This is a genomic window from Erwinia sp. SLM-02, assembly GCF_037450285.1.
Classification (GTDB): Bacteria; Pseudomonadota; Gammaproteobacteria; order Enterobacterales; family Enterobacteriaceae; genus Erwinia.
Genome location: NZ_JAQISN010000001.1, coordinates 2,166,853 through 2,224,523 on the forward strand (window position 1 = coordinate 2,166,853; position 57,671 = coordinate 2,224,523).

47 protein-coding genes and 1 tRNA gene (2 of these 48 only partly in view) are annotated in these 57,671 nt (G+C 59.4%); 19 read left to right on the top strand and 29 right to left on the bottom strand.

The window, feature by feature from the left end:
• The 3 genes from PGH32_RS10145 to PGH32_RS10155 all read left to right on the top strand — a co-directional run.
• A protein-coding gene (locus tag PGH32_RS10145) for a LacI family DNA-binding transcriptional regulator (protein ID WP_314423545.1) crosses the window boundary here: on the top strand, window positions 1-837 show its 3' portion. The gene continues 354 nt to the left of window position 1, outside the view; 837 of the gene's 1,191 nt are visible here — the last part of the coding sequence; its start codon lies off the left edge, out of view; the stop codon is at window positions 835-837.
• An 89-nt stretch (window positions 838-926) separates the two neighbouring features.
• Complete coding sequence (locus tag PGH32_RS10150; protein ID WP_337893937.1) at window positions 927-2,384, top strand: AMP nucleosidase; 1,458 nt, start codon at window positions 927-929, stop codon at window positions 2,382-2,384.
• A 300-nt stretch (window positions 2,385-2,684) separates the two neighbouring features.
• The gene (locus PGH32_RS10155) at window positions 2,685-3,740 is read left to right on the top strand and encodes a 2,3-butanediol dehydrogenase (protein ID WP_314423553.1); all 1,056 of its coding nucleotides are present in this window, start codon (window positions 2,685-2,687) and stop codon (window positions 3,738-3,740) included.
• Window positions 3,741-4,713: 973 nt separating this feature from the next.
• On the opposite strand, the gene PGH32_RS10160 is transcribed toward PGH32_RS10155, so the two are convergent.
• From PGH32_RS10160 to PGH32_RS10200, 9 genes are all read right to left on the bottom strand, one after another.
• Window positions 4,714-5,487 carry a lipoyl protein ligase domain-containing protein gene (locus tag PGH32_RS10160; RefSeq protein WP_337893938.1) on the bottom strand — a complete coding sequence of 258 codons (774 nt, stop codon included), beginning with the start codon at window positions 5,485-5,487 and terminating at the stop codon, window positions 4,714-4,716.
• Window positions 5,488-5,496: 9 nt separating this feature from the next.
• On the bottom strand, window positions 5,497-6,609 hold the full coding sequence (locus PGH32_RS10165) for an acetoin dehydrogenase dihydrolipoyllysine-residue acetyltransferase subunit (protein ID WP_337893939.1): 1,113 nt from the start codon (window positions 6,607-6,609) through the stop codon (window positions 5,497-5,499).
• The gene (locus PGH32_RS10170) at window positions 6,609-7,628 is read right to left on the bottom strand and encodes an alpha-ketoacid dehydrogenase subunit beta (RefSeq protein WP_314423570.1); all 1,020 of its coding nucleotides are present in this window, start codon (window positions 7,626-7,628) and stop codon (window positions 6,609-6,611) included. Before PGH32_RS10170 ends, PGH32_RS10165 begins: the two co-directional genes overlap by 1 nt.
• A 10-nt stretch (window positions 7,629-7,638) precedes the next feature.
• The gene (locus PGH32_RS10175; RefSeq protein ID WP_337893940.1) at window positions 7,639-8,637 is read right to left on the bottom strand and encodes a thiamine pyrophosphate-dependent dehydrogenase E1 component subunit alpha; all 999 of its coding nucleotides are present in this window, start codon (window positions 8,635-8,637) and stop codon (window positions 7,639-7,641) included.
• Window positions 8,638-8,677: 40 nt separating this feature from the next.
• Complete coding sequence (locus PGH32_RS10180) at window positions 8,678-9,712, bottom strand: ATP-NAD kinase family protein (RefSeq protein WP_337893941.1); 1,035 nt, start codon at window positions 9,710-9,712, stop codon at window positions 8,678-8,680.
• Between the two features lie 739 nt (window positions 9,713-10,451).
• On the bottom strand, window positions 10,452-12,470 hold the full coding sequence (locus PGH32_RS10185) for a sigma-54-dependent Fis family transcriptional regulator (protein ID WP_337893942.1): 2,019 nt from the start codon (window positions 12,468-12,470) through the stop codon (window positions 10,452-10,454).
• A 249-nt stretch (window positions 12,471-12,719) separates the two neighbouring features.
• Entirely contained in the window at window positions 12,720-13,745 is a 1,026-nt protein-coding gene (locus PGH32_RS10190; RefSeq protein ID WP_337893943.1) for a C45 family peptidase, read from the bottom strand.
• Window positions 13,746-13,891: 146 nt separating this feature from the next.
• A complete protein-coding gene (locus PGH32_RS10195; RefSeq protein WP_337893944.1) occupies window positions 13,892-16,093 on the bottom strand; it encodes a TonB-dependent siderophore receptor in 2,202 nt (733 codons plus the stop codon).
• 402 nt (window positions 16,094-16,495) lie between these two features.
• Window positions 16,496-18,682 carry a TonB-dependent siderophore receptor gene (locus PGH32_RS10200; RefSeq protein WP_337893945.1) on the bottom strand — a complete coding sequence of 729 codons (2,187 nt, stop codon included), beginning with the start codon at window positions 18,680-18,682 and terminating at the stop codon, window positions 16,496-16,498.
• Between the two features lie 305 nt (window positions 18,683-18,987).
• On the opposite strand from PGH32_RS10200, the gene fes reads away from it, so the two are divergent.
• Entirely contained in the window at window positions 18,988-20,325 is a 1,338-nt protein-coding gene (gene fes / locus PGH32_RS10205; RefSeq protein ID WP_337893946.1) for an enterochelin esterase, read from the top strand.
• A 38-nt stretch (window positions 20,326-20,363) separates the two neighbouring features.
• Here the strand turns inward: fes and PGH32_RS10210 are convergent, their stop codons facing one another.
• The 5 genes from PGH32_RS10210 to PGH32_RS10230 form a co-directional block, all read right to left on the bottom strand.
• On the bottom strand, window positions 20,364-21,188 hold the full coding sequence (locus tag PGH32_RS10210; RefSeq protein WP_337893947.1) for an ABC transporter ATP-binding protein: 825 nt from the start codon (window positions 21,186-21,188) through the stop codon (window positions 20,364-20,366).
• Window positions 21,185-22,222, bottom strand: a complete 1,038-nt coding sequence (gene fepG, locus PGH32_RS10215; protein WP_314423597.1) for an iron-enterobactin ABC transporter permease — start codon at window positions 22,220-22,222, stop codon at window positions 21,185-21,187. The genes PGH32_RS10210 and fepG overlap by 4 nt, the downstream gene beginning before the upstream one ends.
• A gap of 10 nt (window positions 22,223-22,232) precedes the next feature.
• Complete coding sequence (gene fepD, locus PGH32_RS10220) at window positions 22,233-23,267, bottom strand: Fe(3+)-siderophore ABC transporter permease (RefSeq protein ID WP_337893948.1); 1,035 nt, start codon at window positions 23,265-23,267, stop codon at window positions 22,233-22,235.
• A gap of 93 nt (window positions 23,268-23,360) precedes the next feature.
• On the bottom strand, window positions 23,361-24,506 hold the full coding sequence (gene fepB, locus PGH32_RS10225) for a Fe2+-enterobactin ABC transporter substrate-binding protein (protein ID WP_337893949.1): 1,146 nt from the start codon (window positions 24,504-24,506) through the stop codon (window positions 23,361-23,363).
• Between the two features lie 214 nt (window positions 24,507-24,720).
• Window positions 24,721-25,842 (bottom strand): Gfo/Idh/MocA family protein, encoded by a 1,122-nt coding sequence (locus tag PGH32_RS10230; RefSeq protein ID WP_337893950.1) that lies wholly within the window; start codon window positions 25,840-25,842, stop codon window positions 24,721-24,723.
• 305 nt (window positions 25,843-26,147) lie between these two features.
• Here PGH32_RS10230 and PGH32_RS10235 point away from each other — a divergent pair.
• Window positions 26,148-26,223, top strand: a tRNA-Asn gene (locus tag PGH32_RS10235).
• 112 nt (window positions 26,224-26,335) lie between these two features.
• Here the strand turns inward: PGH32_RS10235 and PGH32_RS10240 are convergent.
• Window positions 26,336-27,208: an oxidoreductase gene (locus PGH32_RS10240; protein ID WP_337894286.1), complete on the bottom strand. Its 873-nt coding sequence runs from the start codon at window positions 27,206-27,208 to the stop codon at window positions 26,336-26,338.
• 105 nt (window positions 27,209-27,313) lie between these two features.
• Between PGH32_RS10240 and PGH32_RS10245 the strand changes: the two genes are divergently transcribed.
• Window positions 27,314-28,234 (top strand): AraC family transcriptional regulator, encoded by a 921-nt coding sequence (locus PGH32_RS10245; protein ID WP_337893951.1) that lies wholly within the window; start codon window positions 27,314-27,316, stop codon window positions 28,232-28,234.
• Window positions 28,235-28,347: 113 nt separating this feature from the next.
• Here PGH32_RS10245 and PGH32_RS10250 read toward each other — a convergent pair whose 3' ends face one another.
• Window positions 28,348-28,557: a DUF6434 domain-containing protein gene (locus PGH32_RS10250; protein WP_337893952.1), complete on the bottom strand. Its 210-nt coding sequence runs from the start codon at window positions 28,555-28,557 to the stop codon at window positions 28,348-28,350.
• 228 nt (window positions 28,558-28,785) lie between these two features.
• Here PGH32_RS10250 and PGH32_RS10255 point away from each other — a divergent pair, with 228 nt between their 5' ends.
• Complete coding sequence (locus PGH32_RS10255) at window positions 28,786-29,196, top strand: ASCH domain-containing protein (RefSeq protein ID WP_337893953.1); 411 nt, start codon at window positions 28,786-28,788, stop codon at window positions 29,194-29,196.
• A gap of 222 nt (window positions 29,197-29,418) precedes the next feature.
• Here the strand turns inward: PGH32_RS10255 and PGH32_RS10260 are convergent, their stop codons facing one another.
• Both PGH32_RS10260 and PGH32_RS10265 read right to left on the bottom strand, forming a co-directional pair.
• Window positions 29,419-29,751, bottom strand: a complete 333-nt coding sequence (locus PGH32_RS10260; protein ID WP_314423618.1) for a type II toxin-antitoxin system PemK/MazF family toxin — start codon at window positions 29,749-29,751, stop codon at window positions 29,419-29,421.
• Complete coding sequence (locus tag PGH32_RS10265) at window positions 29,752-30,009, bottom strand: AbrB/MazE/SpoVT family DNA-binding domain-containing protein (protein ID WP_314423621.1); 258 nt, start codon at window positions 30,007-30,009, stop codon at window positions 29,752-29,754.
• Here PGH32_RS10265 and PGH32_RS10270 point away from each other — a divergent pair.
• Complete coding sequence (locus PGH32_RS10270) at window positions 30,004-30,183, top strand: hypothetical protein (protein WP_314423624.1); 180 nt, start codon at window positions 30,004-30,006, stop codon at window positions 30,181-30,183. The two genes, PGH32_RS10265 and PGH32_RS10270, sit on opposite strands and share 6 nt — an antisense overlap.
• A 122-nt stretch (window positions 30,184-30,305) precedes the next feature.
• Here the strand turns inward: PGH32_RS10270 and PGH32_RS10275 are convergent, their stop codons facing one another.
• The gene (locus PGH32_RS10275) at window positions 30,306-31,571 is read right to left on the bottom strand and encodes an MFS transporter (RefSeq protein ID WP_314423627.1); all 1,266 of its coding nucleotides are present in this window, start codon (window positions 31,569-31,571) and stop codon (window positions 30,306-30,308) included.
• Between the two features lie 299 nt (window positions 31,572-31,870).
• Between PGH32_RS10275 and PGH32_RS10280 the strand changes: the two genes are divergently transcribed.
• Window positions 31,871-32,941 (top strand): LacI family DNA-binding transcriptional regulator, encoded by a 1,071-nt coding sequence (locus tag PGH32_RS10280; protein ID WP_314423629.1) that lies wholly within the window; start codon window positions 31,871-31,873, stop codon window positions 32,939-32,941.
• Window positions 32,942-33,010: 69 nt separating this feature from the next.
• Here the strand turns inward: PGH32_RS10280 and PGH32_RS10285 are convergent, their stop codons facing one another.
• The gene (locus tag PGH32_RS10285) at window positions 33,011-34,960 is read right to left on the bottom strand and encodes an autotransporter outer membrane beta-barrel domain-containing protein (RefSeq protein ID WP_337893954.1); all 1,950 of its coding nucleotides are present in this window, start codon (window positions 34,958-34,960) and stop codon (window positions 33,011-33,013) included.
• Between the two features lie 615 nt (window positions 34,961-35,575).
• Here PGH32_RS10285 and PGH32_RS10290 point away from each other — a divergent pair.
• Window positions 35,576-36,757: a XylR family transcriptional regulator gene (locus PGH32_RS10290; protein WP_337893955.1), complete on the top strand. Its 1,182-nt coding sequence runs from the start codon at window positions 35,576-35,578 to the stop codon at window positions 36,755-36,757.
• A 159-nt stretch (window positions 36,758-36,916) separates the two neighbouring features.
• Here the strand turns inward: PGH32_RS10290 and PGH32_RS10295 are convergent, their stop codons facing one another.
• On the bottom strand, window positions 36,917-37,627 hold the full coding sequence (locus PGH32_RS10295; RefSeq protein WP_337893956.1) for an oligogalacturonate-specific porin KdgM family protein: 711 nt from the start codon (window positions 37,625-37,627) through the stop codon (window positions 36,917-36,919).
• A 296-nt stretch (window positions 37,628-37,923) separates the two neighbouring features.
• On the opposite strand from PGH32_RS10295, the gene PGH32_RS10300 reads away from it, so the two are divergent.
• Window positions 37,924-38,229 (top strand): hypothetical protein, encoded by a 306-nt coding sequence (locus PGH32_RS10300; RefSeq protein ID WP_337893957.1) that lies wholly within the window; start codon window positions 37,924-37,926, stop codon window positions 38,227-38,229.
• A gap of 69 nt (window positions 38,230-38,298) precedes the next feature.
• On the opposite strand, the gene PGH32_RS10305 is transcribed toward PGH32_RS10300, so the two are convergent.
• The 6 genes from PGH32_RS10305 to PGH32_RS10330 form a co-directional block, all read right to left on the bottom strand.
• Complete coding sequence (locus PGH32_RS10305; RefSeq protein ID WP_337893958.1) at window positions 38,299-40,677, bottom strand: glycoside hydrolase family 3 N-terminal domain-containing protein; 2,379 nt, start codon at window positions 40,675-40,677, stop codon at window positions 38,299-38,301.
• Between the two features lie 66 nt (window positions 40,678-40,743).
• On the bottom strand, window positions 40,744-42,297 hold the full coding sequence (locus tag PGH32_RS10310; protein ID WP_337893959.1) for an MFS transporter: 1,554 nt from the start codon (window positions 42,295-42,297) through the stop codon (window positions 40,744-40,746).
• A 60-nt stretch (window positions 42,298-42,357) separates the two neighbouring features.
• Window positions 42,358-44,346: an alpha-glucuronidase gene (locus PGH32_RS10315; protein ID WP_337893960.1), complete on the bottom strand. Its 1,989-nt coding sequence runs from the start codon at window positions 44,344-44,346 to the stop codon at window positions 42,358-42,360.
• Window positions 44,347-44,527: 181 nt separating this feature from the next.
• Window positions 44,528-44,854 (bottom strand): hydroxyisourate hydrolase, encoded by a 327-nt coding sequence (uraH, locus tag PGH32_RS10320; RefSeq protein ID WP_337893961.1) that lies wholly within the window; start codon window positions 44,852-44,854, stop codon window positions 44,528-44,530.
• Window positions 44,851-45,351, bottom strand: coding sequence for a 2-oxo-4-hydroxy-4-carboxy-5-ureidoimidazoline decarboxylase (gene uraD / locus PGH32_RS10325; protein ID WP_337893962.1), 501 nt, complete (start codon window positions 45,349-45,351; stop codon window positions 44,851-44,853). The genes uraH and uraD overlap by 4 nt, the downstream gene beginning before the upstream one ends.
• Window positions 45,329-46,717: a nucleobase:cation symporter-2 family protein gene (locus tag PGH32_RS10330; protein WP_337893963.1), complete on the bottom strand. Its 1,389-nt coding sequence runs from the start codon at window positions 46,715-46,717 to the stop codon at window positions 45,329-45,331. The genes uraD and PGH32_RS10330 overlap by 23 nt, the downstream gene beginning before the upstream one ends.
• A 358-nt stretch (window positions 46,718-47,075) precedes the next feature.
• Between PGH32_RS10330 and hpxO the strand changes: the two genes are divergently transcribed.
• Window positions 47,076-48,230, top strand: coding sequence for an FAD-dependent urate hydroxylase HpxO (gene hpxO / locus PGH32_RS10335; RefSeq protein ID WP_337893964.1), 1,155 nt, complete (start codon window positions 47,076-47,078; stop codon window positions 48,228-48,230).
• On the opposite strand, the gene hpxR is transcribed toward hpxO, so the two are convergent.
• Window positions 48,209-49,153, bottom strand: coding sequence for a LysR family hpxDE operon transcriptional regulator HpxR (gene hpxR / locus PGH32_RS10340; protein ID WP_337893965.1), 945 nt, complete (start codon window positions 49,151-49,153; stop codon window positions 48,209-48,211). The two genes, hpxO and hpxR, sit on opposite strands and share 22 nt — an antisense overlap.
• Before the next feature lie 125 nt (window positions 49,154-49,278).
• Between hpxR and hpxD the strand changes: the two genes are divergently transcribed.
• Together hpxD and PGH32_RS10350 are read left to right on the top strand one after the other, a co-directional pair.
• Complete coding sequence (hpxD, locus tag PGH32_RS10345) at window positions 49,279-50,316, top strand: molybdenum cofactor-independent xanthine hydroxylase subunit HpxD (protein WP_337893966.1); 1,038 nt, start codon at window positions 49,279-49,281, stop codon at window positions 50,314-50,316.
• A gap of 12 nt (window positions 50,317-50,328) precedes the next feature.
• Window positions 50,329-51,294 (top strand): PDR/VanB family oxidoreductase, encoded by a 966-nt coding sequence (locus PGH32_RS10350; RefSeq protein WP_337893967.1) that lies wholly within the window; start codon window positions 50,329-50,331, stop codon window positions 51,292-51,294.
• Between the two features lie 17 nt (window positions 51,295-51,311).
• Here PGH32_RS10350 and PGH32_RS10355 read toward each other — a convergent pair whose 3' ends face one another.
• Window positions 51,312-51,962, bottom strand: a complete 651-nt coding sequence (locus tag PGH32_RS10355; RefSeq protein WP_337893968.1) for a DUF1028 domain-containing protein — start codon at window positions 51,960-51,962, stop codon at window positions 51,312-51,314.
• A 123-nt stretch (window positions 51,963-52,085) separates the two neighbouring features.
• On the opposite strand from PGH32_RS10355, the gene PGH32_RS10360 reads away from it, so the two are divergent.
• The 5 genes in view from PGH32_RS10360 to PGH32_RS10380 are tightly spaced (at most 21 nt apart) and all read left to right on the top strand, a layout consistent with a single transcriptional unit that may run on beyond the window.
• Window positions 52,086-53,663, top strand: a complete 1,578-nt coding sequence (locus tag PGH32_RS10360; RefSeq protein WP_337893969.1) for an ABC transporter substrate-binding protein — start codon at window positions 52,086-52,088, stop codon at window positions 53,661-53,663.
• 21 nt (window positions 53,664-53,684) lie between these two features.
• A complete protein-coding gene (locus PGH32_RS10365) occupies window positions 53,685-54,632 on the top strand; it encodes an ABC transporter permease (RefSeq protein ID WP_337893970.1) in 948 nt (315 codons plus the stop codon).
• Window positions 54,629-56,422, top strand: a complete 1,794-nt coding sequence (locus PGH32_RS10370) for a dipeptide/oligopeptide/nickel ABC transporter permease/ATP-binding protein (RefSeq protein ID WP_337893971.1) — start codon at window positions 54,629-54,631, stop codon at window positions 56,420-56,422. The genes PGH32_RS10365 and PGH32_RS10370 overlap by 4 nt, the downstream gene beginning before the upstream one ends.
• Window positions 56,419-57,198 (top strand): ATP-binding cassette domain-containing protein, encoded by a 780-nt coding sequence (locus PGH32_RS10375; protein WP_123334799.1) that lies wholly within the window; start codon window positions 56,419-56,421, stop codon window positions 57,196-57,198. The genes PGH32_RS10370 and PGH32_RS10375 overlap by 4 nt, the downstream gene beginning before the upstream one ends.
• 12 nt (window positions 57,199-57,210) lie before the next feature.
• On the top strand, window positions 57,211-57,671 hold the 5' portion of the coding sequence (locus PGH32_RS10380) for a FadR/GntR family transcriptional regulator (RefSeq protein WP_337893972.1). The gene runs 301 nt beyond the window's last position; only the first 461 of its 762 coding nucleotides appear in the window; it begins with the start codon at window positions 57,211-57,213; its stop codon lies beyond the right edge, outside the window.

The following is a 57,671-nucleotide window of genomic DNA, read 5'->3' on the forward strand; positions in this document are numbered from 1 at the left end:
GCCGCCGCGCTGGCCTCCCAGCAGCTGCATACCGTGGCGGTGCTCTATCCCTTCCAGCACGATCGCGCCAGCACTCGCTTTGTGCAGGCGCTGCAGCACACCCTCAGCAATCAGCCGTTTCAGCTGATCATGGCCTGCCATGAATACCACCAGTACGGCGAAACGCCGCTGGTAGAAAAACTGCTGCAGCACCGCCCGTCCGCGATGGTGCTGTTTGCCGCCCAGCTGTCGCCGAAAACCTGCGACATGCTCGAATCTTCGGAAGTGGTGACGGTCAACGTCTGCGGAGCCGGGCAGTTCTCCGCCGACCTGACGCTGAATATCGCCTTCAGCGATGCCGCCGAGCGGCTGACCCGCACGCTGCTGGAAAAAGGCTATCGCCGCATTGCCTTTATCGGCGCACAGACCGATAACCGCCTGCACAAACAGCAGCTGAACGGCTGGCACAGGGCGATGCTGGCGCACTATCAGAATGCCGACCTGATGATCACCGTTCCGGATGCGCCCAGCCTGCAGCTTGGCCGCTTTGCGCTGGGCCAGCTGTTGCAGAACCAGCCGGATCTGGATGCCATCATCTGCAGCCACGAGGAGATCGCCATCGGCGTGCTCGCCGAATGCCAGCGGCGGCTGCTGAAGGTGCCTTACGATATGGCGGTGGCCTGCCTGGACGGTTCAACCGACTGCGATCACACCTTCCCGGCGCTGACCTCAATGCGGCTGAACTATGAAAAACTCGGTCAGCAGGTTGGCCAGCGGCTGATGGCGATGCTTGACGATGCGCCACAGCCGCTGGAAGAGCAGATCAAATTCGCCTTCGAACCGGGTGCCAGCAGCTGAGTTCGATAAATAATTCCTGCATCTCCTTTTTTTGTCGCGATCTTGAGTTAGGCTGTTGGCAATATCGGGAAACGATGTAAGGAGATTGAATGACTTATTCTCAGAACCAGTCGCTGTCGGTCGCCGACGCGCTGGACAGGCTGGAAGCACAGTACGATGCCGCGGTCAGCGCCCTGCGCGATGCCATCACCGCCTTTATCGCCGACGGCAGCCTGCCGGACGCCGCCGCCCGCGCCGCCGGGCTGTTTGTTTATCCCCAGCTGCGCGTCAGCTGGGACGGCGTGGCCCCCAGCCAGCGCCTGACCCGTGCCTTTGGCCGCTTTACCCGTGCCGGATGCTACAGCACCACCGTCACCCGCCCGGCCCTGCTGCGCCACTATCTGAGCGAACAACTGGAGCTGCTGAGCAGCGAGTACAGCGTGACAATTGAGGTGCTGCCGTCGCAGCAGGAGATCCCCTTCCCTTACGTGATTGACGGTTCAGGCCTGGCGCTGGACCGCAGCATGAGCGCGGGCATTGCTCAGCACTTCCCGACCACCGAGCTGTCGCAGATTGGCGATGAAAACGCCGACGGGCTGCTGGCCGAAGGCGAAACCTTCCCGCTGTCGCACTTCGACGCGCTGCGCACCGATTTCTCTCTGGCACGCCTGCGCCACTACACCGGCACGCCGGTAGAGGATTTCCAGCCCTACGTGCTGTTTACCAACTACACCCGCTATGTCGATGAGTTCGTGCTGTGGGCCTGCGAGCAGATTGCCGATCCCGACTCTCCGTATCAGGCGCTGTCCTGCGCGGGTGGTATCACTATCACTCATGCTACGCAGCATCCGGAGCAGACGGTCACCGACCTGGCGTGGAAGAAGCACCAGATGCCGGCCTGGCATCTGATCGCCAAAAACGGCCAGGGGATCACCCTGGTGAATATCGGCGTGGGTCCGTCGAATGCCAAAACCATTTGCGATCACCTGGCGGTGCTGCGCCCGCATGCCTGGCTGATGATTGGCCACTGCGGCGGGCTGCGTGAGAGCCAGACCATCGGCGATTACGTGCTGGCGCACGCCTATCTGCGCGACGATCACGTGCTGGACGCGGTGCTGCCGCCGGATATCCCCATCCCGAGCATCGCCGAAGTGCAGCGCGCACTGTATGACGCCACCAAACTGGTCAGCGGCATGCCGGGCGAAGAGGTCAAGCAGCGGCTGCGTACCGGTACGGTGGTCACCACCGACGATCGCAACTGGGAGCTGCGCTATTCGGCCTCCGCGCTGCGCTTTAACCTCAGCCGCGCGGTGGCGGTGGATATGGAGAGCGCGACCATCGCCGCGCAGGGGTATCGCTTCCGCGTACCTTACGGCACGCTGCTGTGCGTTTCCGATAAGCCGCTGCACGGCGAGATCAAGCTGCCGGGCCAGGCCAACCGCTTCTATGAAGGGGCGATTTCCGAGCATCTGCAGATTGGCATTCGCGCCATCGACCTGCTGCGCGCCGAGGGCGATCGCCTGCACTCACGCAAGCTGCGCACCTTTAACGAACCACCGTTCCGCTAAGCGTTAGCCTGGCCTCCGCCGGGTGTGGTTGAAGGCTGGAGAGTGAAACACGCTCTTCAGCCTTCATCACTTTTTTCCTTAGCCTACACGTTACACCTGTAACGGTGCACCTGTTACACCCGTCCACTGCGTTACACCCCCATCGCCACAACAGCATTTTTAACATCATGAATTTTATGATTTTTATATGACATAAATTTTCTGGCACGACTTTCGCATTCTCCAGCGCGAGTACCTGCTCCGGCCATAGTGACACGACGGGCGATGGACAGGTTTAAAGCCAATCTCAGGGGAATAACTATGAAAGCAGCACGTTGGTATCAGGCTCGCGACATCCGTATTGATGACATTGAGGAACCGACGGTTTCCGCAGGGAAGGTAAAAATCAAAGTCGCGTGGACCGGGATCTGCGGCAGCGATCTGCACGAATATCTTGCTGGCCCGATTTTTGTGCCGGTAGACAAGCCACATAAAATCAGTGGCGATATCGCACCTATCGTGATGGGCCATGAATTTTCGGGTGAAGTGGTGGAAGTGGGCAGCGGCGTCACCAAATTCAAAGCCGGTGACCGCGTAGTGGTTGAGCCGATCCTCTCCTGCCAGGAGTGCGAAGCCTGCCGCGAAGGCAAATATAACCTGTGTGGCGATCTGGGCTTCCACGGTCTGTCCGGCGGCGGCGGCGGTTTCTCCTCCTTCACCGTGGTGGCCGAGCATATGGTTCACCGTATGCCTGACTCCCTTTCTTACGAGCAGGGTGCACTGGTAGAGCCTGCGGCGGTTGCGCTGCACGCGGTGCGCATGAGCAAGCTGAAAGCCGGTGATAAAGCGGTGGTATTTGGCGCAGGTCCGATTGGTCTGCTGGTGATCGAAGCGCTGCGCGCAGCTGGTGCAGCCGAGATTTACGTGGTTGAGCTGTCGCCGCAGCGTTCTGAGAAAGCCCGCGAGCTGGGCGCACGTCTGGTTATCGACCCGAGCAAAGAAGATGCGGTTGCACGTATTCGCGAGCTGACCAACGGCGGCGTTGACGTGTCGTTCGAAGTGACCGGCGTGCCGGTGGTGCTGAAGCAATGTATCGACAGCACCCGCTACGAAGGTGAAACCATTATTGTGTCTATCTGGGAAGGCGAAGCGTCATTCCATCCGAACAAGGTGGTGCTGGCCGAGCGTAACATTAAAGGCATTATCGCCTACCGTCATATTTTCCCGGCGGTGATGGATCTGATGACGCAGGGTTATTTCCAGGCGGATAAGCTGGTGACTAAGCGTATTGATTTGGCCGATCTGGTTGATGAAGGTTTTGATGCGCTGGTGAAAGAGAAGCAGCAGGTTAAGATTCTGGTGCGTCCACCGCAGTAAGTTTTTGTTAGTCCACCGGTTGGTGGGTTGAAGAGCTGATAAAGCCACTGTCATTACGACGGTGGCTTTTTTTTGCGGGGAGGCTGCGGGTCGGGATGCGGTCTGTGCGGCCAGCGGCGTGTGGAATTCGTGGTAGCACTGCGGATTGGGATGCAGTCCGTGCGGCCGGCGGCCGGTCCTCGCGCCACGCGTTGCGTGGTGCCTTCGACTACAGCATCCGGCCGGTCGGACCGGCGAAGACGGTACATCCTTGTACCGACTCCGCCTGATGCCAGCGTCCTGCTGGCATCTCCTGGCCTGCTGCTTTCGCCTCAGCGCTGCGGATTACCCGCCTGCCGCACGGACTGCATCCCTTTTGGCAAACTGCTCGCTGTTTTAAGGACGCAGATCGGATGTTCTCTTGCAATGGCAGTAATCATGGAGGTAACGGAGGTAATTATTTTTTATTTCAATATATTGCATCATTTAAAAGCTTTGTTTTGGCCTGAAATTTCAATACGCAACTGCATTTATTCCCGCCACAAATATATTCAGGCAATTACACAAATTGATGTACAGACTCAAAACTGATGGATGCTTTCTCGAAGGAATAAGGCAGAGTAGCTAACTCAGAGAAGAAACCTCGGGCTTCGCACATCCCGACCATCCGCAATCATCCATTAGCAGACAACAGCGCCATCAAAGCGCAGACCAGTGGGTCCCGCGATCGGGCAATTCGCAGCGCTGTACGTAGAAAGGAAGCCAGGATTCACCCGCATGGACGCGGGGGAAAGTCACAGCCGGGCCAGGACGGCCCGTCTGTGGCGGTCCGACAGGCTGACGCACGAAGTGAAGGCACCACGCAGCGCGTGGCGCGAGGACCGGCCGATTGCGGGACCCACCGGTCAGCGCATCCCCCGATCCGCCAGCGAACTCAGCGAACCACCGAACCAGCGAACCAGCGAACCAGCGAACCAGCGAAAGATTACGACCTCTATCGCTGTCGCGGAACACCCGCGCGCCCAATCGCCGACAGCAGCGCATCCACCATCTCCTCCCGCAAATACATATCCGCATCCGACAACATCTGCGCCACACTCACCGTCTTCGACGCCTGATAAAAACGCCCGCTGCCCAGCGCCGCCTCAAAACGATTGGCATACTGATGCGCCTGCGCTAAATCCGCATCCACCAGCAGCACCGCATGCGCCAGCACCACATGACAGCGCGGCCCGTCGGCGGGCTGATTCGCCACCGACTGCCAGTACTGCGCCGTACCGGCAATTTTGCGCGCCAACCCGCCTTCACCGCAGGCCAGATTGTACCGCCCGTCGCAAAACGACCCTTCGACCGCCTGCCACCCCGTCGGCACCCCCAGATCCCGCAGCGCATCGCTCAGCATGTCGCAAAGGTGTTCGTACACCCCCTCCGCCGCCTCGCCCAGCGTCCGCCACATCGGATAGGCCAGGCTGATATTGATAATCCCCGGCCCCTGCGGCACCAGACCGCCGCCGGACTTGCGCAAAAACACCGGGCAGCCGGCATCGGCAAACTGCGCCCTTACCTCGTCCAGCCCGGCAAAGCGCTTATAGCTGCCCGGCACCACCAGCGACTGCGGCGAATGCCACAGCAGCGCCACCGCTTCACCGGCTGCGGCACACGCATATAAACCGGCTTCGGCCTGCGTCGGATCGGCGCAGAACATCAGCCGGGGAGAAAGCAGAGAAAACGAGCCGCCGCGATCGGCGGCCGGGAAAGCATCCTTCATCTGGTACCTTTATTCACTACCCGTATGCTGTTGTAACAGCCGGTTCACCTCCGCCGCTTTCTCCATCTGCGGCATATGCCCGGCCCCGCGAATCCGCTCGACCCGACTGCCCTCCGGGGCATTATCGGCATGGCGCGCAGGGATAATCGCATCGTCCTCACCCCAGATCAGCAGCAGCGGCACGCCGCCGTTCAGCCGCTGCCCCGGCTGTGCAGACTGCTTCCCGCCCGCGAACAGGCTGTCCTGCAGCTGTTGCAGACAGTCACCGACGCCATCAAGCCGTTTATATTTAAGCAAATCATCCAGCATCTGGCGACTGACTAATTCCCTGTCGGCAAACAGCAGCTCGACCACCGGCTTAAGATCGCGGCGCGACTGGGCATCAATAAAGCCCTGGGTATAGGCTTCATTCACCTCTTCACCGAAGCCGCCGCTGCCGATCAGCGATAAAGAACGCACGCGCTGGGGCGCATCCAGCGCCAGCTGCGCGGCGATGGCACCACCCAGCGAATGCCCCACCAGGTGCGCGGCGGGCAGATCCACCGCCTGCATAAAGTCAGCGACAAAGGCCGCCAGGTCGCTCAGGCCGCTGCCGGTCAGCCGGGTTTCCGTCTGCCCATGCGCAGGAAGATCCAGCGCCACCACCGTCGAATCCGGGAAGGCATCGAGATTGAACAGCCAGTTATTCAGATCGCCGCCGAAGCCGTGAATAAACAGTACCGCCTCATCGCCGTCGCCCTGGCGGATGTAGCGCACCCGCAGGCCGTTCACCTCGATAAAGCGATCGGCTGAAACCGTCTCCTCTTCATCCTCCTCCGCCGCCGGCACCACCCAGCCCGCAATAAACGCGTCGATCTGCGCATCGCTGACCGACTCCGGGGCCATCACCCCGAGCAGCGCTTTCACCGGCAGCACGTCGCCCTCTTCCGCCACCTTGCGCCGCAGAATGCCGGCATCCGTCGCCTCAACCGCGTTGGCGATTTTATCGGTTTCCACATTAAGAATCGGCATGCCGGTGACGATCTCATCGCCCTCCTCCACCAGCCACTCGTTCACCGTGCCTTCGCGCATCGACAGCCCCCACTTGGGCATCACCACCGGGGTGATTGTTGCTTCGCTCATCACTGTTTTCCTCTGTAGCCCAGGGTGCGTTTTACCGCCTCCATAATCCGCTCCGCGCTGGGGATGTAGCGATCCTCCAGCGAGGGCGAGAACGGCACCGGTGTATGCGGCGCGCAGACCATTTCGATGGGTGCCTTCAGCGCGCTGAACGCCTGCTGGCACACCAGTGCCGAAATATCGGTGGCGATATTGCAGCGCGGATGCGCCTCATCGACCACCACCAGCCGCCCGGTGTTCTCCACGGTTTCAATTACCGTCTCCACGTCCAGCGGCGACAGCGAACGCAGGTCCACCACCTCCACATCGATGCCCTGTTTCGCCAGTTGCTGCGCCGCATCCAGCGCGCGGTGCACCATCAGGCCATAGGTGATAATCGACACGTCGCTACCGTCGCGCACGATGCTGGCCTCGCCAAACGGAATGGCGTAGGGTTTTTCCGGCACGTCGCCTTCCAGGCCGTACAGGTTTTTATGCTCGCAGAAGATCACCGGATCGTTATCGCGGATCGCCTGAATCAGCATGCCTTTGGTGTCATACGGCGTGCTCGGGCAGACCACCTTCAGGCCGGGGATATGGGTAAAGATCGGCGTCAGCATCTGCGAGTGCTGGGCGGCGGCGCGGAATCCGGCCCCGACCATGGCGCGGATCACCACCGGCGTTTCGGCCTTGCCGCCGAACATATAGCGGAATTTGGCGGCCTGGTTGAAGATCTGGTCAAAGCAGACGCCCATAAAATCGATAAACATCAGCTCGGCGATCGGCCGCATGCCGCAGGCTGCCGCCCCCACCGCCGCCCCGACGTAGGCGGATTCCGACAGCGGCGTGTCCAGCAGGCGGTCGCCATGTTTGGCATACAGCCCTTTGGTCACGCCCAGCACGCCGCCCCAGGCATCTTTTTCACCGTCGCCGCCCATGCCGCCGACGATATCCTCACCCAGCATAATCACGCTCGGGTCACGGGCCATTTCCTGATCGATCGCTTCGTTGATCGCCATTTTCATACTTAATTTACGCGCCATGATCGCACCCTCAGTAACTTACATAGACATCGGATAACAGGTCGTCGGCATCCGGTTCCGGTGCCGCTTTCGCTTCCTGAACCGCCTGCTCAATCAGGGCGGCCACTTCGCTGTCGACGTCGTTGAACGCCGCGGCGCTGACCACGCCAGCGCCTTCCACCTGGGCGCGGAACAGCTTCAGGCAGTCCTGATTGGCGCGAATGTCTTCCAGCTCATCGCGCCCGCGATAGGTCTGCGCGTCGCCCTCAAAGTGGCCGTAAAAACGCACCATTTTGCACTCCAGCAGCGACGGACCGCCGCCCTCCCGCGCCCGGCGGATCAGCTCTCCGGCGGTTTCATACACCGCGAAGAAATCGGTACCGTCGACGGTGACGCCCGGCAGGCCAAACCCCGCCGCGCGGTCTACGTAGCTGTCTACCGCCGTGGCGTAGCTGCGTGAGGTGGCTTCCGCATAGCCGTTGTTTTCAATCACGAAGATCACCGGCAGGTTCCACACCGCCGCCAGGTTCAGGCTTTCCAGAAAGGTGCCCTGGTTGGCCGCGCCGTCCCCGGCGAAGGTGATGCCGATTTCGCCCTTGCCGCGAAACTTCGCCGCCAGCGCCGCGCCGCAGACCAGCGGAGCGCCCGCGCCGAGGATGCCGTTGGCCCCCATCATGCCCTTGCTGAGATCGGCGATGTGCATCGATCCCCCTTTGCCGTTACAGGCCCCCCCGGTTTTGCCGTAGATCTCCTTCATCATCGCAATCACGTCCACGCCTTTGGCGATGCAGTGACCGTGGCCGCGGTGGGTGCTGGCGATGCGGTCGCCGTCCCCCAGGTGCGAGAGGATACCGACGGCGGTGGCTTCCTCCCCGGCATAGAGGTGAACAAAGCCGGGGATATCACCGCGGGAAAAATCGACGTGCAGGCGCTCTTCGAAATCGCGGATAGTCCGCATGCGACGATAGACATTGAGCAGCTGCTCGGCGCTGAGCTGACTGCCCGGATTGCTTGCTTCTCTGGTGTTCATAGTGTTCTCCAGATGGTCGGGGGATACGCATCGCGGCCGTTCAGGCACCGTGACGCAGTAACTGGGCCTGGGCGGCATAGTGCAGGCAGGCGTTGATATCAAGCGAGCGGAAGGCGCGCTCGCGCAGGGAGATGATGACGCGCTGGGTCGGGTTAAAGCTCAGTTCACGTTCGCCGTCGACGGCGATCACCCCCTGGCGCAGCAGCGTCGGCTGCGGCACGCCGTGCTCAAGGGGCTGCCAGTGGGCAATATCGACTTCGCTGAGTACGCCGGGCGCGACGGGGGCCAGCAGACGGCAGCCGCCGGGGCCAAAGGTGATTTGCAGACCGCCGTTTTCGCGGCGGCCAACGGGCTGAAGCAGGCCACCGATGGCCGACAGCCCCACCGCCTGCGGTTCGGCAATGCTGAGAAACAGCTGGGAGAGTGAGCCGGTGCTCCATATCGATCGCGCACCGATAAACTGTTCGCCGGTGATAGCGGCGTCGACCAGCGCGATATCACGGCGCAGCGTTCCGTCGGCTTCGGTGATAACGATGTCGAGCCATTTGTTCCACACCAGCGCTTTTTCAACCGGGATGCGGCCGCTGGCGTAAAGCCCGAGCGCCAGGCCGAGCACCGTCGGTTCACGCATTTCCGGCCAGGCGTTATTGGTGCCGGTAGAGAGGCCGACGATGGGGACCTCGCCGCAGTGGCGGGCGACGGCGCGATGGGTGCCGTCGCCGCCCAGTACCACGATGGCGGCTGCGCCCGCCTGCTGCATCCATTTCGCGGCTTCAAAGCTGTCCTGCACGGTGGCGGTGACCGGGCCGGGGATCCAGTCCAGCTGCGGCAGTCGCCAGTCCGGACGCTGCGCCAGTTCACGCAGCAGCAGCGCCCGCAGCCCTTCGCGGTCGGGCATCATGCGGACTTCGCCGATACCGCAGGCGGCCAGCGAGGCCATCAGGCGCAGAAGCAGGTTGACGCGTTCGGACAGCGGCAGCGTACCGGCGTGGCCGACGACGCGGCGGATGTCGCGGGCGGATACCGGGTTAGCGATGATGCCGACCCAGGGGCGCGGCGCAGGGCTGTGTATCATTTGCGTCTCTCCATTATCAACTGGCAGAGATAACGCAAGGGTTGTGCCATATATGTAAAATAAAAGTTAAAACATTGTGTTTCAGGTGGTTATTAATACGGCGATGGTGTTCGGTGTCCGGGGAGTGTTACAGCTGTCACCTGTTCGCTGTGGGGGTGGATGGACAGGTGTAAAGTGGTGAGATGGGTTTGTTGCGGTGGGAGGTTTGTCGCGGAGGGATAGGAGCCTGGTTCCCAGCCCTGGCGGCGGCTGCCGGGCGGTCCTCGCGCCACGCGCTGCGTGGTTCCTTCGGTTTCAGCTGCTGGCCTGTCGGACCGGCGGTGACGCTACATCCCTGTACCGACCCCGCCTGACGCCAGCTTCCCTGCTGGCGTCTCCTGGCCAGCAGCTTCCACCTCAGCGCTGCGGATTGCCCTTCAGCCGCCGCCAGGGCTGTGCCCCTTCTGTCTTTCTTAATCGCTTCTCAAAGGCTGTTGATCTGAACACAGCTCAGCAGTCTCGGCGCGGACGGGGGCTGCCACGACGGGCAATCCACAGCGCTGAACGGAAAGAGGAAGCCAGGATGCGACCGCAGGACGCGGGCGCAAGGCTCGGTCGGCACACGGATGTGCCGTCTGAGCCGGTCCGACAGGCTGACGAACGCAGTGAGGGCACCACGCCACGCGTGGCGCGAGGACCAGCCAGCCGTGGCAGCCCCCGTCCGCGTAGTCACAAAGTCAGCAGCTCAGCAAGGATGACCTCACCCCTCATTCACCGGCGACTGGATCCCAAAACGCTGCATCCGGCGGTAAAGCGTCATACGACTGATCCCCATCTGCCGCGCCACCGCACTGTGATTCCAGCGCGCCGCACGCAGATACTGCACCAGCAGCTGCGCTTCAGGCGGTAACGCCGCATCGGCAAAAACGGCCTCCGTCGGCGGCGGCGCCACACCCGCAGAATGCGACGAAGGGGAAACATCGGCAACGCCCGCGGGATCGGAGAGTGCCACTGCAACCTGCAGCGGTGAGGCAGGCGTTGCCAGCTCCTCGGGCAAATCGCCAACCTCAATACGACCGCCGTCGCACACCGCTGCGGCATAATCCAGCGCGTTATTCAGCTCGCGCAGATTACCGGGCCAGCGGTGCTGATGCAGACGCCGACGCGCGGCGGCGCTCATCTCTACTCTGCCCGCCAGCAGCTTATCAATCAGCCAGTCGAGATCGCTGCGCTGACGCAGCGGCGGCAGCGTAATCCGTGCGCCCTGCAGACGATAAAACAGGTCGGTGCGAAAACGCCCCTCGGCCACCAGCCGATCCAGCGCGTGATGCGAAGCCGAAATCACCCGCACATCCACCGGCACCGGGCGGGTAGCCCCCACCGGCAGCACTTCCTGCTCGGCCAGCACCCGCAGCAGGCGGGTCTGCATCTCCAGCGGCATATCGCCGATTTCATCCAGGAACAGCGTGCCGCCGTCGGCCTCCTGAATCAGACCGCGCCGCCCCTTGCTGCCTGCGCCGGAGAAGCTGCCCGGCAGATGGCCGAACAGTTCGCTTTCAATCAGCGTCGCCGGAATCGCCGCGCAGTTCACCGCCACAAACGGCCGTTCGCGACGATCGCTCGCCTGATGAAACGCGCGGGCGAAGTACTCTTTGCCGCTGCCGGTTTCGCCGTGGATAACCAGATGCAGGGATGCCTGCAACAGCCGCGAGGCGCGCTGTAGCTGCTGATGCAGCGCGGCATCGCCGCCGTTGAGGGCCGCCAGCGACGCGGGTAACGCATCCGCACCCTTAGCGCGTCGCGGCGGGCAGCGGGTCGGCTGCACGGCGGTGACAAACAGCTTTTCGCCGCTGCGCGCGCGCTCCAGCGTTCCCTGCCGCCCGTTGGCGCTGGCCAGCCAGTCCGGCAGGCTGTCAATCGAGGTGTTGAACAGCTGCTCAATCGGCATGCCCAGCAGTGCGCTTTTGCTGGTCGGCGGCGGCGCAGCCATTCCCAGCTCCTTCTCCAGCATCCGCTGAGCGCGGTGGTTATGCCCCACCACATTGCCACCGGCATCAAAGGCAATCAGGAAGTCGGGGCTGACCTCGACAAACGGCGAGGCCGGGCTGAGCTTCAGCACCCAGTCGTTGCGGTGACGATGCTCAAACCAGGCGTTTTCAATCTGATGGGCGTACAGCTTGGCGATCTGCAGCGCCAACTGCTGGCTGGACTTCGGCTGCGGTGAACTGAGCGCCGAAATATCGAGGATCGCATTCAGCTGCCCCTGCGGATCGAACAGCGGCACGGCGGTGCAGGTCAGCGGAATATGCGTCGCATCAAAATGGTCCGCCTGATGTACGGTCAGCGCCCTGCCGGTCGCCAGCGCGGTCCCCACGGCGCAGGTTCCGGCACAGGCTTCGGTCCACTGCGCCCCGAGGAACAGCCCCGCCCGCCGCAGGCTGATTTCCGCATCGGCGCTCCCCAGATAGTCGACGGTAACGCCGCGCGCATCGGTCAGCAGCAGCACATAACCCGCAGCGGCAATCTGCTTGTACAGCACCGTCAGACCGTGGTGGGCGATATGGCGAAACTCTTCCATTTCCTGACGATATTCCCGCAGCTCGTGCCACGGAAGAATACGGGCCTCCTGCATGCGGCTGGGATCGAGTCCGTGATGCTCCACGCAGCGCTGCCAGGAGTCGCGGATCGCCCTGTCGTGCGGCCTGGCGGGCAGCAAAGGCGCGCTGTTGCTGATGCTGGCCATCACCGTGGCAATGTGTTCGCGCTGGCTCTGATTCACGGGTGTTTCTCCTGTAGCGGCACAGTCGGCCGGGGATAACCGCTGCTGAGGCGTGCGATATCATACACTGAATCGCTATGTCGGTGCAGGCCGGGGCCAGGCGAACCGTCACGGATAAGCAGTGATTTTTTATCAGATTAATGACCGGGGAGAGTTTTTCACCGCGTCAGGCGGCAATCTGTGATCGGCCGCAAAGCGCGGCCGTTTTATTTGCTCAAAAAGAGAGCTGGTGCGGGTTCGGTAACCGCTTCAGGGCTGCTGACCGGAGAGGCAGGCGTGCTGGCGATCTTCGGTAAACAGCGTCCAGCTCACCCGAGTTGCGCCGATGACGAAAATCGCCGTGGCCAGGGTGTTTTCTTCATCGGGATCGGCCGGGTCGCGCCGCAGGATCGGCAGGTCGGCGTGCTGCTCATCGTTAAGGATCGCCAGCGCCTGGTCCGGGTTCAGCGCCTTGTCTTCGCCCTCTGCCAGCCACTGTTGTAACCGCTGCTGGCGGCTGGCGGAGCTGCCGGTCACGATCTGTGGAACCGCCGCCATTTCCGGGTGGATCAGGTGATTGGCGTGGCCGTAGCGCTGATGATTAATCTGCACATGCTGTGCCGTGCCGGTAGCCTCCACGCTGACGATACGCTCATCGCCGCACTGCGCCAGGCTGTGATGAAATGCGCCGCCGCGCGGTTCTGAGGTCAGAACGGTGACCGCTTCATCGATCGTGGCGGCATCCAGCGCGGCGCGTGCCAGAATCTGCCGGGGCATTCCCGCCGGGCGCTCCGACGCGCGAATATTGTTCACCGTATTGACCAGCCCGCGCTCGTTGACCGCCACGGTGTGGCCACAGATTGAACCGGGATAGAAAAAGCTGGTAAACGCCAGCCCCTGTTCCGGCCGCACGGTCACCATGCCGCAGTGTTTCCGCAACTGCGGAAAACCGTCTTCATTATGTGCGATCAGCGGTTCGCCCGCGTCGGTAAAACCGGTCACCGTGGTGCAGCCGTCAGAGGTAGACGGCAGCAGATCCCCGCGGCAGTTCCAGGCAAACACCTCGTCAAACGGTGCCTGCAACCCGTCCGCCAGGCCGCGTAGCTCCTGCCACAGCAGGGGAAAGCGTGCCTGCACCTGCTGCTGCATGGTCTGCAGCAGGCTGCTGTTTTTCAGCGCGCTGGTGTGGCCCCACAGCGCGGTCGCCCGCACTTCGTTACGGTAGGCATCGCTGCCCTGTTCGCCAAGCTGATGGCCAATCTGATAGTTGTCGCCGCTAAGGGTGATATGTTTCATGCCGTTTTCTTCTGGTTGGTGATACGTCAATCTACTGAATTCGGCTGAGCTTACCAACAGCACGCGCAATAAAAAAGCCGCCGTCTGCAAATCAGACGGCGGCCCGTTCGTGGCGTACGGCGGCCCTTAACTTTCAGGGCTGTGGCTTACCAGCGGTAGTCAACCGAGGCGATAATCGTGCGGCCAACTCCGTAGAAGCAGGCATCTTCGCCGCTGCAGGAGGAGACGTATTTCTTATCGCTGAGGTTCTGCACGTTCAGCTGCAGGGTGGTGCCGCGCAGGGATGAGGTGGCCTGGCCGAGGTCATATTTCATCATCGCATCGTACAGGGTGTAGTGCGGAACATAGTATTCGCCGGTCGCATCACCCGGCGCGGTGCCGATGTAGCGCACGCCGGTACCAACCGTCAGGCCGTTCAGTACGCCCTGCTGGAAGCTGTAGCTGCCCCACGCAGACGCAGCGTGGCGCGGAATGGCCGCCGGGCTGTGGCCGATTTCAGCGGCGGTTGGCGAATCTTTGGTCTCCACATCGGTGTAGGAGTAAGCCGCGGTCAGCGCAATCTCCGGCGTTGGCTGCGCGTTAACCTCCGCTTCCACGCCCTGAGACTTCACTTTACCGATCTGATCGTAGAAGTAAGTGGTGCGGTTAAACGAGGCCACGTTCTTCTGGGTGATATCGAACCAGGAAAGCGTCAGCAGGGTGTTGCTGTCCGGGATCTGATACTTCACGCCGACTTCGGTCTGCTTGCCGGTGGTGGGCTTCATCGCCGGGCTGCCCGGTTCGCCCTGGTACAGGGTCGGTTCAAACGAGGTGCTGTAGCTGACATACGGTGAAATACCGTTGTCGAAGGCGTACAGCAGGCCCGCGCGTCCGGTGAACTGATTGTCGTTATAGCTGTTTTCAGAGCCGCCGGTGGTGTTATCGCGGGTATTGACCTGCGACCAGTCGTGGCGGCCGGAGAGCAGCAGATTCCAGTCGTTCCACTCCAGCTGATCCTGCACGTACACGCCCACCTGGTTCAGGGTTTTCTGGTCGCTGGAAACCAGCGACAGCTTGCTGGCATCAATGTCGGTATGGCTCGGGTTGGCCCAGTCGATTGGATAATCGCTGTTGCGATCGCGATACATCTTCGAATTGATGTGGCTGTAACGGTAGTCCAGCCCGCCCAGTACGGTATGCTGCACTGCGCCGGTCTCGAACACGCCTTTCAGCTGGTTATCCACGCCGAATTCGTTGGTCAGCTGCGACTCGTGCTGCGCCATGCGGGTCAGCGTGTGATCGTTCGCCGGGGCGACGACGTTGTACACCAGATACTTGTAGTCTTCATCGCGATGGGTGAAGCGCAGATTCTGGGTGAATGACACCGCATCGTTGAAGTTGTGGTCGAGGTTATAGCCGATGGACGCCTGTTCGCGGGTCGACTTATCGTAGCTTGATTCGCTGACGTTGAAGTCATAAGGCACGTAGCCCGCACTGGTGGCGTACAGGGTTCCCGCACGCGGCAGGAAGTTACGTGAACCGGCCTTAGGATCGTTCTGGTAGCTGGTTAACAGGGTAAAGCTGGTGTCTTCGTTCGGCAGCCAGGTCAGCGCCGGGGCAATCGCCACGCGCTCCTGTTTGTTGTCCTTAACGAATTCGTGTCTGGTGCTGCCGATGCCGTTCAGGCGATAGAACAGCGTGCTGTCATCGTTCAGCCTGCCGCCGAAGTCAAACGCCGCTTCCGCCAGATGACGGTTACCGCTGCTCAGCTTAACTTCGCGGATCTCCTGCGCGGTCGGGCGCTTGCTGGTCATCGCCACCACGCCGCCGGGGCTGACCTGACCGTACAGAACGCCTGCCGGACCGTGGACCATTTCCACGCGCTCCAGCAGCCACGGATCCAGCTGCCCGGCCCCGCCGTTCTGGCTGGAAAGACCAAAGTGCAGCCCGTCAAGCAGCTTGGGCGCGTAGCGGAAGCCACGGCTGATCACTTCATCATTACGGTTGGAGTTACCGCGATAGTCGGTAATCACACCGCTGGTGTAGGACAGCGCTTCGGCAACGGAGGCCGGTTCCTGCTGATCCATCCGATCGCGGGTCACCACCGAAATCGACTGCGGGGTTTTGCGCAGCGGAGTATCGGTTTTGGTCCCGGCGGCGCTCTCTTTCGCCACGATCCCCTTCAGCGGCGCGGTAATGCTTTCCCGGTTTTCGGCGGTGACCGTCAGGGTGTTTTCAGGGGTCGTTGCGCCTGCGGCGTGCGCCACCGGCACTACCAGCAGGCTGGAGGCCAGTAAAAGACGCACTGTGTGTTTGTCGGAACGTACTGCGAAACCTGGTCTTGCCTGTTTTTTAACGGTACTGAACATATCTCTTCATCCATTCAGGAACTGCTTGCCAAAAAAACACCAGTCCGGCCGGGAACTTATCGTTAAAAAAAACGTCCCGGCCGCTATCTCCGATCTCATCAGCCACGTGCGGCAGGGGATCGTGTTATGGCTTTTTCAGGGAAAATCCTTACTGCATATTGAGTTAACGATCGCCGCTGAAAAGCTGAGTCGCATATTATTGCAAATAGAAACAATTCTCAATGCCATTATCATTTGCAGTAATAGCGATCGGATGGCGCCATAAACGCGCCCAAAATGAGCAAAAAAAAGCCACCGCGAAGGGTGGCAAAGGGATGACTGAAATTTTTTTAACGCGGGCTTAGTCAGGAAGCCCAATCTGCCGCCGCCGGCAGGAAGCACTGCCGGAGCGGCTGCCCACCGTTACCAGCGGTAGTTCACCGAGGCCACCACGGTCCGGTCGGTACCGTAGAAGCAGGCTTCGGCGTTGCTGCACGAGGCAACATAGCGTTCGTCGGTCAGGTTCTGCACGTTCAGCTGTACGGTGGTGCCTTCCAGTGACGAGACGGCGTGGCCCAGCTCATACTTCACCATCGCATCGTACAGGGTGTAGTGCGGAACCTCATCGGTGCCGGTGGAGTCAGCCGGTGCATCACCCACATAGCGCACGCCCGCCCCCACCGTGAATCCGCTCAGCGGACCGTTCAGGAAGCTGTAGCTGCCCCAGGCCGATGCCGCATGGCGCGGAATGCTGGCCGGCGTGTGGCCCAGCTGCGTGGCTGTGTAGGTTTCTTTGGTCACCGCATCGGTGTAGGTATAGGCGGCGATCAGCTTCACTTCCGGGATCGGCTGCGCGTGAATTTCCGTTTCCACCCCCTGTGAATTCACCTTACCGATCTGCTCGTTATAGCCGGTGGTGCTGTTATAGGAGGTGATGTTCTTCTGATTGATGTCGAACCAGGAAACGGTCATCACCGTGTCGCTGCCGACCGGCTGGAACTTCAGCCCCACTTCCGTCTGTTCGCCGGTGGTCGGTTTAAACGGATCGGTGCCCGGCGCGCCGGTGCTCAGGTTCGGTTCAAACGAGGTGCTGTAGCTGATGTACGGCGACAGGCCGTTATCAAAGGCGTAGAGCAGCCCCGCGCGCCCGGTCAGCTTGCTGTCGTTCTGGGTGACGTCCGATCCGCTGATGCGGTTGATGGTGCGGGTCTGCGACCAGTCGTTGCGGCCCGACAGCACCAGGTTCCAGTGATCCCACTCCAGCTGATCCTGCAGGTACAGCCCGACCTGATGCAGCTGTTTGACGCTGCTGGTGGTCAGGGCGATATCTGCATTATTCACTTCAACGGAGGTCGGATTGGCCCAGTCAAGCTGGTACTTGTCGGAGGTGTGGCGCGACAGCGTGCTGGCCACGCGGCTCCAGCGGTAGTCCAGGCCGCCGAGCACGGTATGGCTGACCTCGCCGGTATCGAACACGCCCTTCAGGTGGTTATCCACGCCGAACTCGTTGGTCATCGCCGTTTCCTGCTGCGGGCGGCGGTTGATGGTGTGGTCGTTCACGCTGGCGCTGGTGGTGTAGACCATATATTTATAGTCTTCATCACGGTGGGTGTAGCGCAGGTTCTGCTGGAAGGAGAGCGCTTCATTGAAGTTATGATCCAGCTCGTAGCCAATCGAAGCCTGCTCGCGCTTGTTGCCGTAGTAGCTCTGATCGTTGATGTTGAAATCATACGGCAGGTAACCGACGCTGGTCTCTTTCAGGGTTCCCGCCATCGGCAGGAAGTTGCGCGATCCGGCCTTCGGGTCGTTCTGGTAGCTGGTCAGCAGGGTGAAGCTGGTATCCGCATTGGGCAGCCAGGCGATCGCCGGCGCAATCGCCCAGCGCTGCTGTTTGTTGTGCTTCACCGTTTCATTTTTGGTGCTGGCAAGGCCGTTAAGACGATAGAACAGCGTGTTGTCGTCATTCAGCCTGCCGCCGAAATCAAACGCCGCCTCGCCCAGGTGATGGTTACCGGTGCTGAGCTTCACTTCACGGATGCTTTCCGCCGTTGGGCGCTTGCTGGTCATTACCAGCAGGCCGCCGGGGCTGACCTGGCCATACAGTACGCCCGCCGGGCCGTGAACCATTTCCACCCGCTCTAACAGCCACGGGTCGATCTGCCCCGCTCCACCGCTGGAGCTGGACAGGCCGGAATGCAGGCCGTCCAGCAGCTTGGGCGCATAGCGGAAGCCACGGCTGATCACTTCGTCATTACGGTTTGAGTTACCGCGATAGTTAGTGACTACGCCGCTGGTGTAGCTCAGCGCATCCGCCACGGACTCAAATGCCTGGTCGTCCATCTGCTCGCGGGTCACCACCGAAATCGATTGCGGGGTTTTGCGCAAAGGCGTACCGGTTTTGGTCCCGGCGGCGCTCTCTTTCGCCACCACGCCGTTTAACGGCGCGGTGACGCTTTCCCGGTTTTCGGCGGTCACCGTCAGGGTGTCCTCTGCAGTGGCACTGCCCAACGGCAGCATCAGCAGGGAGGACGCGAATAAAAGACGGATGGACGTTTTTTCAGAGTGTATTGCCAGGCCTGGCCGTACCTGTTTTATAATCTTTTTGAACATGTTTAGTTCTCTTGTCTGGAACAAACTTTCAGGGGTCACCCCGTAAAGCCGCGGTTATGCGGAACTGATAAGCGCGACGAAAACAGAAAGCACCTTTGCCACTGCGAACGGCGGTACTTCTCTGCACCCCTTCCAGGAGAAAATCGTTATATCTACGGCACTTACCCTCCTCCCCTGGAAAGTTGGGCAGCATGTTATTGCAAATGCAAATTGTTCTCAATAATATTTGCATTAGCGTTATTTGATTTAAGCGTTCTGAATAAGTTGAAATCTAAGTAACATAATGTAACCAAAGGAAAACATCCGTGACGAAAAAATCATGGCCTCGCCCCTTACGACAGCCGTTCGGATGCGCAGCAGCATTGCTAGCAGCGGATAACGTCGGCACAGAGGCCTGGTGGCAGGAGCTGGCGCACATTGGCACGCCGCTGGTGGAAGAATTTTCCATCGATAAAGTGAAAATGAGCTATTTCTGGCGCGATCCGGCCGGCGATGAATCCCACTCCCCGGTGCGCCAGGTCTATGCCGATATCAACTGCGTCACCGACCACCACAGCCCGCAGCCGCAGAGCCTGCACCGCCTGGCGGGGACGGACGTCTGGCACTGGTCAACGGAGATCGACCCGCAGTGGCGCGGCAGCTACAGCCTGATCCCGGTGGGCGCGGCCCAGCTGCCTCCCGCTTTCAGTAGCGATGTGGAAACCCGGGCGCGGCAGCAGCGCGAGTGGTGGATGTCACTGTTCCCGTTCGCCCTCTCCGACCCGCTGAATCACAGCGCGCCGCACTATAACAGCCGCCATCACCCCCTTTCCGCCGCCCATATGCCGGGCGCACCGGATCAGTCCTCGTGGCACCTGCTGGACTCCGGCCATACGCCGCTGGCCGATGCCGGCCGCCTGCAGCAGTTCACATGGCAGAGCGATCGGCTGGGCAACGAGCGGCGCATCTGGCTTTACACCACCGGCCACACCGATACCCCGGAAACCCGACCGCTGGTGCTGATCCTGGACGGTCAGAACTGGGCGGAAGGCAGCCCGCTGTTCGCCGCGCTGGACAGCGAAACCGAAAGCGGCCATTTCCCGGCGGCGGCCTGGCTGTTTATTGACGTCATTAATATGGAATGGCGCGAGAAAGAGCTGCCGTGTAACCCGGCGTTCTGGCAGGCGGTAGAAGAGGAACTGCTGCCGCTGGCGCGCGCCCGCACGCCGTTCAGCGAGGAGGCGGATCGCACCGTGGTCACCGGGCAGAGCTATGGCGGGCTGGCGGCCACCTATGCCGGGCTGCATCGCCCGCACCGCTTTGGCCGCGTGCTCAGCCAGTCCGGCTCGTTCTGGTGGCCGAACATGCAGCTGATCCGCAATTTTGGCGAGCTGAAACAGCGCGAGATGGGCTGGCTGACCGCCCAGCTGATTCAGCGCGATCTTCCCGCCAGTCAACTGACCGTCTTTATGGAGGCAGGCAGTCGCGAAGGCGATATGGCCCCGCTCAGCGAGCAGATGCACGAGGCGCTGGTTGCCGCCGGGCATCGCACCTTCTTCCGCATCTTCTCCGGCGGCCATGATTCGCTGTGCTGGCGCGGCGGTCTGGTTGACGGCCTGCGCTGGCTGCTGGCGGATTTTGCTGACCCTCAGCACCCAGCCTGAACCGCCTGACCCCGGCATCGCGCCGGGGTCACATTTGTCTACCGCGCTAAGGCCTGCGCCTGATGATAGCGCCCGCAGGGAACAATCATCGGCGTGTGCGACACCGGATCGTCGATAATCACGCTCTCCATGCCAAAGACCTGCTGTACCAGCGCACTGCTGATAATGCCGGCGGGTTCGCCCTGGGCGATAATCTGCCCCGCCTTCATCACAATCAGATGGTCGGCGTAGCGGCAGGCCTGATTCAGATCGTGCAGCACCGCCACCAGGGTGTGGCCATGCTCCTGATTGAGCTGGCGGAACAGATCCAGCAGTTCGATCTGATGGGCAATATCCAGCCAGGTGGTCGGTTCATCCAGCAGCAGCAGCGGCGTCTGCTGCGCCAGCACCATCGCCACCCACACCCGCTGCCGCTGACCGCCGGAAAGCTCATCCACGCTGCGCTGCGCCAGCTCGCTGACGTTGGTCGCCTGCATCGCGGCATCCACCGCCCGGCGATCCGCCTCGCTCCACTGTTTCAGCAGCGTCTGATGCGGATAGCGCCCGCGCGCCACCAGATCGGCCACGCTGATCCCTTCCGGCACAATCGCATGCTGCGGCAGCAGACCCAGCTGCCTGGCCAGCGCCTTGGTGCCCATCTGGTGAATATCACTGCCGTCGAGCAGTATCTGCCCGCTGCGCGGCTTCAGCAGGCGGCACAGCGCCCGCAGCAGCGTTGATTTGCCACAGGCGTTGGGGCCGATGATCACCGTGAATTTACCATCCGGTATCTGCACGCTGAGTTCGCTGGCAATCACCTTCTGGTCGTAGGCCAGCGTCAGGTCGGCCGCCGCAAGGCGGGAAGAGAGAGGCATATCGGTCATGAGCGACGAGATTCCCTGATAAGTAACCAAATCAGATACAGGCCGCCGATGCTGACGGTCACGGCACCGACCGGCAGTTGTATCCCGTTAAAGGCGTGCTGGGCGAGCACATCCGCCAGCAGCAGCAGGACCGCGCCGGTTGTGGCGGCAGAAAACAGCGGCATGGCGCTGGCGGCCGTCATCCGGCGGGCAATCTGCGGCGCCGACAGCGCAATAAAGGCAATCGGTCCGGCGGTGGCGGTGGCCACGGCGGTGAGGATAATTCCGCCCAGCATCAGCCACAGCCGGCTCGACTCGGCATTGATCCCCAGCGCGCGGGCGCTGTCATCGCCCATTTCCATCAGCTGCTGACGGCGGCCCAGCAGCAGCGTGGCCATTATCGTCAGCGGCACCAGCACCAGCGCGGGCTGCCCCTTGCTCCAGGTCATGCCGTTCAGCGAACCGGCTCCCCACAGGGCGGCGCTCATTGCGCTTTCCAGCGAGGCGCTGATAATCAGCCAGCTGTTGAGCGCCGACAGCACCGCGCCAACGCCGATGCCGACGATAATCAGCCGGAAGCCGACAATGCCCTGCCGCCAGGCCAGCAGATAAACCAGCGCGGCGGCGGCGATGCCGCCCAGCAGCGCGCCCCCGGCCACCTGGTAATAGTTACCGTTAAACAGGATGATGGCGATCAGCGCGCCGGTGAAAGCGCCGGCATTGAAGCCCACCACGTCCGGGCTGCCGAGCGGATTACGGATGGCGGACTGAAAGATCGCGCCGCTGACGCCCAGCCCGGCGCCGAGCACCAGCGCCATCACCACGCGCGGCGCGCGCCACTGGTTCACCACGGTCTGAAACCCGGCCGGGCCTTCGCCCAGCAGCGCCTGCCACACCTGTCCGGGGGCGATACGCAGCGTGCCGTAGCCGAGCGCAAACAGCGCCAGCATCGTCGCCAGCAGCAGCAGAATCACATTGACCCACAGCACGCGGGCGCTGAGCCGCAGATTGATCCAGCCGCTGGCGCGGCCAATCAGTAGCGTTCGGGAGTGCATATCACTGTCCTTAATTCTTACGCTGGCGAACCAGCCAGATCAGCACCGGTGCGCCGATCAGCGCGGTGACGATCGAAACGCGCAGCTCGCCGTCCACCATCAGCCTGCCGGCGATGTCCGCCGTCAGCAGCAGGATCGGGGCCATTAAAAAAGAGTAAATCAGGATCCAGCGCTGGTCCGATCCCACCCACCAGCGGGCGACGTGCGGCACCATCAGTCCGACAAAGCCGATCGGCCCGACCAGCGCGGTAGCCGAACCGCAGAGCAGCATCACCGCCAGCAGCGCCAGCAGGCGAATGGCGACCACCCGCGTCCCCAGCGCCGCCGCCAGATCTTCCCCCATGCTGAGGTTGTTCAGCGAACGCGATGCCACCAGCGCCAGCGCGGCACCGGCCAAAATGGCGGGCGCGACCACCGCCAGATTGTGCAGATCGCGGATGTCCAGCGTGCCGGCCTGCCAGAAGCGCATCTGGTCGAAGGTTTGCGGATTAAGTAAGGAGAGCGAGGAGGTAAAGCCGCCGAGCACCGCGCTGAGCGCCACGCCCGCCAGCGTCAGGCGGATCGGATTCACCCGGCCGCCGCTGAGGGTGCCGATCAGCCAGACGGCAATGCTGGCCGCCAGCGCGCCGCACCAGGCAAAGCCGAGCCAGCCCGCCATGCTGTTGACCCCGAACAGGGTAATGCCAAGGGCCATCGCAAAACTGGCCCCCGAATTCACCCCGAGGATGCCGGGGTCAGCCAGCGGGTTGCGGGTCAGCGCCTGGATCACCGCCCCTGCGCCACCGAGCGCCAGGCCCACCAGCAGCCCGGCGAGGGTGCGCGGCAGCCGGGCGTTGAAGATTATCGTACTGTCCGGCCCCTGCAGATTGCCAAACAGGCTCTGCCACACCACCGACGGCGCAATTGACCTCGCCCCCATCATCAGGCTGGCAAGGGACACCAGCAGCAGCAGGGCCAGGCAGACTGCCACACCGCTCAGGCGGGAAGCATAGCGCGAATCCACCGTTTCCGGTGGGTTAGCGGGCTGAGAACGGTGGAGCGACATCCCTGACAATCCTCTCTAAATGGCGAAATAACTCTAAGAATGATGAATAATCCGTCACCGGACTGGCACGATCGCGAAACCCTCTCAGGGCGGTTACTGCGCCTTAAAATCCCGCTCAATGCTGTTCAGCATATTGCTGGCGCTGTAGTAATCCAGACGGAAGGTATCCGGCCCCATCGAATACACCCGCTTCGCGCTGACCGCATCCAGATGCGCCAGGAAAGGATTGGCCTCCACCTTCTGCACCGTTTCGTCATCCGACGAGAACAGGATCATCGTTTTGCCCGTCAGCCCCGCCGCCATATTCTCGCCGGTCAGTTGGATGATATCGTTGCGCTTGCCCATGCTGGTCCCGCCGTGCACGTCCGCCGGCGGCATCGCCAGGCTGAAGCCCAGCTCGGTCAGCAGCTTGCCCTGCGCTGACTCGCGCGTCCACAGATTCACGCCGCGCCCGTCTTCGTAGTAAACCAGCGCCGACACCGGCTGCGGCGGCAGGGTAATTTCCTGCTTTACCTTCTGCACGCGCTGCTCAAAACGGTCAATCACCGCTTTCGCTTCGTTCTCGTGCCCGGTGATGTCACCCAGCTGAAGCGCCAGCTGCTGCCAGCTTTTATTACCGTAATCAATCACCAGCGTCGGGGCGATGGTCGACAGCTGATCGTAAAGTTTGATCGCTGAATCACCGCCGGTTGCCGCGATGATAATCAGATCGGGGGCCTCGGCCGCAATCGCTTCGGCATTCGGCTCGGTCACGTACAGCGGTTTAACCTGGCGTTCCTTCGCGACCGCGCCCCACTGGGTAAAGAAGCCCTGCTCATCCGCCACGGTCGAGTTGCGCCCGGTGGCACCGGAACCGATCACCGGCGCGTCAATGGCCAGCAGCGTACCGGTGAGGGTCACGCTGGTGGAAACAATTCGCTGCGGTGCCTGTTGCAGGGTCACTGCGCCCTTCGGCGTTTGCAGGGTACGCGGCCAGCCCTGCGGTTCGCTGACCGCCGCGTTTTGCCGACCCGACCCGGACGTTTCGCCCGGCGCGGAAGTTTTCGGCTGGCCGCCGTGCGCGTCGTGCTGATGACCTGTGCCGTGCGGCTCACCGGCCGCCGCGCTCTGATGGGCAGCATCGTGCTGCGCCGCGGGCTTAGCTTCGTCGGAGGCCCGATCGCAGCCGCTGAGCATCACGCCAAACGCCAGCGCACCGGCAGCAAACATCAGGCGGGTAACGGAAGATTGAGGTTTCATGATTAGGATTGGGTTGCAAATGAGTATTATTATCATACACGTAATACCCCTGAAGTTAAACGCCTTCCCGGATCGCCGCGACAATCAGCAAGGGATAGTAACCGGTTAGCTGGCGGGGGCTGCGCCTGCGCGCTGGAATTATCGGACGGGAATAAAAAAAGGCTGCGTGGCGATGACGCCAGCAGCCTTTTTCACTCAGAGAAGCGCCTGAAAATCAGACTTTCATCCAGCGGCCTTCCGCAGCGGAAACGGCAATCGCTTCCAGCACTTTCGACACCTGCAGGCCTTCCGCGAAGTCCGGCCACATGCGGTCGTCGGCGGCGATGCCGTTGATCAGGTCGCGCACTTCAACGGTTTTCTGATCGTTAAAGCCGATACCGTGACCGGCGGAGATGCAGAATGCCGCATAGTCAGGGTGCGCAGGCCCGGTCAGGATGGTTTTGAAGCCCTGACGACCGGCCGGTTCGTCGTGGATATACAGCTCCAGCTCGGCCATGCGCTCCTGGGTGTAGCGGATGGTGCCTTTGGTGCCGGTCACCACGTAGGTCAGGCCCATTTTGCTGCCGCAGGCGATACGCGAGGTTTCAATCACGCCGTGCGCGCCGTTGGCAAAGCGCAGCAGCGCGCTGGCCTGGTCTTCGTTTTCCACATCGCGCAGCGTAGACGGATCTTTCGGGTCCGGGCGCTGTTTGATGACCGTCATCATATCGCCGCTGACTTCGCTGATGTTGCCCACCAGGAAGTGCGCCATATTGACGATATGCGCGGCGAGATCCCCCAGTGCGCCCAGCCCGGCCAGCGCTTTCTGGCAGTGCCAGTCCAGCGGGGTGTTCGGGTTCGCCAGATAGTCTTCGTTGTGGGTGCCGTAGAAATGCACCACGTCACCGATTTCGCCGCGGGCGATAATCTCTTTCGCCAGCTGGCTGGTCGGGTTTTTCATGTAGTTGAAGCCCACCAGGGTTTTTACCCCGGCTTTTTCTGCAGCGCGGACCATTTCTTCCGCATCCGCCACGTCCAGCGCCAGCGGCTTTTCGGAATAAACGTGCTTTCCGTGGCGAATCGCCTCCAGCGCCATTTCCTTATGCAGGAAGTTCGGCGCGCAGATATCCACCACGTCAATATTTTCGTCCGCCACCAGCTCACGCCAGTCCCCGGTCGATCGGTTAAAGCCCAGCGCGGCGGCCTGAGCGCGCGCTACGTCCGGGTTAACCTCGGCAACCATCTCACGAACCAGTTCGCCTTTCAGCTTAAATACCGTCGAAGCCTGAGAGTAAGCGATAGCGTGGCAGCGTCCGATGTAGCCGGTGCCAATCAGTCCGATTCTGACTTTTTGCATGACAAATCCTTGGGTGTAGGGGTGGCAAAATGGAACGAAATGAAAAACTAACTGGAATATATATTTCAAAAATACGCAACTCAATATGAAAATGAAATAAACGTGATCGTGCTTGCATAAAGAGATGTAACCGCCACTGCAACGCGGATCCAACCTGCAAAGCAGTACGCAAAAGATAAAAAAATGCGGGTTACAGCACAAAAAACGCATCAACTGCCGGTTTATTCAGCAGTTAAACCAGAAACAACAAATCAGCCTTTGACATCCCCTGCCCCGCTCGATACTATGCGCCCCGTTCAAACGATTCCTCTGTAGTTCAGTCGGTAGAACGGCGGACTGTTAATCCGTATGTCACTGGTTCGAGTCCAGTCAGAGGAGCCATATTTAGAGAAGCCCGCTTAAGGAAACTTAAGCGGGCTTTTTGTTTTGCGTTAAACGGTCAGGGGAACAGCTTGATGGCCCGCGCGAAATGCCCCTTATATGCGGCCGGCCATCATCGATTATCCATCGTGCTCCCGGCCTCTGCGACCGTACTTCCATCCGTTGAACAGGTTAATTTCCCCCATTCTTCTATCTCCTTCCCAAAAGCCGCGAGTTTTTGCCGCACTAAACTCAAAGCATCACTGCCTAACAATAAATGCACTGGTGGATTCTGGCTCTCCATGATGGCCAGCATGGCATGCGCGGCTTTAACGGGGTCGCCCAGCTGCTTACCGCTTTTTTCCTCCCGAGACTGACGGATGGGATCGAACAAAGCATCATAGTCCGGGATGCTACGCGCGCTGCGCACCATTGAGCGCCCGGCCCAGTCGGTGCGAAACGAGCCGGGTGCCACGGCGGTCACGAAGATGTTAAACGGGGCAAGCTCTTTGCCTAACGTTTCTGATATCCCTTCCAGCGCAAATTTGCTGCCGCAGTAATAGCTGATGCCTGGCAGGGTAATGAAACTGCCCATCGAGGTGATATTGATAATATGACCTCGACGGCGCTGACGCATGCCCGGCAGCACGGCTTTGATCATCGCCACGGCACCAAACACATTCACGTCAAACTGGCGGCGCATCTCTTCGAGCGAAGATTCTTCCATAATGCCTTCATGGCCGTAACCGGCATTGTTCACCAGCACATCAACCGGACCGGCGGTGGACTCAATCTCCGCAACGACCTCATCAATACGCTCAAAGTCCGTTACATCAAGGAGGCGTCCGAAAGCCCGCTGTGCATCGAGCGCCCCGAAAGCGTTTAATGCTTCGTGGGTACGCACGGTACCAATGACGCGATGGCCTGCGGCGAGGGCTTCCTGCGCCAGCGCGCGGCCAAAGCCGCTGCTGACCCCGGTGATTAAGATCGTTTTTGCCGATGTCATAAAAAGAACTCCCATAAACAGTGGAGATTGCATGGTATTCTCTACCCTGCCGCATTTTTAGGCCTTATTTTCTCTTTTTATTGCCTGATTTTATGAGGTGCTGACATGTCTGAAATGATTACCCGGATAAAAGCACTTGCGGCGCTGGAGGGGTACAACCTCACTGCATTGCCCGATGTGCGAATTTTGCGTGCCGATCGTCCGCTTGCCAGAACGCCTGTGCTCTATGACCCGGGTATCGTGATTGTCTGCCAGGGTAGCAAACGCGGCTATTTCGGTCAGCAGACCTATTTATATGATGAGCAGCACTATCTGGCGGTTTCAGTGCCCGTGCCGTTTGTGATGGAAACGGACGCCTCGGCTGAACGTCCGTTGCTGGCGATTTACATGCATCTGGATTTTCAACTGGCCACTGAACTGATGCTGCAGATTGGACAGCATGGCACCCCGCCTCCTCCCGCCGCGCCGCAAAGCATGATGTCCAGCCCGATGGACGACGCGGTAAAAACGGCCGTGCTGAGTTTGCTTGAAGCCCTGAATGATCCGCTTGAGGCGTGGATCCTCGGCCCCGGGCGGGTGCGCGAACTGTATTTCCGCGTGTTGACCGGCGCACAGGGCAATGCCATGCGCGCCGCGCTGGCTTTGCAGGGGCAGTTTGGCAAAATCGGCAAAGTGCTGGAGCGCATCCATGCCACCTATGCGGAACCGTTAACGCTGACGCAACTGGCGACGGAAGCCGGAATGAGCGTACCGACGTTTCATCACCATTTCAAAGCGATAACCCGGATGCCGCCGATGCAGTATGTGAAATCGGTACGCCTGCACCAGGCGCGGATGTTGATGGTGCGCCAGCAGCTCACCGCCGCTGCCGCAAGCTACGCCGTCGGCTATGAAAGCCCATCGCAGTTTAATCGCGAGTTCAAGCGCCTGTTTGGTCTGCCACCGGCGGAGGAGATAAAACGCATGCAGCATCACTTCGCCGTTCCGCCTGCGCAGCCAGCGTCTGTATTCGTTTCATCACATTAAGGCTTACTGGGTGCTGGCGAACATACCGCGAGGGGTGACATGGCCGAAGCCGTCACCAGAGGGGCAAACATCGCGGCAAAAGTGCGTGATGAGCGAGGAAGGGACCGTCATTTTTATAATGAATGCCTGCGCTTCCATTCATCAACAACATCACCCAGGTTTTTCGTCGCGCCATTTACTATCCAGGCCATAAAATCACGATCGAACCGAAAATCCGCACCACATTCATCAACCATGAAGCGACGAACGTTTTGCGTATTTTTATAGTGTTTATCCACGACCGTAGATCGTGTTAATACCGCACTGTGCCAGTCGATTTTCATTTATTGATTCCTGAAGTCAGTAATGAATAGCAGCGTTAATATTTTACACACGGGCTGTTAAAATGTCCGCTTCTGCCATGAAGAAGACAGGGTGAGTCGTCATCATGTTGGCTGTGAGCGAAAAGCGGACCACATTATCCGAACAAAAGCATCACTGGCAATATCGGGACAGTACATACTAAAAACTGTATAACGTTTCTTTTCATCGACGATCAAGAAGGACTTTTAATGGTTGCGCTTGAGGAAGTAAAAATGAAGTATCCAGGTGCAGATACCTGGCAAATGGGTGACAGCCCTGAAATGGCGAGCGAGCTTGCTGACCTGATTAAAAAAGGGATCAAAACGGCCTCCTGCGGATCTTTTGCCTCTTACCAGCAGGAAGTATCTGCCCCGAGGATTGGGAGTTATAACATTATCCTTGATGGCCAGAATGTTCCGGTCTGTGTAATCAGGCTGCTTTCAGTGCGACTGATGCGTTTTTGTGATGTGACTGAGGCGTTTGCCCGCAAAGAAGGTGAAGGCGATTTAAGCCTTGCATACTGGCAGAAAGAGCATCAGCGGTTTTTCACCCGTGAAGGTCATTTTTCTGAAGATATGGAGTTGATCGCAGAAGAATTTGTAGTGGTTGAGACTCTGTAAGAAAAGATAAACGGGCCGATGTTTTATCAATTGCCATTTATAACAATGTCCGCTCCTTGCACATAGCGGACCACCAGCCCTCTCCTGTCAGGTCTTCGCATTCCACCCACTCTTCAATGCTCTCTGTCTACACCCTCTTCCAGCGAACAAAACGTTCTCCTAAACCAGACATAAAATTCCACTCCAAAGCCATCACATATAAAAAAGCCCCCGCCCAAAACATCACCCAAGAATCGCCTCCAGCCTTGCCAGCACCTCATTGATAATCACCTCGGGTACCCGCTCCAGGCGTCTGCCGTTACGCACTTCCATATCAAGGGTTCTCGGCTGGTCGCAGCGAATCACGCCGGTGGTTTTCGTTCCTGCACCGTCCAGAGAAACGGCGAAGCCTGCCGTGCGGGCGAAGTTGCCGCCGCTGGTGACTGGAACAACAACGGGGAGCCGGGTGAAGGCGTTAAAAGCGGCGGGTGAAACAATCAGCACCGGCCGCGTTCCGCGTTGTTCATGCCCCGCAGTGGGATCGAGAGAGACGAGCCAGATTTCTCCCCTGTCCATTTACAGGGCCTCCTTACCCAGGGCTGAGGCATTCGCCCATTCCCGATCCTCTCCACTGATTTCTGCGTGCGGATCGCACTGCGCCAGCAGCTCATCAAGGGAATAATGTGGTCGTTTCTGGGGTTCAATAATCAGGCGGCCATTATCGATGGTCATACCCACTTCGCTATCCGTAGACAGCCCCAGTGTTTTGAGCACGGCGGGAGGAACCGCCAGCATGACGGAGCCTCCAACCTTTTTCAGGCGAGCAATATGCATAGAGCACCTCCAAATATTATATTTAAATATAACATTATCGGCGATGTGCGTGCAATTATTAATCAGTTCCATTGTGGTGATTTCCTTAAATTAGCCTGTTATGAAGCTGGAGCTGAGTCCATGGCAAAGAAAGCCGATGATAGGAAAATGCTCTACCGGCGCAAAGGATTATGACGTTTCAGGAAGGCAAAATGCGGCACGGCTTCCAAAGCTTTGCGCCGCCGGAGGCAAGAGGATTACGCGAAAGGCTAATTCAGTACGCACACAGGCCCGCCCTCCATGGCAGCCCTTCACTCTCACGCCACGCTATTGTTAGCCGTAGCTGGCAGCAGCGTTTTACTGCCCTTAAGGGTGAAGATGGAAATCACCGTAAAGCTCAGCGTTATACAGCCCAGAGTCAGGTACGCCTGATGGAAGCCGACGGTATCGTACATCCGCCCTACCCACGCCGAGAGCACCACGCCGGACAGCTGCTTCGATAAGTTAAAGCCGATCAGGAACAGGGTGGCGGAAAGCTTCGGGTTAAACGCCGAGGAGATATATTTAAAGGTGCCCACCAGTAAAAACGGCAGCTCAAACATATGCAGCATTTTCAGGAATACCACCTCCACCGCCGAGCTGGCAAAGGACGATCCCAGAATACGCATGGACATGATCAGTCCCGCAATTAGCAGGGCATTTTTGGCACCGATGCGGTTAATAATAAACGGCGCGCAGAACATAATCATCGCATTCAGCAGCTCTCCACCGGTGGTCACAAAGCCAAACACTTCGGTGCCGCGTTGCGGGCTGGAGAAAAAGCCTTTAAAGAAGTTGGCGAACTGCTGGTCGAACACGTCATACACGCTGGCCACGCCCACCACGTAAACAATAAAGCCCCAGAAGCGCGGCATCCGCAGCAGTTCGGCCGCGGTGCGCATTGAGAACGCCCGGCGGTTCGCGCCCAGCGCGTCGATGACCTCGGCGCTGTTGCTGCTCTCGGGTTTTGATACCCACAGCAGTACGGCGAGCACCAGCGCAAAACCGGAGGCGATCCAGAAGGTGATATTCGGGTCGATGCTGAACAAAATGCCGGTAATTGATGCACACAGCGCCCAGCCGACGCAGCCGGAAACGCGGACCTTGCCGTATTCAAAGCGGTTAGCGCGGCTGACGCGTTCAATATAAGCTTCCACCGCGCCGGAACCGCTGGAGAACACCATCCCCAGATAAATCCCGCCCACCAGCGCACCCGCGATGATGTTCAACTGCAGCAGCGGCGAGAACACGAAAATGAAAAACGGCGCAAACAGGATTAACAGCACCGTGATGGTCCACAGCAGGTGTTTGCGCAGCCCGAGCTTATCGGAAATCAGGCCGAACACCGGCTGGAAGACGATGGAAAACAGGGAAATCGAGGAGAAGACCAGCCCCGTTTCGGTTTTCGTCAGGTGGTTAACTTCTGCCAGCCACACCGGAAAAAACGGGAAATAGGCCGACATGATGAAATAGTAGAAGAAAAAGAACAGCATGAAATAGATAAAGTTGTGCCGTTCGCGTGGGGCAAGTTCAGAGAGTTTCATGGTGATTTTCCATATTATGCCTGTAGGGTTCGGGGCTTCTGCTCCCGATTATTATTGGAATTACATCGTTAACTGTTATTGCCATCCCGTCTCAGCCAGCAGCCGTTACCTGAGTAAAATGTCGATCGCCTGACAAGCGTGATTTCGTTATCAGATATTTTCATCAAAGCCGCAATGATGGCGAAAATGAAACCCACGCCCGATCACGAAACGCCGGGAAAAAGGCTGCTTTTTGTCGTCCGTTAAACATAGAATGTTAGCGCACGACATTCACCCTTAACGGCATTAAGGAGCGCAGCATGCAGCGCCATTTGGCAACCTTAGAAGATGTCGCCCGCGAGGCCGGCGTTTCCCAGCAGACGGTTTCCCGGGTGCTGAATAATCCGGCGGTGGTGGCCGAACGCACCCGCGACAAAGTGATCCGCGCGATGCAGGCGCTGCACTATGTGCCAAACCGCTCCGCGCAGCTGCTGGCGGGGAAATCCGCGCCGTCGATTGGGCTGATTACCGCCTCGCTGACGCTGCACGCGCCGTCGCAAATTGCCGCCGCGGTGAAAAGCTACGCCGGGTCACATCAGCTGGAAGTGTCGATTGCGATGCCGGTTCAGGCCGATTACCCGTCGCTGCAGGACCGGCTGAATGAGTTTCGCGCCCAGCATATTCGCGGCGCAATTATCAGCCTGCCGCTGGAAAGCAGCGTGGCGGAGCGGCTGGCGGCGGAAAACAGCGATATTGCCTGCCTGTTTCTGGATGTCTCACCGGAGAGCGACGTCTGCTGCGTGCGTTTCGACCACCGCGACGGCTGCGGTGCCTGCGTGCAGCACCTGTGGGACGCAGGGCATCGGGAGTTTGGCCTGCTGGCCGGGCCGGAAAGCTCCGTCTCCGCACGGTTGCGCCTGAGCAGCTGGCGCGAAGCGCTGCACCGGCTGGGGATCAGCAATGCGGTGACGGTATTTGGTGACTGGAGCGCCGCCAGCGGCTGGCAAAAAACCTTCGAACTGCTGCACCAGCATCCCAGGGTCAGCGCAATGGTGGTGGCGAACGATCAGATGGCGCTCGGCGTGCTCAGCGCGCTGGCGCAGCTGAATCGCACCGGCAGCCGGGCCGTTTCGGTGACGGGCTATGACGATACGGCGGACAGCCTCTACTTCCAGCCGCCGCTAACCACCGTGGCCCAGGATTTCAACGTGTTGGGTAAGCGGGCGGTGGAACGTCTGATCCAGCTGATGGCCGCGCCGCAGATCAAAATCCGCGAGCTGCTGCCGACGCGGTTGATTATCCGCCAGTCCACCCGCCCTTACAGCGGGGAAACTGACGATGAAAAAGAAAACGTGATTACGCAGTTAAAAACGCTGGTGGAGAAGCTTTGAGCATCGCTGACGAGCCATCGCGCGATATTCCTCCCGTGAGGGAGCCGCCTCTCACACCAGCCACAGCGCTTAAAATCTCAATGCGCCGCCCACGGTATACTGCGTTTGCGCACCGTCGGAATTGGCAAAACGGCTGCTAACGTCGGTATACAGCGACAGGTTATCGCCCATCAGCCACTGCACGCCAACGCCGCCGCGGCCAAAGCTCTTGTCGGGTGCGCCGATATTCACGCTGCGCACGCCCCCTTCCGCCCGGTCGCGAATGCTGAACTGGTCATCCACGCCGTCGCTGAGTTCACGAACCCACGACAGATGCGCGTATGGCAGCAGGGTCTGATGCTGCGCAAAGCTGAATGATGAGGAAATTTTCCAGCCCAGCGAGGCTTCCAGCGAGTTGAAATCCTGCTTCTGGTAGTCGACGGCGGTGCGGAGATCTTCGCGGTCGCTGAAGCCGTCAACCGCGTAGTGCGCGTAGTCCAGTCCGGCAAACGGCCCGGTGCGCAGCTGAGCGAAGGTGAAGTCATAGCCGCCGTTCACCCGGCCACCGTAGAAGCTGGCGTTAGTATGGCCGTTAAGCGTATGGTCCAGCAGCGCGAGGCCATCGTTTGATTCGATAAACACCGAGCGGCGGGTATCGAGGCTCGCCCGCCCGGCGGAGAGGTCGCCGGTCAGCCACAGCGGGTTATCAAAGGTCAGCTGGCCGTACACGCCCAGCTGCCAGGTGTCACCTTTTACCGACCCGTCGCGCTCCAGCTTGTCTTTATTACGCTGATAGCTCAGGCTCGATCCCAGCACGGCGCGGTCGTTGAACTGATAGTCGACCAGGGCATAGGCCAGGGTATTTTGCGCGCGGCCCTGCGGCACGGTGTCAAAGCCATCCGCCGGGGTGGTCTGGCCTTCAATCCCTACGGTGCCTCCCCACGTGCCCGCTTCACGGGGCTGCAGGCTGAGCAGCTGGCGGCGGCCGTCGTGCAGATCGTTCAGGTTCTGGTGCTGGCGTTGCAGGCTGTCCTCCACCACGCGCTGGAGCTGGCCCGCTGAGGACGCGGAGTACAGCAGATCGGTATTGGACCATTCAAGCAGTAGCCGGGTGAGGATTAGCGAAACGTCGTGCAGGCGCTGGGTAATTCTTTCCTGACCAAACACGCTGGTCAAAAATTCTTCGTTATCCGTCGCCGGGCTGTGCCAGGTCGCGCCGCCCGGAACCGCCGGATTGGTGGTTTGCGTATAGCCGTCTTTGTCGCCGATATCCCAGTTGGTTGCTTCCAGATACAGCACCGGAATGTCGAGAATATTGAAGCTGTCCCCGTCGCTGCAGCAGCCGGTACCGGCGGGATACTGCGGATCCAGCCCCGGGTTGGTGTACAGCTTCACGCCCAGCTCTTCGGAGATGCGGAACAGCTGGTCACGCAGGCTGGTCAGCGCCGGGTTACTGACGCTGTTATCCCCGGCGTGGGCGTAGAGCATATCCCCGGTGATCATACTGTCCATGTTGATCATCCCTTTCAGGTTACCGGTCAGGTTGTTGGCCTCCAGCTCTTTAACCATCGCCGCCGATCCGCGCAGCCCCTCCTCTTCCGCGCCGAATGCCGCAAAGACCAGCGTGCGCTCGGTCTGAATGCCGCTCAGGTTATGGGCGACTTCGGTCAGCAGCGACGCGCCGGAGGCATTGTCGTCCAGCGCTTCCAGCGTCGGCCTGCCGTAGTAGGAGTCGAAGTGTGCGCCGGTAACAATGTAGTCATCCTGCAGGCCTTTATTGTAAGCAATCACGTTCTGCGAGGCGCGGGTCTGCCCCCTTGCTGTCCAGGTAAAATCCTGACGAAGCACGTTATAGCCCGGGGACATGCGGTCCTCCATCCACTGCGCCGCGCCGACAAAGTTGTCGGTGTCGCGATAGCGTCCTGGATAATCGTGGATTAACGTGTCGAGCGTTTCTTTGGCGTAGTCGCCATATTCAACGGCAGCCCCGGCCTGCTGAGCCGAGAGGAGAGCGATAGCAACGGCGAGTTTCTTAAACATTCCTTTACCCTGTGAGTTATTGTCATTAAAAAGCGCGTTTCCAGCCTGCGGGATAAAGCATCGATCGTGCCAGAGAGTGCATAAAGGGGATGAAGCGAGGTTTTGTTGGGGGAAATCAACGCATTGAAATGAATAACTATGCAATCCCTGTGCAAAACTCGTCCAGCGTAGCCACGCTGTAACGTTAGTGTAAAAAAAGCAGGTGGGTGAATATTCATTTACTCTTTTTACGATTTTCTTACGAAAAATGTGCTCAACCCTGCAATTTATCTTCTCTGTTTTGCCGGATGCACCATTTCTGAACAGCGTTGCACGGCGATGAATCAGTGACCGGAGGGATTTACCGCTGAGAATACGAGGACCAAAGCCAGCCACAGGCCATGCCTGCGGCTCCGGAGAATATTGCTGATGTCACCGAGGCTGTTACTGACATTAAAATGAATAATTCTTTACCCTAAACGATCAAATTCAGGATAATTTCCCTTTCACGCGCCGGTTATTTCTGTCGTCGGCATCCTGAGATGGGAGGTTCACCACAAACCCGGCCCCTGACGCTTATATAAAAATCGTAATTATGCTACTAATACCGGCTCTGTAATAAACGAGTCCGTCAGCATGAGCGAGAAAACCCTCCGTATTGCACTTTTATTTAATGCTAATAAAGCCTACGATCGCCAGATTATTGAGGGTGTGGGAGAGTACCTGCAGTCATCACATGCCTCATGGGATATTTTTATTGAAGATGACTTCCGTAGCCATGTTGACAGAATTGAAGGATGGAACGTCGACGGCATAATCTCGGACTGCGATGTATTCAGCGTGGAGCAGGAGCTGCTGAAGTTGAATATTCCGCTGGTCGGCGTGGGGGGATCCTATTTATCGGCGGATAAGTACCCCGATTTTCATTACGTCGCTACGGATAATTATGCGCTGGTTGAAACCGCGCTCGATCATTTACTCAATAAGGGTATCCGTCACTTTGCCTTATACAGCTTCCCGCCTTGCAAAAATAAACGCTGGGCGCTGGAGCGGGAAAATGCCTTCTCAGATATTCTGCATCAGCGGAATCATCAGGGGGTCATTTATCATGGCCATGATATTACTATTGATAACTGGCAGGAGGCGCAGAATAAGCTGAATGAATGGGTATCCTCATTACCCGAAGGGACGGGTATTGTCACCGTCACCGATTCCCGCGCCCGGCATTTACTCCAGGTGTGCGAGCATTTGCACATCCCGGTCCCGGAAAAAATATCTATTATTGGTATCGATAACGAAGAGCTCACGCGCTATTTATCCCGCATCAGCCTGTCCTCCGTCGTTCACGGATCCAAGAATATGGGATTTCGGGCCGCGAAGCTATTACACCGCCTGCTCAAACAGGAGGCATTGCCCCTGCAGCGTATTCTGGTTCCGCCGGTGAAAGTGATTGAACGCCGCTCATCCGATTATCGTTCCATCGTCGACCCCTTTGTTATTCAGGCGATGCATTTCATCCGCAATAACGCCTGCAAGGGGATTAAAGTCGAACAGGTGATTGACTATGTGGGCCTGTCGCGAACCAATCTTGAGCTGCGCTTTAAAGAACACCTGGGCACGACGATCCACACGATTATTCACAATGAAAAAATTGAGAACGCCCGTAATCTGCTGATTACCACCTCTCTTCCATTGAGTGAGGTATCGCGGATTTCCAGCTATCCTTCCCTGCAGTATATGTACTCGGTATTTAAGAAAGAGTACGGGCTGACGCCAAAAGACTATCGTGACCGCCATCAGCGCAATGATAATGATTAATCCCAGGGCGAGCCATGGCATAACCTGATGTTAATCATCGACTTATCAGCCGATAACGCCGCTCTGCTTTTCCATCAGGCAGAGCGGCAGTGCCTGACCACAGGCGTCATTTTATCGGCTGACCTCCCGCAACGAACTTGCTATAAATCGATGACTGTCTTACAACGAATATTTCACACCGATGCGGACGCGATATTCCTTATCCCCGTTTCCGGCACGGCCCAGATCGGAGAGATCGATATAGGGCGTCCAGCGATCGTCATATTTATAGTTGGCATAAACCGTGTGCTGCCACATCGTTTTTTTGCCGTTGCCAAAGCGGAAATCGTTTTGCTTTTGAAGAAACACCGGGTTGTAGTTGAGGAAGATCTTCTTCGTTACCTGCCAGTTAAACCAGAGATCGTACTCGTGGGAGTTATTACGCTCTTCGACGCTGTAGATATTCTCCGCCTTATAGTTGTTATGATAGTAGCGGTATCCTGCCATTACGCTAAAGTCCGGCTGTAGCTGGTAGCTGACTTTCAATATCGGATCGATATGCGTACCGGCCTTTCCCCAGTTAAACACCATATCGGGAATAACAGAGAACTTATCGGTCACCGGGATAGTATAAGCGACCTCGACTTCCGAATAGTTGCTTTTAAACTCGGCCAGATGTGCGCCATGATTGATCGTATTCTGGTATGAGAACCAGATATTATCGTTAATCACTGAGGAGATCTGCAGCCGTGTCTGGAACATCTTACTGCCGGACATATAGGCTTCGCGGAAGTCCAGTGCGGGAGAGGTGAAATCGACCGCTGATGCAGAGAACGAACTCAGTAATCCAAGTGTTGAGGTAATAACAATGCCTGCCATTATTTTTTTCATTATGACTCCACGCTATCATCAAATTGTTTTTATGTAGGGGGTATTTCATTTGCCCGACAGCAATAATAACGCAACGCGGTTTTTTCTCTTTTTATGTTTTCTTGCATCATTCTTATCAAATATATTAAGTGTGAGTCTGCGCATAATTCAAACGTCACAAAATCCGCAGGCAACAGATCGCCAGGGATAAAAGGTTGACTTAGCGGGGTGGCTAATAAAAACGATAGAAAATGAAGGCGAAGCGGGGAATTTTTCACTCGAAAAGCGGATGCCAGATATCGAATACAGAGTGCAGAATGCAGAATGCAGAATGCAGAATGCAGAATGCAGAATGCAGAATGCAGAATGCAGAATGCAGAACGCAGAACGCAGAATGCAGAGTGCAGAAGCTGAAATCTGGATCTGAATCTGAATCTGAATCTGAATCTGAATCTGAATCTGAATCTGAATCTGAATCTGAATCTGAATCTGAATCTGAATCTGAATCTGAATATGAATATGAATATGAATATGAATATGAATATGAATATGAATATGAATGTGAATGTGAATGTGAATGTGAATGTGAATCTGAATGTGAAATGCGAAATATGAAGTTTTGAATGCAGAAATCATTATCGCAAAATATCAGCATCAGGAAAAAAGCCAGCGCAAGCGCGCTGGCATTCACCTTATTTCATCGTTACGGTGGCATGGCTTTCCATACGCCAGTTTTCGTCCAGAATACGCACCTCACCTTCCAGCGTAACGGCCTGCTGGAAGTGAATATTCTCCGATGAGCTACCGACCATGACGATAAATTCGCCCGGCTCAACGCGCCGCCTGCCGTGATTATCGGTAAAGTTAAACATATCGGTGGGGATCGCGAATAGTACTTCGGCCTTTTGCCCCGGCTTAAGTATGACGCGCTGGAAAGCCTTCAGCTCTTTCACCGGCCGCACCAGTGAGGCCAGCGTATCGCGAATGTAAACCTGCACGACCTCGGTGGCCTCCACGCCTCCGGTATTCTCCACCTCCACAGAAAATCTCAACGTATCATCCATGGCCAGCCGCGGGCTGGCGAACGACGCTCTGGAATAGGCGAATGAGGAATAGCTTAATCCATGACCAAAGGCGTAGCGCGGCGGGAAGTGAAACGCCACCGGCGTGCCGCTGCTTTTCATTTTATGGTTATAGAAATAGGGCATCGCGCCGACGTTATGCGCTACCGACAGCACCAGCCTGCCGCTGGGGCTGTGTTTGCCCGTCAGTAAATCGGCAATGGCGCGGCCGCCCTCCTGGCCGGGCTGCCAGGCAAAAATCAGCCCGGCCAGCTTGTTCTCTAATCCCTGCAGGCTGTAGGGCCGTCCGCTGGTCACCACCACAATCGTCGGCACTCCGGTATTCACCACGGCCTCCAGCAGTTTCTGCTGCACGCCGGGCAGGTACAGCGTATCGGTATCCGATCCCTCCCCCACCGTTCCGCTCTGGAACAGCCCGGCCAGGTCGCCAACGAAACACATCGCCAGCCCGGATTTACGCGCAAGCTGCACCGCGTCGTCGATTAAGGATTCATCCTGCGATACCGGGGAGGATGGCAGCGGCCTGCCGACATCACCGGGGAACACCGGCGTTCCTGCCGTGCGCTGCTCCAGAATATGGCAGCCCCGGCGATACGTCACCTCACAGCCGGCCAGGGCCTCTTTCAACGCCGCCAGCGGCGTCACCACCTGGCCGGCATTCGGCAGCGCGTCGCTGAGGATCAAATGAACCGGGAAACTGTAGCCCGACAGCAGCGCCAGCGGGTCGTCCGCCGTGGGGCCAATCACCGCCACGGATTTCAGCGATGCGGCATTTAACGGCAGCGTTCCGTCGTTTTCCAGCAGCGTCAGCGACTGCAGGGCCGTCTGATAAGCCAGGCTGCGCGCCGTCGTGGACTGAAAATCGGGTTCCGGGTTGGCGATATACGGGTTGTCGAACAGCCCGGTGCGGAATTTTTCCGTCAAAATTCTGGTGACGATTTCGTCAATCTTTTCCAGCCCGATGAGCCGCCGTTCGATGGCCTCCGGCAGGAAGGCGGAGCAGTTGTCCTTGGGCAGCTCAATATCCAGCCCGGCGTTGAACGCGCTGGCCGCGGACTCGGCGCTGTCCGTTGTCACACCGTGGTGCTGATGCAGCAGGCTCACGCCGCCGTAATCGGCAACGATCAGGCCGTCGAAGCCCCAGCGCCGGCGCAGCATTTCATCGAGCAGGAATTCATCGTTATGGCAGGGCTGATTGTCGATATCGTGGTAGGCCGGCATCACCGAGCCGGCATTGGCAAGTTTCACCGCCATTTCAAACGGCAGCAGGAAGGTATCGTTCAGCTCTTTAAAACCCAGATGCACCGGCGCATGGTTACGCGCACCTTCACTGAAGGAGTGCGCGACGTAGTGTTTCAGGGTCGCCAGCAGATCGCGTTTTTCGCCCTGCAGCCCCTGCACATAGCGCGTGGCCATGATCCCCACCAGATAGGGGTCTTCACCGAATGTCTCTTCGGTTCTTCCCCAGCGCGTATCCCGCGAAACATCCAGCACCGGTGCCAGCCCCTGCCGGCACCCGACGCTTCGCGCCTCAACGCCGATACATTCCGCAGCCTGCTTCACCAGCTCGCCGTTCCAGGTTGACGCCATATTCAGCGATGACGGGAACAGCGTTGCCCCCATGCACATCAGTCCGTTCAGGCACTCTTCGTGATACATCGCCGGAATGCCAAAGCGCCCGGCATCAATGACCCGTTTTTGCAGCGCGTTAAAGGCTTTGATACCGACTTTCGCATCGATAATTGCCGTGCCAAACGGACGGGTAATCTGCCCCACGCCGCTGGCGATTTTATCGCTGAAGGTTTTATTGATGGTTCGGTGGCTAAAACTGTCGCTGACATCCTGGCGTTCGGTCACCTCGCCGTCCTCAGACACAACCAGCCACCAGCCGTGCATTTGCGCTATTTTCTCTTCCAGCGTCATCTGCCTCAGCAGACTTGTTACGCGCGCGGAAACGGGCAGCGTAATATCCAGATAATTACGATCCATTGATAACCTCAATATAATAACAATAATGCGTATGACACAGGTCGGTGAATTAATCACAAAGCATGATTATTTGGTTAATGCTTTTTCCGTTGCGGGGGTTAATACCGCACGCGTTTCGCTGGCCTGCTCATCACCCTGCCAGACCTCTTCATATTTCATTCCGGTCAGGTCTTCAATAACAATGCGGGTTTCCGCCGTGACCTGCGATTTATCACCACCGCTAATTTTCAGTCGTTCAATTTCTTCAAGTAAAACCTGATGGCTTTTATTATTTAATTTAAATTTCGCCGCCACAAAGAATGAAATCAGCAACAGCGCGATGGTGCCCAGTGAGACAATGGCAACAATGGCATCCACCGCCTGGGTCGGCTGCGTTTTTGCACCGGTGACAAAGCCGCTCATCTCCAGAACTAATCCCACCAGCAGGGCGGAAATACCCAGCGTGCTTTTTCTGACAAAGGTCATCATTCCGGCAAATATCCCCTCGCGGCGTTTACGCGTCACCACCTCATCCACGTCAGGAATAAAGGGATAAATATTCCAGGAAAGATAAACATAGCCGCCTTTAAACAGCTGATGAATAAACGCGATGGCGTACAGCGCCGGGATCATCCATGAAGTGGTGTAAAAATAAAACGCCGTATAGGCCAGCATGCACAGCATCACCGCCAGATAACACAGCTGCAGCAGCCGGGCCGGGGTGTAACGAATAAAGCCCCAGGCAAATACCGCCGTGCCCCAGCCGAAGCAGAAAATGCCCACCGACATCAGGTTCGCCGCCAGGGCCGCATTCTGATGCAGCGCGTAGATGATGAAGAACGTAAACACGGAGCTGAGCAGATCCATCGCCGTAAAGGACAGAATGTACATGGTCAGATGCTGGCGAAACGCCCGGATCTTCAGCGTTGAAAACATATCCTTAAACACCGACAGACACATTTTGCCCGGCGACAGCCTGGGCTTGCGTGCCTCAGCGGTCGAAGAAGACGGAATATCGTGCAGCCGTTCCCACGTGGTGAAATAGGTGATCATCACCACCACCATCGAGATCAGGGTAAATATCGCGCCGTTGATAAAGAATACCCTGGCGCTGTCGTCGCCGAACAGGGTAAACAAACGCCCGGGGATAAACGTTGCCATAAACGTTCCCAGCCCGCCAAATACGATTCTGAATGCGGACAGCTTGGTTCGTTCTTTGTAATTCGAGGTCATTTCGGAGGCGATCGTTTCATACGGAATGATGATCATTGCCGCGATAATTTCCATCATCAGATAGGTAATAAGATAATAGAAGTAATTCATATCCGCGACCCACATCAGGCTGTATATTACCAGCAGCGGGCAGCCGAGCAGCAGGAAAAAGCGACGCCGGCCAAATTTCTTCCCGACGCGGGTATTACCGAAATGGTCCGTCACATAGCCGACCAGCGGGCTGATTATCGTATCCAGTATCCGAGCAATAAACAGAATTGAACCCGCTTCAATCGGTGTTAATCCACAATAGGTGACATAAAAAAACATGATCCATGCGCTAATAACGGCGAAGGCACCTCCGCCGAACATATCCGTTACGCCATAGCCAATATAGTTTTTCGTTTTTAAAACGCGAGCTTCTTTCATTCCAGACTCCACGTAGGTGGCGGTGGGCATTGTCGCCCACCGAAATACAGAGGGTTTTTATTATTTATAGATCTGACGTGCTTTATTATCTTTAATGCCGGACTTACGGTAAAAATAGGTATTAATTCTGTCACGCCATTCGGTGGCGTTTTCTTTCTGCTTATTCAGGCGTGCAGCAACATTGGAGTAAATATCGGCGCTGACCAGCCCTTCCAGCGCCTGCCAGCGATCGATATAGTCCTGAACCTGCTCAACGCCGGTAAAATGGGTATCGTAAATATGCTGAATCACCGTATTGCCATTCTTCAGCCGGTGGTCATAGTTCAGGAAGTGGAAGAACAGCACCAGTTCATCCGGGCAGGTTTCTAACGTCCCGTAATACCGGCGATTCTCATCCGCGTACTGTGCCACAAATCCGGTGCCGCTCTCCGTCGTGCGGTCCACGCCCAGCCCGTTGCGGTCCGCGTAATGGTAGGTTCCCCACAGGTCATATTCATAGCCGTCGATATTCGGGCCGTAATGATGGTGCGGATTGACCATCCAGCCCACGCCCAGCGGCGCGGTGTAATTTTCGTAGGTCTGGCCGCTGGTCAGCAGCAGATGGCACACCGTATCCATCACCTGCGGATGGTAACCGAAGGTCAGATGGCACCACTCTCTGGCCATATCCTGCTCATTGACGTCCGGGTTCCACAGCAGCTGGCCGTAGCCGTACAGATTCGCCTGGGCAAATACGTGACCGGTCCAGCAATCATCCCGCCCGATATTCGCGACGGCGGCAACCCCGGAGTACGGCATGCTATTCATCCGCCCGCTGGTTAAATCTTTAATTTTTGACGGGCCGGAAGCGAGGTGGGTATCAAAGGACAGGATGGCTTTCCACTGCGGCACCAGCCAGAACAGGTCGATCTGCTGGCCGGTGTACTCCTGCGTCACCTGCAGTTCCAGCACCTGATTGGTATTCGGCATCGCCCCCAGCAGCGGGGAAACCGGCTCGCGGACCTGGAAATCCATCGGCCCGTTTTTAATCTGCAGGATAACGTTGCTCAGGAACTGGCCGTCCAGCGCCGCAAAATGATCCCAGGCCGCACGCGCCCGGTCGGTTTTGCGGTCGCGCCAGTTTTGCAGGCAGTTGTAGACAAAGCAGCGCCAGAAAACCAGCCCGCCGTGTTCTTCTAACGCTTCACCCAGCATGTTGGCGCCGTCGGCGTGAGTGCGGCCATAGGTGAACGGACCGGGGCGATGCTCTGAATCCGCTTTCACCACCACGCCGCCCAGGTCGGGAATATCGCGATACAGATCGTCCAGGCTCGCCTTCCACCATTTGCGCACCCCGGCGTCCAGCGGGTCGGCCGTTTCCAGCCCGCCAAGCTCAATGGGGCTGGCGTAGTTGATGCAGAGATACACGCTGATGCCCCAGGCGCGGAAAATGGACGCGATCCAGATCAGATCGTCGCGATATTTCCGGGTGATTAAGTGGGTTTCAACCTGGTGGACGTTGACGTTATTCAGCGTCAGGGCGTTAATCCCGATGCTGGCTAACAGCCGCGCGTAGCGGGTAATGCGTTCTTCGTCGCGGGTAAACTGGTTGTCCTGGTAGAAGATGGACAGCCCGGCATAGCCGCGCTCGATGCTGCCATCCATGTTATCCCAGTGGTTGAGCATGCGAATTTTCATCGCGGGCGCTTCATCAATGGCGGTGCCCTTGATCAACCTGCCGGTCTTCACTAATTTCAGCAGATGGAACCAGCCGTAGAGCAGGCCGCGCTCTTCACTGGCAGAGATCTGAATACCGCCCGAACCGTAATGCAGACGAAAACTTCCCTCCACGCCCTTTTCGCCGTTCAGCGCAAACGTCAGGGCGATGCCATTTTCTGCCTGAGAGGCGACAGCATGGGCCACCTCTTTTTTCAGATTTGCCAGCAGCGGCGATGCCGCCTGCGGGAAGTTCAGGCGGGTAACGCTGAGTGAATGATGGCTGAACAGCCCGGCGATCTGCTCCTGCTCCGTTAACCAGCATGCCGAAGCCTTACCCTGCGCGTCTCTCATTTTTATACCCCATTTCGTTTCTGATAAGGCTTTATGGGGTATCACGACCGTTTACGGCAATTATCTTTTTTAAAACTGAATTTCCGATTATTAACTTCTGTGAGGGGGATCACTGGAATGGTACCATCCGAATATCATTTTCTCAGCGTAAGCGCCCCGACGCGGAAGTCAAAGCCTGCGATCAGCTCCCGCGATAGGTGGACCAGCCGCCGGGGGCAATCAGAAACGGCAGATGGTAGTGCTCATCCGCCGCCGCCGGAATAACGAAATCAATCTGCGCGCAGGGGAAAGGCGTTTCCAGCCCCTTTGCCGCAAACCAGTCGCCGGTTTCCGCCACCAGCCGGTAGCGGCCGGGCGGCAGCGGCGCGGGCGCGAAGTCGCCCAGCCGTCCGTTGGCGTTGGTCAGCCCGCTGGCGATAACCTGCCCGCCCTGCTCAAGCCGCAGCGCCACGTCTGCGGCGGGTTTACCGGTGGAAATATCCAGAATATGGGTGCTGAGGGTGGTCATTCGCTTATCGCTCCTTCCAGTCGTAACAGGGTAATGTCGCGTAGCGCTTCCAGCGCCGCCTGCACTTCTTCTGCATCGCTGTTGTTTAAACGCTGCGCCAGCGCGGCCAGGATCTCCTCGCCGCTGCGGCCTTTGGCGCGGATCAGGAAAACCCGGCCAAAGCGCGCTTCGTAGCGGGCATTACCCGCTTTTAGCGCCAGCGCCAGCTGTGAGTCCTGGTCGTTAACGGCCCCCTGCTCCTGCCGCGACAGCGCGGCGTGCGCCTGGCTGCCCGTGGGCTTTTCGCCGATGCGCGGATGCGCGCTCAGCGCCTGATTCAGCTCCGCTTCCCCCCAGCTCTGCGTCGCCACCCGCGCGGCGTTAAGCAGCGATTCGCGGCTGGCATAGGGCCGCGCCGCTGCCACCGCTTCGCACCACGCGGGGATCGCCACGCACGGCGCCAGCAGGGCCAGCGCCTGCGGGGATGAAAGATGATTAAAGTGACTCAGCGCCGTCATTGCTGCTCCTTGCTGCCGCGGTAACCGGAACAGCGTGCTTCTCTTCCGGGATAATCAGGTTAAGGACAATCGCCACCAGCCCGCCGCTGGTCGCCGCCGAACCGAACAGGTTGCCGATAATCGGCGGGAAGTGGGCAAGAAACGCCGGCACCGCCTCCACGCCCAGCCCGAAGCCGAACGCCAGACCCACAATCAGCATATCGCGGCGGTTTAACGGCACCTGGGTAATAATACGGATCCCCGCGGCCACCACGCAGCCGAACATCACCATCGTGGCGCCGCCCAGCACCGGCGTGGGGATCTGCCGCAGCAGTTCACCAAACGGCGGAAACAGCCCCAGCAGGATCAGGATCACCCCAATATAGCGGCCAACGTAGCGGCTGGCGACGCCGGTCATCTGGATCACGCCGTTGTTCTGCGCAAAGGTGGTGTTGGGAAACGCGCACAGCATGGCGGCAACCATGCAGCTGATGCCGTCGGCCAGAATACCGCCCTTCAGGCGGGAGCGAAAAGCGCCGTCGTCAATCGACTGTTTTGAAATCAGGCAGTTGGCCGTCAGATCGCCCACCGCTTCCAGAATACACACCAGCGAAACTAAGGCAATCGGCAGGAAAATCGCACTGTTGAACTGGAAGCCAAACGGGAACAGCGACGGCAGGCGAAACCAGGTGTCGCCGAGGCCGGTGAGATGAAAATTTCCACTCAGCGCGGCGGCAATACAGCCGACGGCAATGCCCACCACCACCGACGAGAGGCGCAGCCAGCGGTTTTTTGCACAGCTCAGCAGCACGATAACCCCCAGCGTGCCGGCCCCGAGCGCGATATTGCTCATGCTGCCGAACGCCTGCGACTGCTCGCCGCCGCACCAGTTAATCACGCTGACTTTAATCAGGCTGATGCCGATCAGCGCAATCACGCTGCCGGTGATAATCGGGGTAAAGATTTTTTTCAGCGGCTCAATAAAGCGGCTGACGACTACCGGCACCAGCGCGGCCACAAAGTTCACGCCGAACAGCATGGCCATAATATCCTGCGGGCCGCCGCCCTGGCCCTTCACCCAGATGCCGCCGGCAATCGCCACGCCGAGGAAGGCAAAGCTGGTGCCCTGCATGCAGATCATCCCCGCGCCGATGCCCCAAACGCGGTTGGACTGGAGAAACGTGCCGATGCCGGAGGCCAGCAGCGACATACTGATCAGATACGGCAGCCAGTCGCCCAGCCCCAGCGCGGCACCAATAATCAGCGGCGGGGTAATGATCCCCACCAGCCCCGCCAGCACGTGCTGCAGCGCGCTGAAAAAGGCCGGAAGCGGAGGGATCTTCTGCTCAAGCCCGTAAATCAGGGTGTCGTTCTTTTCATCAGCCATGGTTGTTCCATCCCGTTGCAAATAAGCGATATCTGCACAGTGCACAAACCAGACCAGAGTGGCCGGGACGATGAGGATAATTTCCTTAAGCGCCGATTAGTCACGCGATTTCAATAAGATAAATTCATCATTTATACCCCTTCATGCTCCGCCAGGTCGCGGCCCCGACATGAAACGTTAGATTCCTCAGTGGCGAATGAGAAATTATTGATTCACAACAAGGCAACATAACCGCCCCGATGCACTAAAAAGAGGCAGCCCGGCGCGGGCGCGCGATAAAAACGCCGCCGCCAGCGCCTTTGCCGACCTGGTACGCAAATTGCTGAACCTGATAACGACGCCTGAACAGGAGAGCAAAATGAAAGCATTAGTTATCGGTGGCGGCATTGGCGGCCTGAGCGCAGCGGTTGCGCTGAAGAATGCGGGGATTGCCTGCGAAGTCTATGAAGCGGTGAAAGAGATCAAACCGGTGGGGGCGGCGATTTCCATCTGGCCGAACGGCGTAAAGTGCATGCACCACCTCGGCATGGGCGAGATTATTGAAACCTTTGGCGGGCCGCTGCGTTCGATGGCCTATCAGGATCATCTCAGCGGTGAGGCGCTCACCCGGTTCAGCCTGGCCCCGCTGATTTCACGCACCGGCGGCCGCCCCTGCCCGGTTTCCCGCGCCGAACTCCAGCGCGAGATGCTGGATTTCTGGGGGCGCGAGCGGGTGCAGTTCGGCAAGCGGGTCACCCACACCGAGGAAAACAGCAACGGCGTGACCGTCTGGTTTACAGACGGCACCACGGCCCACGGCGATTTTCTGATTGCCGCCGACGGCAGCCACTCGGCGCTGCGGCCTTACGTACTGGGATACACGCCGGAGCGGCGCTACGCGGGCTACGTTAACTGGAACGGCCTGGTGGATATCGATGAAAGCCTGGCCCCCGCCGAACAGTGGACCACCTTTGTGGGCGAAGGCAAGCGCGTATCGCTGATGCCGGTTTCCGACGGGCGCTTCTACTTCTTCTTTGACGTACCGCTCCCGGCGGGGCTGGCGGAGGACCGCAGCACCCTGCGCGCGGATCTCACCCGCTACTTCAGCGGCTGGGCCGCGCCGGTGCAACAGCTGATTGCCACGCTGAACCCGGAAACCACCAACCGCATTGAGATCCACGATATCGAGCCGTTTGACCGGCTGGTGCGCGGCAAGGTGGCGCTGCTGGGCGATGCCGGGCACAGTACCACGCCGGATATCGGCCAGGGCGGCTGCGCGGCGATGGAGGATGCGGTGGTGCTCGGCGCGGTTTTCCGCGAGAACCGCGATATCGAATCGGCGCTGCGCGAGTACGAGGCGCAGCGCTGCGACCGCGTGCGGGACCTGGTGCTCAAGGCACGCAAGCGCTGCGACGTCACCCACGGTAAGGATATGGCGCTGACCCAGGCCTGGTATCAGGAGCTGAAGGAAGAAACCGGCGAGCGCATTATCAACGGCATGTGCGAAACCATTCAGGGCGGTCCGCTGGGCTGACGCCCCTCAGGCGGCGTAGCGGACTGCATCGCCTCCAGCACCGCCGTCAGCTTCTGGATCGCCATCTGCGCCGGGCGGGAAAGCTGGCGCGAAGGCGCGGTACAGAGCGCTAACGTCAGCGGCCGCAGCAGCGTGCCGCGCAGCGGAGCAAACGCCAGCTGGCCGCGTTGCACCTCGTCGTGAACGTCCAGCCGGCTCAGCACCGCTACCCCGCTGCCCTTCAACACCAGCGATTTGATCAGCCGGATATCATTGCAGCTGATGGTGTTCGCCGGGGAAAAATCATGATGGCGGTAGAGCATCGCCACCCGATCGTGAACCATCAGCGGCGCGCCTGGGAGGATATGACGCTCGCCGCTCAGCTCCCCCAGCGAGATGCGCCCGCAGGCTGCCAGCGGGTGATCCGCACGCATCACGATGCCCATCTCCAGCTCAACGAACGCCAGCACGCTCAGCCCCGCCTGCCCTTCCGGGTCGAGGATCAGCCCGAAATCGAGATCGGCCTGCCGGACCTTCTGGCTGACCGTATGGCTGTCGGCCACCTGTAAAACCAGCTCCAGCCACTGCCAGTCGGCGATGATATCGGACAGCGCGCCGGCAAAGCTGCCTTCCGCCAGCGCCTGTACCAGCCCGACGTTGACCGTGCCGCGCCGCAGCCCCTGCAGCTCATCAAACTTCTGCCGCGTCAGGCGAAATTCCTTCTGCCAGCGCAGGATATTGTCGTACAGCAGCTCCCCCGCCGTGGTCATCCGCAGCCCTTCGGGCAGGCGTTCAAACAGCGGCGTACCGAACTCTTCCTCGGCCTGCAGGATCTGGCGGTTGATCGCCGACGCGGAAATATGCAGCTTTTCCGCCGCCCGCCGCAGGCTGCCGCTGCGGGCCACCTCGGCAAAGTAGAGCGCAAATCGTGAAAACGGACTCATCGGTCACCTGTACGCATTTTTGCAACACCCTGGTGAATTAATGCTGATGGATGCGTACACCCTAATATGACAACAATAAACCCACAACAACTAAACCAGTATTTTTGTGAGCAGGAAGGCCGACGATGAACACGCACAAACCCACTCCCCCCGCCCATTGCACCTTCGAGCCGGATGACTGGCTGAAGCTGGCGAAATGCTGGCACCCGGTGGCCCGCGCCTGCGACATCGACGCCGCGCCGGTCAAAGCCACGCTGCTGGACGAACAGCTGGTTATTTACCGCATCAAAGGCCAGGTGGTGGTGGCGCGCGACGTCTGCCCGCATCGCGGCGTGCCGCTGACGCTGGGTTTTCACGATGAAGAAGGGATTATCTGCCCCTACCACGGTCTGCGCTTCGGCGAAGATGGCCGCTGTAACCGCATTCCCTCCAGCCCGGACCAGCCGGTGCCGGCCAAACTCAACCTGACGAGCTACGCGGTGGAAGAGCGCTACGGACTGATCTGGACCTGCCTGGACTTCGATGCCGACAACCCGCCGCCGCTGCCGACCATGCCGCTGTGGGACGCAGACGGCTACCAGCAGATCAACTGCCCGGGCTTTGAGGTCAACGGCTTTGCCGGTCGCCAGGTGGAGGGCTTTCTGGACGTCGCCCACTTTGCCTGGGTGCATACCGATACCTTCGCCGATGCCGACAACCAGCGGGTGCCGGACTACAAGCCGCAGGAAACGCCGTTTGGCTTCGTTGCCGACTACTGGAGTTCGGTGAGCAACTACGCGCCACACTCGGAATACCGTGCGCCGGAAGGGTTCCAGTGGCTGCGGCATTTTGAAATGCACCTGCCGTTTACCGCCACGCTGACCATTCATTTCCCCGGCGAGGAGCGGATGGTGATTATGAATGCCGCCTCGCCGGTGTCGGCCCGGGTTACGCGGATGTTTGCGCCTATCGCCCGCAATGTCGATCTGCACGTGCCGGTGGAGGATGTGCATGCTTTTAACCTGCGGGTGTTTGAGGAGGACCGGCTGATGGTGGAAACCCAGCGCCCGGAAAGGCTGCCGCTGGACCTCACCCTGGAGGCGCATATCCCGGCCGACCGCAGTTCGATTGCCTACCGTCGCGGCCTGAAAAAAATGGGCTTCGGCGACTTTTTCCTCGTCTGAACGGAGGCGGCAATGAGTGAGATGCTGGAAGCAAGAGTCGACGGCCTGTGGTGCCAGGGCGACAAAAGTCTGGCGGTCAGCCTGGTGGGCACCGGCTCTGCGGCTCTGCCCAACTGGCAGCCCGGGGCGCATATCGATCTCCACCTGCCCTGCGGACTTATCCGTCAGTATTCGCTGACCGGAACCGGCGAGGCGAACCGCTATCTGATCTGCGTGGCGCGTGAAGCGGCATCGCGCGGGGGATCGCGCTACATTCACGACACGCTGCGCCCCGGCCAGCGGCTGATGATCTCAGCGCCGCGCAACCTGTTCCCCCTGCAGCCTGCCGGGCGGGTGCTGCTGCTGGCGGCCGGGATCGGCATCACCCCGCTGTACGCGATGGCGGTACGGCTCAGGGCGGCAGGCACGCCTTTTGAACTGCACTACTTTGTAAAAAGCCGCCGCAGCGCCGCCTTTATCGCTGAACTGATGGAAAACAGCAATGGGCCGATGTGTACCGTTCACTGTTCCGACGAGGGCGGCAGCCCGCGCCACCGGCTGGCGCAGGTCATCGCCGCGCCGCAGGATAATGCGCACCTTTACGCCTGCGGCCCGCAGGGATTTATGACTTCGGTTGCGGAAACCGCACGGGCGAAAGGCTGGGCGGAAGAACGGATCCACAGCGAAGCCTTCCAGCCCGCGGCACCGACGGTGGGTGGATCGCAGGACGGCACGTTTACCATCACGCTGGGGTCAACCGGGGAACGCTGGCCGGTGCCGGGGAATAAGACTATTGCTCAGGTGCTGCAGGAGAACGGCGTGGCCGTGCCGCTCTCCTGCGAGATGGGCCTGTGCGGCGCCTGCCTGACCCCGGTGATCGAGGGCGTTATCGATCACCGCGATACCGTTCAGTCCGAACAGGAAAAAACCGCCCCGGCGCAGCATATCGCGCTGTGCTGCTCACGCAGCCACTCCGGGGAGATTGTTATCGATCTTTGAAACGCAGGAACTTCCCGCTACTGCGGATCCCCTTTCGGGATCTCGGCAAAGAATCCGGCAAACAGCGGCTGACGCAGCTGGTGCAGCACCTCCTGCAGGGTATCCAGCGGCGCGGCGGACCAGTCGGCGCGGGCATCAACGTCGGGGTATTCGCGGTCGTACCAGATTTTCAGCGCGGCCGAATGCATCCCGCGCCTGTCGCCGCCGGCTGCGGCCCCGGCGCGCATTGCCGCCAGCAGCCGATCGGCAAACGGCAGCTCGCTGCGCAGCTGATATTCCCGGCGCATCTCCGCCAGCGTTTCCGCATTAAGCAGTAAATTTCCCCCCACCGCGCCGTCGTTCACCGACAGGCTGTCGGCATAAACGCCGCACAGCGGGCCGCTCCAGTGCGCCACGCTGCCGCTGCGATCCACGATCATTACCTGCCTTCTGGGGGCTTCCGGATCTTCCCGCAGCAGCATTGCCAGCGTTTCGGTGGCGGAAAACCCCTCGCGCAGCCGCGCAATGCCGTGGATGCCGTACAGCGGATTGGTCATCGCCTGGGTGGCAATCGCACCTACCCGCGCGGCACCGTGGATCACCAGCGCCCCTACCGCCGGACCGGCGGTAGCCGTGGCCGCACCGAACGCGCCGGTATGCGGATCGCGCGCGACAATTGAGAAGGTCATGTCAGCTCCCGTGGCGAGGTCAGACTAAATTTATATGGATAAATTATTGCAATAAGCCCTATTTATACGCATAAATAATAATCAGGACAACCGGTATTCACTCCCGAAGCAGATGAGGCCACCATGCTGAGTACGCGACGAATCAAGGTTTTAATCACCAGCGCCCTGCTGCTGTGCCCGCTGCTCGGCGCACCGCTGGCTCAGGCCGCCACGCCCGCCGATGCGCTGCTGATAGGCCAGGTGGCCGAACCGCAGTCGCTCGATCCGCAGGTGGCCACCGCCGCCAACGACTCGCGTATTCTGGTCAATATGTATGACGGACTGGTGCGCAACGGCGAAGGTAAACTGGATATCGAACCGGCGCTGGCCACCCGCTGGGAGATCAGCCCGGATGGCCTCACCTACCGTTTCCATCTGCGCGACAACGTGCGCTTCCACGACGGTACGCCGTTCAACGCCGAAGCGGCGAAGTTTACCTTCGATCGCATGATCGACGAGAAAAATCCGTGGCACGATACCGGCCCGTTCCCGCTGTCGTTTTTCTTCTCCAGCATCAAATCCATTGATACCCCCGATGAACAGACGCTGGTATTCCACCTGAAAGAGCCTTTCGCGCCGTTCCTCTCCAATCTGGCCACCCCGACGGGGCTGATCGTTTCACCGGCCGCGGTGAAAAAATATGGTAAGGATTTTGGCCGCCATCCGGTGGGGACCGGGGCGTTTCAGTTTGGCGAATGGCGGGCCAACCAGCGCGTGGTGGTGACGGCGAATGCGTCTTACTGGGACGGTAAACCGGCGGTCAACACCGTGGTATTCCGCCCGATTACCGACGGCAACACCCGCGTGGCGGAGATGCTCTCCGGCGGGATTGACGCGATGGTGGAAGTCCCGCCGGATACGGTGAAGCTGTTCGCGGAGAAGCGCAAACGCTTCCGTCTGTATGAAACCACCGGCCCGCACGTCTGGTACGTGATGCTGAACGCGCAGGTGCCGCCGTTTAACGACGTTCGCGTGCGTCAGGCGGTGAACTACGCGGTGAACAAACAGTCGCTGGTCGACAATATTCTTCAGGGTTCTGCGGACGTGGCCGACGGCCCGATCCCGGCGGCGTTCAGCTGGGCGGCGAATCCCGACGTGAAGGCGTATCCCTACGATCCGCAGAAGGCGCGCGAGCTGCTGAAAGCGGCAGGAGCGGAAGGTGCAACCCTGACCTTCTACGTCACCGAAGGGGGATCGGGGATGCTCGACCCGGTGCCGATGGCCACCGCCATTCAGGCCGATCTGAAAGCGGTCGGGCTGAACGTGAAAATTGAAACTTATGAATGGAACACCTATCTGTCGAAGGTCAACGCCGGACTGACGCCGCAGACCCATATGGCGGAAATGGCGTGGATGACCAACGACCCGGATACCCTGCCGTTTTTAACCCTGCGCACGGATGCCTGGCCGAAAAAAGGCGGCTTTAACTCGGGTTACTACAGCAATCCGCAGGTAGATGCGCTGCTGGAAAAAGCCCGTCTGACCACCGATAACGCCGAACGCGGGCAGCTTTACCGCCAGGTGCAGCAGATCGTGCACAACGACGCGCCGTGGCTGTTTGTCGCCAACTGGAAGCAGAATGCCGTGACCTCCACGCGCATTAACCATTTTTCCCTGCAACCGAACTTTAACCTGTTACTCAATCGGGTGACCAAACAGTAACGCCGACGCAGGAGCCTGACTATGTGGCACTACACGCTAAAACGCGTTCTGGCGATCGTTCCCATCTTTATCGGGCTTTCGCTGATCGTCTTTCTGATTATGGCGATGATCCCCGGCAATCCGGCCCAGGCGCTGCTGGGAGCCTGGGCCACGCCGGAAAACGTCGAACGCATCACCCGCGATCTCGGACTGGATAAGCCGCTGTGGCAGCAGTATCTGATCTGGATCGGCAACATCCTGCACGGCGACTTTGGCCGCTCCTACGTGCTGAACCGCCCGGTGATTGACGAGGTGCTGCAGCGGCTGTCGGCCACGCTGATCCTCGGCGGCAGCGCGCTGCTGCTCAGTACCGTGCTCGGGCTGCTGGCGGGGATCGCCTCCGCGCTGCGCCAGTTCGGCTGGGGCGATCGGTTAATCACCCTGTGCGTACTGGTGGGGATTTCCATGCCCTCGTTCTGGATCGGTCTGCTGATGATTATGCTGTTCGCCGTGCAGCTGCAGTGGTTCCCGGCCTCCGGGATGTTCGCCATCTGGGGCGGCGGCGGCTGGCTGGATCTGCTGCATCACCTGGCGCTGCCCGCCGTCACCCTGGCGATTGTCGCCACCGGGGTGATCGCCCGCCTGACCCGCACCGCGATGCTGGAGGTGCTGCGTCAGGACTTTATTCGTACCGCACGCGCCAACGGCCTGAGCGAGTCGAAGGTGATCTACCGCCACGCCTTTCGCATGGCGCTGGTGTCGGTGATCCCGGTGATCGGCATTCAGGCCGGCTTTGTGCTGGGCGGCGCGGTGTACATTGAAACCGTCTTCCAGTGGCCGGGGCTGGGCGCGATGCTGGTGAAAGCCGTTGCCACCCGCGATCTGCTGCTGGTGCAGGGCGGCGTGCTGGTTGCCGCCGCGGTTTATGTGCTGATCAACCTGTGCGCCGACATCCTGCAGGCGCTTCTCGACCCGAGGTTAAAATCATGAGCCAGATTCTGACGGCGCCCTCCACGCGCCACCGCCCGTCGCTCTGGTCGCTGCTGCTGGCGAACCGCCTGGCCACGCTGGGGCTGATTATTCTGCTGCTGACGGCGATCGTCGCCCTCTGCGCACCGCTGCTGCCGCTGGCCGATCCCGATGCCACCAATCTGCTGCAGCGCCTGCTGCCGCCGCTGTCGCCGGGGCATCTGCTGGGCACCGATCCGCTGGGGCGCGATGTACTGTCACGGCTGATCTGGGGGACGCGGGTGTCGCTGGCGGTGGGCATCAGCGCCACGCTGCTGGCCGCGCTGTTCGGCACGCTGATCGGCCTGCTGGCGGGCTACGCGGGGGGCCGCACCGACAGCCTGCTGATGCGGCTGATCGATATGCTGATGGCTTTCCCCTATATTCTGCTGGCGCTGGCGATTGTCGCGGTGCTCGGTCCGGGGCTGCTGAATGCGCTGTACGCCATCGCCGTGGTCAATATTCCCTTTTTCGCCCGTAATATACGCGGCCTGACCGTCGGCCTGCGCCAGCGCGACTTCGTGCAGGCGGCGCGACTCTCCGGCAAAAGCCACGCGTCGGTGCTGTTCACCGAAGTGCTACCCAACGTGATGCCGGTGATCGTGGTGACCATGTCCACCACCATCGGCTGGATGATCCTGGAAACCGCTGGCCTGTCGTTCCTCGGCCTCGGCACCCAGCCGCCGGATGCCGATTTAGGCTCCATGCTCGGCCAGGGGCGCGCACAGATGTTCAGCGCGCCGCACGTATCGCTGGTGCCGGGCATTATGATCTTCCTGCTGGTAATGAGCTTTAACCTGCTGGGCGACGGCATCCGCGACCTGCTCGATCCAAGGCTGCGCTCCGGCGTGCTGCAACGGGCGCAGGCGGTCACCACCGTCACCCGCCCTGCCGTACCGGCGGCAAAAACCGACGGTGCCCTGCTGGAGGTGGTGGATCTGGCGGTCAGCTTCCGCGCCGGAAAACAGGCGCAGCAGGCGGTGAAGGGCATCAGCTTCCATCTGCAGCGCGGGGAATGCCTGGGGTTGATTGGCGAAAGCGGCTCGGGGAAAAGCGTCACCGCGCTGTCGATTATGGGCCTGCTGGCCTCCCCGCCGGGTGAAATCAGCGGCGGCGCGATCTATGTGGACGGCGAAGAGATGCTGTCGCTTTCCCCTGACGCCCTGCGCCAGCGTCGGGGCGCGCGCGTCGCCTATATTTTCCAGGATCCGCTGAGCACGCTGCATCCGCAGTTACGCATCGGCGACCAGATCGTTGAGGCGATTCAGGCCCATCAGCCGCTGTCGCGCAGCCAGGCGCGGCAGAAAGCGATCGCCCTGCTGGAGGACGTCGGCATCCCCGATGCCGCCGCGCGGTTTAACGCCTGGCCGCATCAGCTTTCCGGCGGTCAGCGCCAGCGCGTGGGCATTGCGATGGCGCTGGCGAACGACCCGGAGATTATCATCGCCGATGAGCCGACCACCGCGCTGGACGTGACCGTGCAGGCCAGGATCCTGGAGCTGCTGCAAAACCTGCGCCGCGAACGCGGCCTGACCCTGCTGTTTATTACCCACGACTTCGGGGTGATTGCACAGATCTGCGATCGCGTGGCGGTGATGCGCCACGGCGAAATTGTGGAGAGCGGCGACACCGCCACGATGCTGGCCGATCCGCAGCACGACTACACCCGGCGGCTGATCGCCAGCGTGCCGAAGGCCGGCCAGGGGCGCGATTTCCTGCGCCAGGTCGCGGCGCTTTATCCCACCAGCCAGCCCCAGCAGGAGCGCGTATGAGCAACGTGATTGAGGTAGAAAACCTGACAAAAACCTTCGGCCACGCCGCACGCTGGTTCAGCCCGGCGGCTCATCAGGTGCAGGCGGTCAAAGGGATTTCACTGCATCTTGCCGCCGGAGAAACGCTGGCGGTGGTGGGCGAAAGCGGCTCGGGGAAAAGTACCCTGGCGCGCATGCTGGTCGGGCTGGAAACGCCGACCTCGGGCACCATCCGCCTGATGGGCAACGAGACCGGCTCCGGACGCAACGGTAAAGAGAACGGGCGGCTGATCCAGTATGTGTTTCAGGATCCGGTCGCCTCGCTGAACCCGCGGAAAACCATTGCGGATACGCTGGACGTGCCGCTGAAGGCGCTGTGCGGCTACGGCGGTGCGAAACGAAAAGCGCGGATGCTGGAGCTGATGGAGGCGGTGAAAATGCCCGCCGATGCCCTGATCGGCTATCCGCACGAGTTTTCCGGCGGGCAGGCCCAGCGGCTGGCCCTGGCGCGAGCGCTGGCCGCCGAAGCGCGCATTCTGGTACTGGATGAGCCGGTCAGCGCGCTGGACGTGTCGGTACAGGCACAGGTTCTGCTGCTGCTGGATCAGCTGAAGGAACAGTTTGGCCTTTCCTACCTGTTTATCAGCCACGATCTGGCGGTGGTCGAATCGATTGCCGATCGGGTGGCGGTGATGTATCACGGAGATTTGGTAGAATGTGCCGATAACGCCACGCTGTTTCGTTCACCTCAGCACAGCTACACGCAGAGTCTGCTCGCCAGCGCCCCCCGTCTGTGAAGGAAAGAATTAATGAGCCAGGACACCCCGGACGCACCGCGCCGCAAGCGCACCGACGAAATCGTTGATGCGATTAAAGAAACCATCATTCGCGATAACCTGGTGCCGGGCGACCGGCTGCCGCAGGAAAAAGATCTGGCCCAGCACTACGCCGCAGGTAAAGGCACGGTGCGCGAGGCGCTGAAGTCGCTGGAGGTGCAGGGGCTGATCCGCACCAAAACCGGGCCGGGCGGCGGCGCGTTTATCGAGTCGATGACCGAAACCCGCGCCATGAGCCTGCTTTCCAACTATCTGTTCACCCGCGAACTGTCGATCGGCAATATCTACGCCCTGCGCAAGGCGCTGGAGCCGATTGCCGCCGTCAGCGCAATTCACGCCATCGACGAGGCCGGTTTTGCCCGACTGAACCAGCTGATTACCGTCTACGACCATCCGCCCGCCGACGACGATGAGCGCTGGGCGCAGCGGATGGC

Excerpts from the sequence above, each read along its gene's own strand:
- PGH32_RS10150 (WP_337893937.1), top strand. The coding sequence starts at position 927 with ATGACTTATTCTCAGAACCAGTCGCTGTCGGTCGCCGACGCGCTGGAC.
- PGH32_RS10155 (WP_314423553.1), top strand. The coding sequence starts at position 2,685 with ATGAAAGCAGCACGTTGGTATCAGGCTCGCGACATCCGTATTGATGAC.
- PGH32_RS10160 (WP_337893938.1), bottom strand. The coding sequence starts at position 5,487 with ATGAAGGATGCTTTCCCGGCCGCCGATCGCGGCGGCTCGTTTTCTCTG.
- PGH32_RS10165 (WP_337893939.1), bottom strand. The coding sequence starts at position 6,609 with ATGAGCGAAGCAACAATCACCCCGGTGGTGATGCCCAAGTGGGGGCTG.
- PGH32_RS10170 (WP_314423570.1), bottom strand. The coding sequence starts at position 7,628 with ATGGCGCGTAAATTAAGTATGAAAATGGCGATCAACGAAGCGATCGAT.
- PGH32_RS10175 (WP_337893940.1), bottom strand. The coding sequence starts at position 8,637 with ATGAACACCAGAGAAGCAAGCAATCCGGGCAGTCAGCTCAGCGCCGAG.
- PGH32_RS10180 (WP_337893941.1), bottom strand. The coding sequence starts at position 9,712 with ATGATACACAGCCCTGCGCCGCGCCCCTGGGTCGGCATCATCGCTAAC.
- PGH32_RS10190 (WP_337893943.1), bottom strand. The coding sequence starts at position 13,745 with ATGAAACATATCACCCTTAGCGGCGACAACTATCAGATTGGCCATCAG.
- PGH32_RS10195 (WP_337893944.1), bottom strand. The coding sequence starts at position 16,093 with ATGTTCAGTACCGTTAAAAAACAGGCAAGACCAGGTTTCGCAGTACGT.
- PGH32_RS10200 (WP_337893945.1), bottom strand. The coding sequence starts at position 18,682 with ATGTTCAAAAAGATTATAAAACAGGTACGGCCAGGCCTGGCAATACAC.
- PGH32_RS10210 (WP_337893947.1), bottom strand. The coding sequence starts at position 21,188 with ATGACCGATATGCCTCTCTCTTCCCGCCTTGCGGCGGCCGACCTGACG.
- fepG (WP_314423597.1), bottom strand. The coding sequence starts at position 22,222 with ATGCACTCCCGAACGCTACTGATTGGCCGCGCCAGCGGCTGGATCAAT.
- fepD (WP_337893948.1), bottom strand. The coding sequence starts at position 23,267 with ATGTCGCTCCACCGTTCTCAGCCCGCTAACCCACCGGAAACGGTGGAT.
- fepB (WP_337893949.1), bottom strand. The coding sequence starts at position 24,506 with ATGAAACCTCAATCTTCCGTTACCCGCCTGATGTTTGCTGCCGGTGCG.
- PGH32_RS10230 (WP_337893950.1), bottom strand. The coding sequence starts at position 25,842 with ATGCAAAAAGTCAGAATCGGACTGATTGGCACCGGCTACATCGGACGC.
- PGH32_RS10240 (WP_337894286.1), bottom strand. The coding sequence starts at position 27,208 with ATGACATCGGCAAAAACGATCTTAATCACCGGGGTCAGCAGCGGCTTT.
- PGH32_RS10245 (WP_337893951.1), top strand. The coding sequence starts at position 27,314 with ATGTCTGAAATGATTACCCGGATAAAAGCACTTGCGGCGCTGGAGGGG.
- PGH32_RS10250 (WP_337893952.1), bottom strand. The coding sequence starts at position 28,557 with ATGAAAATCGACTGGCACAGTGCGGTATTAACACGATCTACGGTCGTG.
- PGH32_RS10255 (WP_337893953.1), top strand. The coding sequence starts at position 28,786 with ATGGTTGCGCTTGAGGAAGTAAAAATGAAGTATCCAGGTGCAGATACC.
- PGH32_RS10260 (WP_314423618.1), bottom strand. The coding sequence starts at position 29,751 with ATGGACAGGGGAGAAATCTGGCTCGTCTCTCTCGATCCCACTGCGGGG.
- PGH32_RS10270 (WP_314423624.1), top strand. The coding sequence starts at position 30,004 with ATGCATAGAGCACCTCCAAATATTATATTTAAATATAACATTATCGGC.
- PGH32_RS10265 (WP_314423621.1), bottom strand. The coding sequence starts at position 30,009 with ATGCATATTGCTCGCCTGAAAAAGGTTGGAGGCTCCGTCATGCTGGCG.
- PGH32_RS10275 (WP_314423627.1), bottom strand. The coding sequence starts at position 31,571 with ATGAAACTCTCTGAACTTGCCCCACGCGAACGGCACAACTTTATCTAT.
- PGH32_RS10280 (WP_314423629.1), top strand. The coding sequence starts at position 31,871 with ATGCAGCGCCATTTGGCAACCTTAGAAGATGTCGCCCGCGAGGCCGGC.
- PGH32_RS10285 (WP_337893954.1), bottom strand. The coding sequence starts at position 34,960 with ATGTTTAAGAAACTCGCCGTTGCTATCGCTCTCCTCTCGGCTCAGCAG.
- PGH32_RS10290 (WP_337893955.1), top strand. The coding sequence starts at position 35,576 with ATGAGCGAGAAAACCCTCCGTATTGCACTTTTATTTAATGCTAATAAA.
- PGH32_RS10295 (WP_337893956.1), bottom strand. The coding sequence starts at position 37,627 with ATGAAAAAAATAATGGCAGGCATTGTTATTACCTCAACACTTGGATTA.
- PGH32_RS10300 (WP_337893957.1), top strand. The coding sequence starts at position 37,924 with ATGCAGAATGCAGAATGCAGAATGCAGAATGCAGAATGCAGAATGCAG.
- PGH32_RS10305 (WP_337893958.1), bottom strand. The coding sequence starts at position 40,677 with ATGGATCGTAATTATCTGGATATTACGCTGCCCGTTTCCGCGCGCGTA.
- PGH32_RS10310 (WP_337893959.1), bottom strand. The coding sequence starts at position 42,297 with ATGAAAGAAGCTCGCGTTTTAAAAACGAAAAACTATATTGGCTATGGC.
- PGH32_RS10315 (WP_337893960.1), bottom strand. The coding sequence starts at position 44,346 with ATGAGAGACGCGCAGGGTAAGGCTTCGGCATGCTGGTTAACGGAGCAG.
- uraH (WP_337893961.1), bottom strand. The coding sequence starts at position 44,854 with ATGACCACCCTCAGCACCCATATTCTGGATATTTCCACCGGTAAACCC.
- uraD (WP_337893962.1), bottom strand. The coding sequence starts at position 45,351 with ATGACGGCGCTGAGTCACTTTAATCATCTTTCATCCCCGCAGGCGCTG.
- PGH32_RS10330 (WP_337893963.1), bottom strand. The coding sequence starts at position 46,717 with ATGGCTGATGAAAAGAACGACACCCTGATTTACGGGCTTGAGCAGAAG.
- hpxO (WP_337893964.1), top strand. The coding sequence starts at position 47,076 with ATGAAAGCATTAGTTATCGGTGGCGGCATTGGCGGCCTGAGCGCAGCG.
- hpxR (WP_337893965.1), bottom strand. The coding sequence starts at position 49,153 with ATGAGTCCGTTTTCACGATTTGCGCTCTACTTTGCCGAGGTGGCCCGC.
- hpxD (WP_337893966.1), top strand. The coding sequence starts at position 49,279 with ATGAACACGCACAAACCCACTCCCCCCGCCCATTGCACCTTCGAGCCG.
- PGH32_RS10350 (WP_337893967.1), top strand. The coding sequence starts at position 50,329 with ATGAGTGAGATGCTGGAAGCAAGAGTCGACGGCCTGTGGTGCCAGGGC.
- PGH32_RS10355 (WP_337893968.1), bottom strand. The coding sequence starts at position 51,962 with ATGACCTTCTCAATTGTCGCGCGCGATCCGCATACCGGCGCGTTCGGT.
- PGH32_RS10360 (WP_337893969.1), top strand. The coding sequence starts at position 52,086 with ATGCTGAGTACGCGACGAATCAAGGTTTTAATCACCAGCGCCCTGCTG.
- PGH32_RS10365 (WP_337893970.1), top strand. The coding sequence starts at position 53,685 with ATGTGGCACTACACGCTAAAACGCGTTCTGGCGATCGTTCCCATCTTT.
- PGH32_RS10370 (WP_337893971.1), top strand. The coding sequence starts at position 54,629 with ATGAGCCAGATTCTGACGGCGCCCTCCACGCGCCACCGCCCGTCGCTC.
- PGH32_RS10375 (WP_123334799.1), top strand. The coding sequence starts at position 56,419 with ATGAGCAACGTGATTGAGGTAGAAAACCTGACAAAAACCTTCGGCCAC.